Below are 57,671 nucleotides of genomic sequence, written 5' to 3'. Positions count from 1 at the left end.
CCTTTCCATTTCCCCATCATTTCCTCAGTAATTCCCAATCGGGTGAAGTTTTTTACAGGTGAACCCTCCTGCATGTACGCTACGGTTGTCCGAATATAGGGGTTAAAGGTTTCCACGGTGCGCGGAATGGACGTTGATGTGTCTGTCGTCATAATCGATTAACATTTAAAAGTTTGGTTTAATACAGTAGCTTGGTACGATGAAGCACTACCCGAGCTGCTCCGCCGTACGATCTCAAATATACATCCTCAGCGAGCAGCGAGGTGTACCCCTAATGGGGTATTGTTTTAGGTGGCATGCATTTTTTTCTACAATTTTTAATATCTTGCATTATCAGTGATAACAATAGGGCAGCAGGAGCAAGGTGTGCCTAAGTGGAATGCTGAAATGCAATCGCAGCGGTACTCCTCCCTAAATGCCGAATTAGCTAACTATTTATACCAAAATATACTACTATGACCGATAAGCTTGCTGAGCTTTTCGATGCCTTTAGAAGCATGCATTTCGCGGCTTTGGGCGATTCGCAGAACGAGAACGTGCTGCTGGAAACCACCATCGAGCAGCTGGCCTACAACCAAAATGCGCTGCCTATTTCGGTAAACATGGGCATGGGGGAGTACCTCTTTGGTCGCAATTTGCTCAGCTCCTTCGACCATCTGAGCGGTAGGGCGCTAAGCCACGAGCAATTCAAAAAACTTATCCATAAGGACGACATGGCGCACTTTGAGGAGGCTATTCTGGTGGGGATGCAAAAGATTGGCCCGCTGCTCTCCGAAAAGCAGCATCAGCTCGCCCTTGCCTTCGAGTGCCGCATGCGCGATAGCCGAAACGAGTACTGCCGAATGCTCTTTAGGTACGAGATCTTTACCTGCGCTACTGTAGACGAGCGTTGGGTGAAGCTGCTGCTGTTCCCGCTTAGAGGCTGGAACCAGCTGGCAATGCCCAATAGCCTATACGTTATCGATACCAAGAAAAAGGAGCTCTGCTATACCGACAAAAGGGGAAGCCACACCAGGCACCAGCTGGATATCCTTAGGCGAAGAATCGCTGGCCAAAACGACGTTGAGATCGGCGGAGCACTTTGCCTTAGTCCGGTGACGATAAAAACTCATCACAAAAATATCTACGCCAAGCTGGGAATAGACTCCAAGGTTAGGATAGTTCTATACCTGCAATACCTGGGCTTGCTCAGGGGAACAGATCTGGTGAAATTAGAGGAGCGAGGCTCATGCTGTTTCCTCCCATAGGCCTTACGTTAACAACGAGCCTACCTTGGGCTGCATCTCTAGCCGCTATATTGCTAACGAGCGCTCTATATTGTCAGCGAGCAGTCTAAATTGTCAGCGAGTAGTGCTACAGATGCATCTCAGCCTCCTAAATTGTCAGCGAGTAGTACTACAGATGCATCTCAGAAGTCTAAATTGTCAGCGAGCCGCCTAAATTGTTAGCGAACCTTCTAAATTGTCAGCGAGCAATGCTTCAGCAACAATATAGCCGCTATATTGTCAGCCAAGGCTGCTCGGCTGACAACGTAGCGGGCCTGAATGATAGCGTTGGTAGCTGTTGGGGTGCGATGAAGCTAGAATTTAATTCTATTCGGATAAACCATTATGGCGAAATGATTTATTTATTAGGTGCGTTTTAGGAAATTTAGATAAATTTTGGCCATTAAAATGTATTAAGTACATTTAAGGTTATGCTTATGGCGTATTTGTACGTCGCGAAAGATTGATTATCATAATCATCGGCGATAATGGTAATCCATGTTGGGCCTATGCTTGGAGAAAGCCCTGGAGCTGCGCAAGAAAGGATGTAAGGTATTTTGTTGCATGAAAGTCACTTTTGGGATCGGTATGATGGGCTACAACATTAAGTAAGCAATAACAAGGTAAAAGAGTATAGAAACTATTAAAAACAAACGCTATGAAAAGAATTCTGGGGATTATGATGGGTTTACTGCTGGTAGTAAACGTATTTGGGCAGGACGATAAAGTTGCGCTGCTGATATCGGAAGGCACAGAGCTGCACGATCAGGGAAAGTACGATGACGCTATTGCAAAGTATAAGGCGGCGCTAGACATCGATAAGAACTCGTCGGTGGCTAACTACGAGATTTCGTTCACCTATATGGTGACCGGTAAGTACGATGAAGCCATAGCGTATAGCAAAAAGGCTATAGATAGGAATGACGATATTCAGCAAGGCGCCTATATTGTATTAGGTACTTCATGGGATATGAAGGGAAAGCCGGAGAAGGCCATAGAAGCCTACCTGGATGGTTTAAAGAAATTTCCACAAAGTAGCCTGCTGAGCTACAATCTGGCGCTTACCCTGTTTAACCAAAAGGAGTACGATAGAGCAGAGGATGCTGCAATACAAGCAATTTTCAATAATCCCAATCATGCAAGTAGCCACATGGTGCTATCGTCAATAATGCAGGCTAAGGGATTGCGCGTAAAGTCTATATTGCCGCTATACTATTTTCTCATGCTCGAGCCTAACTCTAAAAGGTCGGCATCGCAATATGCATTACTACTACAAAAGCTAGGGCAGGGTGTAGTGCAAAAGGATGAGAAAAATATTAGCGTAAGCCTGCCATCATTCTCGACGAATAGCGATTCGTTTAGCGCTGCAGAGATGATGGTAAGCCTGCAGGCCGCAACTCGATATACTGAAGAAAATACGGGGAAGAGCGATATGGAATTTTTTAAAGAAAGCACCCCAAAGATATTTAGAATGCTAAGCGAACTAAAGAAAGATAGTAAAGGATTTTGGTGGGACTTATACGTTACCAAGTTCCAAAATTTAGAACAGGCTGGCTGTTGTGAGGCGTTCTGTTACTATATATCCCAGTCCGATAGTACAAAAGGAAGCAAGTCGTGGATTTTTGAGAATCCTGGCAAACTGCAAGAATTTATGAATTGGATGAATACGAAATAGGTATAGTAAGCCTATTCCTGATTGAATTTCAACCCAATATAATTATAAAACTTAACGCTAAACCTAACCATGCCAAAAGATAGAAAAGCGAAAGCCAAAAAGGCTCGTCAAAAGGAGCAAAAGGCTGCAGAGCTAAAAAAGGCACACGAGAAGATCGAGATAGCATTTTATAAGGAACTCCTAAGCTTGCTCGATAAGCTGGAGGTTATAGAGCATGTCCAGTATTTCGACCGTTTCGACATTTACTCCTGCTTCCGATTTCGCTCCTCAGCCCTGATTTTTGAGCAAGTTGGCTCACGAAAACCAACGCTCGAACTCGAGGAGGTTTCGAAGGCTCTTCTACAATCGTATATGAAGAGCCAAACTTACACCTATACCAATGGGGCTGTTATTTCGGCCTACGAGGTGTTCCATATCCTCGAATCATTTAGGTACATAATCGGTTTTAAGGTACGAAAGCAGGAGCCGCACTACGAGGAAATTAAGGAAAAGCTTTGGGATCTTAAGGAATTTCTCGACAGGTGCCTGATAGACGTACAGGAAACGATAAAAATCTGGCTCAGAATCATTGGCTGGATTGTTTCCATCCCCGATAAGGAGAACATCCTGTTTAAAACAGAGATTGAGGTAACCCACAATAAGGAGGATCACTCGCTAGACTACTCCTATACCCGGAAGTTCAGAATATTCTACGAAGCGATACCGGTAGAACGAAGATCGGTTGTCGTGGAGGGGCTTCGGCGTCCATGCTATCGGTTTCAGGTTGGCGATGTAAACGGAAAGATTTTTAACCTCACCATAAAGAGGGAGCTGTTCGGCTTTAAGGGGACTCCTATTGATGTTTACTTCCAAAGCCATGCCCTCGAACGGTTGGCCGAGCGCTTAGATGGCCTAATGATAGGTGTATCATTAGGGTTATGCATTACCGAAATTAAGAGGAATCCAATAGTACACGATGTAGGAGGAGGAAAGTATTTGCTGGATGTGGTAATCAACGATATCAAGCTAGGTTACTTTGTGGCTTACCTAATTGAAGGGTACCTACTAATAAAAACATTCCTGTTTGTGACCAATACATCAACGCCAGAAGGAGAGAAGCTGGATAGGCTCAGTGGAATGGCTAAGATTGATAAGGAGTATCTGGGAATCGATAGGCTAAGTACCTTTCTAGCCATCAGCCCTAAAGATGCGCCGGAGCTAAAGGAGCTACTAGAAAAGGCTGGCTTAGGATATCTTCTAAAAATGGATGGCAGTACGCTAGCCTTTTTTGCCCGACTAAATCCATTTAATAGGGCAACCGATAAATCGGGCGCTATAAGCTGCTACTTTAAAAAGCGAAACGAGCTGCCTGTACTTAGCGACTTACAGTAGAATATAAACTATCAGCGATCTGATTTCAAATTATTTACTCAATAGATGAATTACATCTTTAGAATTTCGTTACGATCGAGGTTTGCTCTATACCTGATGGTAATATCGCTGATGGTTACGGGCATTGGCCTTTTCGTTAGCTGGTATGCTGATGGTGGGGCTCCCTACATCATAGCCATTGCTGCTGCTTGTGCTGCTTGTGCGGCACTCCTCATGGTTACCATCCAAAAGTAGCGCTATGAGGTATACGAGGATAGATGCGTTAGAAAAACAGCATTTACTACAAGGGTGCTATACTATAGCGATGCCATAGGATATAGAATTGCAATTCGTGATTGTGTGATATTACTAAAGGAAGGTGCAGGTCGCTTTACGATCTACAGCAATACGGAAAGGTTTAACGAGCTGGTTGCCTACATCCATCAACGTATTCCTAACCTCGACGAGGTAGAGGCAAACGAAGAACACCAGAGACTCTTCTGCTATTCAACCGAGGGATATACGACGCAGGAACAGGCAAAAAGGCTTAAAAAGGTGAAGCGTGTCGCTACTTTACTTAATACTGCATCGTTAGCGGTATCGCTGCCGCTAGTTTTCATTCCCATATACAATGTTTGGATTCTAGGGCTTTGCACGATACTTCCGCTGCTGGGCTATATTTTGTATGCTGGTTCAGGAGGGCTTGTCAATCCATTCAGCGAAAATAACAAGTCGCCATTAGCAAGTCTTAAGTCAACGCTGATGCTTCCCCCCGCAGCCTTAGCAATGCGATGTATGAGCGATTATACCATACTTAGCTTTGCTAACTATTGGATCTGCACTTCTGCTTTTTGTCTTATAATTCTAGTTCTTGCCTTTTACCGACAAGCCAACAATAGTGGGGGGCGAGCAATCAGAGATAGGATAACCAGCGCCTTGTTACTCCTCTTTGTTCTTGTTTACGTAAGCAGCGCCACCATCATTTCCAATATTGTTTTAAACGCAGAAAATACCAAAAGAATAGAGGCGAGAATTATTAACAGATGGAAGATAGAAACATCTACAACGGCGGAGTACTATGTTCAAATTGAAAAAAGAGGAGAACTTCAACTTTCTCAACCAATAAAAGTTTCAGGACGAGTATATAAGCGGTTGAGCAATAGTTTGGTCGTCTCCTATAATGGAGGTCTATTGGGTATACCAGTATTTTGGATAGAGATGTAAGTAATTGGAGGTGCTGCCCTCCAGTATCTTTTGCGCCATAAACTCTCACGCAACACCTGTATCAGCGTACTCTATCTCTCTTTCCCACAATATGGTTTAAATACAGCTAATGCTAAACTTTCTGCCGTGAATGGAGTTATATTTGCGCGTTAAATGAATGAGCATTCAATCATAGTAAATGGCGAAAAGCATTGATACCTCGAAGCTCGAAAGAATAAAGGATGCAACGGTTGAGCTGGTGGTTAGCCACGGCTACAATGCGGCATCGGTATCGCTTATTGCCAAGCGGGCAGGTGTGGCAGATGGCTACCTCTACCGCTTTTATCCCAGCAAGTACGATTTGGTATCCGATATATTTAAGAGCAAGGTCGAGCAGCTGGCCGACGTGCTCGACGACCTTTACTCGCAAAAGGGTACCGTGCGCGAGGTGGTTTACGAATTCGTTGCGCATATCATCAATCGCGCCAAGGAGGCCCCCATCCAAACCAAGTTTCTGTTTATGCTGATTCACGATTATACCTTCGAGATCGATAAGGGTGTTGCCTTACGCCTAAAGGAAACTTTCGAGAAGCTGGTGCAAAAGGGGCAGCAGAACGGCGAGATTAAGGCGGATGTTACCTCGGAGGATCTATATGTGCTGGTGATCGGTCAATCGTTGCTGTACATCGATTCCAGGTTCAGGAAGCATTTCGGGAATGAAGTACTCGAGAGCAATATGGCCGAACGCGTAGCCAACGTGTGCTTAAAAGCAATTAACTGAAAAAACAATATAACGATTAACCTAATATGAAGAACAACAGGTTTTTTACCCTTGCAGTAGGAACAATAGGATTGCTTACGCTTATAATCCTTATAGGCTGGTACGTGCTTAAGCCACAACCCAACATTATTCAGGGCGAAATTGAGGCAACTCAGGTAAAGGTAGCCTCGAAGCTCGCTGGCCGAATTGATACCTTGTACGTTCACGAAGGCGATGAGGTAACAATTGGTCAGATGCTCTACGCCATTACCAGTCCCGAAGTGCATGCCAAGTACGAGCAGGCAAATGCCGTTAAAGATGCCGCAATGGCGCAACGCCTTAAGGCCAACAACGGTGCTCGTATCGAAGAGGTACAAGCTGCATATACCACTTGGCAAAAGGCCGAGGCCGCTGCCGACTTTGCAGAGAAGAGCTACCGTCGTATTCAAAACCTATTTGATAAGGGTGTAGTGCCCGCACAAAAGCGCGACGAGGTAGAAACCCAGTTCAAAGCGGCTAAGTTTACTGCCGAATCGGCAAAGGCTGTTTACGATATGGCCAAGAAGGGGGCTCGCAACGAGGATAAGATGGCTGCCGGTGCCCTTGTAAACCAGGCTAGCGGCGTGGTTAGCGAGGTTTCATCGTACCTCAATGAGACTCACCTAAAATCGCCCATTACAGGCGAGGTTGCTTCGGTTATTGCCGAGCGTGGCGAGCTTATTGGAACAGGCTATCCTGTAATTACGCTGGTAGATCTATCGGATGTTTGGGTTTCGTTCAACCTGCGCGAGGATCTGCTTGCCAAGATAAAGAAGGGCAAAACGTTCACCGGAACAATTCCTGCCCTTGGCAATAAGGAGGTAGAGTTTACGGTAACCTTCATTGCGGTTCAAGGAGCCTATGCAACCTGGACAGCAACCAAGACTTCGGGCGATTTCGACCGCAAAACATTTGAGATTAAGGCAAAGCCAACAGCAAAGAACATTGGGCTACGCCCCGGAATGAGCGTATTGGTTGATTGGAATAAGATTAAGGACTAACTTGAAAATCAGAATCTAATGCGCAATAAAATAAAGCATTCGATGCGAGAAGGAATTCTCTGCGTGCTTTTACGGGAGCTCAGGCGGATGTCGTCGAGCTCAACCTACCTCTTTGTGCTGGTAGTATTCCCGTTGGCATGCTTCTTCCTTTTCACTGAGATTTTCAAGAATGGAGTCCCCCACAAGATACCTATTGCGGTATGCGATGCTGATGCCTCGGTAATGTCGCGAAAGGCTACGCGTATGGTAAATGCAACGCCTTCGGCTGATGCTTGCTACCGTGTAACCAGCTTTAGCGAGGGTAAGGAGCTGATGATGCAAGGGAAAATAAGCGCCTTTGTTCTAATCCCTAAGGATTTTGAAAGAGACATCTATAGGGGTAATCCAACTAAGGTGGCGCTATACGTTAACAACCTGAACATCCTTAAGGGTGGCTTGCTGGATAGGGATATCCGCACGGCACTTGCTACGCTTAACGCTGGCGTCGACCTACAGGGGAGGCTGAAGAAGGGCGAGAGCGCCAAGCTGGCTGCCGCACAGGTTATGCCGGTGGTTCTGGAAAAGAAGATGCTTTACAATCCTTTCGGAAGCTACGCATACTACCTGCTTACCGCGCTACTTCCGGTTATGCTTCAGATGTTTATTATTACAGCGTCGGTTTATGCCGTTAATATTGAGATGAAGGATGGAACAGCACGAGAGTGGCTAAAGGCATCGGGATTTGATGTGATAAGCGCCATAACGGGCAAGATGATTCCATACTCGGTGATCTTCTTTATTGTTAGCCTCTTCATGAGTACGCTGCTCTACCGCTTTATAGGGGTACCTCTTCGTGGTAGCAGGCTAATCCTTATCCTGTCGAACCTATTCTTTGTGCTGGCTTACCAGGGAATTGGCATCTTCATCACCAGTTTGATAAGCAACCTTCGATTAAGCTTATCGATGTCGAGCGCATACGCCATCTGCGCATTTACGTTCTCGGGCTTAACCTTTCCGTTTATTGGCATGCCGGCAAGTATTGCTACTATTGGGCAGTTCTTTCCCTTTACGCAGTACCTCGACATCTACATGAGCCAGGGATTACGCGGCGCGCCAATCTATACGGCGCTCTTCCCGTTGGGAATGCTGGGGCTGTTTATCCTGTTCCCGCTTTCGCTGTTGCCCAAGCTACAGAAGCATATGATGTACCAAAAATTCTGGGGAGGGGTGTAGTATGGCATTTCGGAGATTAAAAAAATCGTACGAGGTGTTCGCTAACACCTACCTATACGAGCTAAAGCTGCTGCTTAAGGACTCGGGCGTGCTCTTCATCCTATTTGGAGCATCGATATTCTACTCCTTAATATATACGTATTCCTACTCGCACGAGGTGGTAAACGACATTTCGGTAGCGGTTGTCGACCTGAATGGCACTAAAACAAGTAGAGACGTGGTGCGCATGCTCGATGCAACGCCTCAAATAAATGTAACCTTCCATACCCAGAACTTTAAGGAGGCAAAGGCGCTATTCTACGACGATAAGGTCCATGGCGTTATCGTTATCCCCAAGGATTTTGAGCGCAAAATAATGAGGAGCGAGCAGGCTGCCGTTACGGCCTACGCCGATGCCAGCTACTTTATGATATATAAGCAGATCCTATCGGGTGCGGCCCAGGTTACGGGAACCATGAGCGCCAAGCTGGAGATCGGTAGGCTGATGATGAAGGGGAACGACAAGTATAAGGCCATGGCTCAAAGCCAGCCCGTATCGGTTTCAACCAGCTACCTGTTTAATCCTGCTGCGGGATATGCTTCGTACGCCATGCCCGGGGTAATGCTGATGATTCTTCAGCAAACGCTGCTGCTCAGCATCGGAATGCTTGGCGGTACGCTGCGCGAGAAGAAGCGCAAGTACTTCTACCTGGATGGAGATATCGATCCTCGCCATGCCGTATCTACGTTGCTGGGTAAGGCTTTTGCCTTTATCACACTGCACCTGTTCAACATCTTCTTTATGCTGGTGCTCGTTTACAAGTGGTTCGACTTACCCCAAAAGGGAAACCCATTCGAGGTGTTCATCTTCATAATGCCCTACATATTTGCGGTGGCATTCCTGGGGATATCGATTGCTACCCTGTTCAAGAAGCGCGAGCACTCGCTAATCTTTATGTTCTTCACCTCGATTCCGTTTATCTTCCTAAGCGGATTCTCGTGGCCTGCTAGCGAAATGCCGCTGCTGCTACAGAAATTCTCGCTTCTGATTCCTAGCACAACAGCAATCCAGGGGTACTTGAGGCTGAATACGATGGGGGCATCGTTACAGCAGGTGTCAAGTGAGCTGGGCTTCCTCATGATTCTAATGGTCGCCTACTTTATCCTTGCGCTGCTGATAACAAAGTATCGCATCCACCAAAATAATCGGGAGCTGCAAGAAACCTCAGATGAAGCCATAGAATCGTAGCCGACGATTTGTTTAGATATATAAGCTCCACCAAAAGCCTTACGCTGCTGGTGGAGTTTTTTTATGCAAATGCTCATCAGAATGCGCGGACAGAGTTTTACACTATGCAAATGCTCTATCGAAATGCGCCGACAGAGCTTTACACTATGTAAAAGCTCTATCGGAATACGCGGACGAAGCTTTACACTATGTAAAAGCTCTATCGAAATGCGCGGACGAAGCTTTACACTATGTAATTGCTCTATCGGAATGCGCGGACGAAGCTTTACACTATGTAATTGCTCTATCGGAATGCGCGGACGAAGCTTTACACTATGTAAAAGCTCTATCGGAATACGCAGACAGAGCTTTACACTACGGAAATGCTCTATACGAGGGGATATAGGGGAGAATGCAGCGCTTAGTATATCCTAAAAGCTAAGCCCCACTAGTGCCTCTGCAAAAAGATAAGGTTCTACTAATATCGCGAAATATAATCGTTGCTATATTTACGGACTTTTACGAATTCATTTTAATTTCTAAAGATTTACTGCTACATGAGGATCAGAACTGCAACAATAAAAGCCCTTGTACTGGTGCTGCTCTTTGCAATGCCGCTTACAATGCTTGCCTCGAAGGGCAAGGAGGTTAAGGTAGTTTTTACCACCGACGTGCACGGCGCCATCTTCCCCTACGACTTTATCGAGCAAAAGGCTCGCCCCGGAAGCCTAGCTCAGATATACACCTACGTAAAGGAGCAACGAAAGCAGAACCCCAGCTTGCTGCTCCTCGACAACGGCGATATGCTGCAGGGGCAGCCAACCGTTTACTTCTACAACTTTGTGGATACGCTAAGCCAGCATCTACAGGCAAGGGTGATGAACTTTATGGGGTATAATGCCCTAACCGTAGGCAACCACGACCTCGAGCCTGGACATCCCGTTTACGATAGGGTTCGCCAGCAGTCAAATTTCCCTTGGCTAGCCGCCAATGCGGTTACGCCTGCGGGAAAAACCTACTTCGAGCCATACAAAATATTTAAGGTCGATGGCAAGAAGGTTGCTGTACTTGGGCTCATTACCCCAGCCATCCCCACCTGGCTCCCCGAAAATATTTGGAGAGGGATGACGTTTAACGACATGGTGGAGAGCGCCAAGTATTGGGTTGATATTATCCAGAAAAAGGAGAAGCCAGACGCCATTATTGGCATGGTACACTCCGGCGTAAACTTTAACTACAACAACCAGAACGAGAATACCTACAAGAACGAGAATGCCGCCATGCTCATTGCCAAGCGGGTTAAGGGATTCGACGCCATACTATGCGGGCACGATCACGACATCTTCAACAAGAAGGTGGCAACCGACTTTGGCGATTCCGTTCAGGTGCTTAATCCCGCCGCCTTTGCCCGCAACGTGGGCGTTCTCACCATTGCTTTTCAGGGCAGCAGCAAGCAGGTAAGCGGTAGCGTTGTCGATGTTCGCCCATTACCTGCTGAAAAAGCCTTTGAGGAGCAATTCAAGGGCGATTTTGATAAAATCAAGGAATTCTCTTCGCGAAAGATCGGCACGCTTGATGAGCCAATTAGCTCTGCCGATACCTTTTTTGGCAGCTCCTCATTTGTAGACCTGATTCACCGCAGCATGCTAAAGACTACCAATGCCGATATTAGCTTCGCATCGCCGCTAACCCTAAATGCCAACATTCCTGCTGGCGATATCACCGTAGGCGACATGTTCAACCTCTACAAGTACGAAAACCTCCTTTACGTGCTTAATCTAACAGGGCAGGAGGTTAAGAACTACCTCGAATACTCCTACGGTCTTTGGGTGAAGAGCAGCGATACCTTCGATGATGGAATGCTTCTCCTTAACGAAAAGGGTAAGCTGAAGAATCAGTACTACAATTTCGATTCAGGAGCGGGTATCAAATATCAGGTAGATATTACAAAGCCTGCTGGCAGCAAGGTTACCATTACCTCTATGGCCGACGGAACACCATTTGATCTAGGCAAAACCTACAAGGTAGCCATGAGCAGCTACCGTGGAAATGGGGGAGGTGGACACCTTACCGTTGGAGCCAAAATTCAACCATCAGAGATTAGCAAGCGGTTGGTTACAAGCACAACCAAGGATATGCGCTACCTAATAATGATGGACCTAATGAAATCTGGCATACTCGACCACAAGCCATTAAACTCATGGAAGTTTATTCCCGAAGATGTTGTCGCCAAGGCTCGAAAGGCTGACGAATCGCGCATTTTTAGAAAGTGATTTTGCGAAGATCAATAAACTGATTACATTCGAAGACCTATCTCAACCAACTGAGATAGGTCTTTTCTTAAGGGGATTATCAATGCGTATAATGATTAGGCTGACACTACTGCTGCTAGTAGTGATGAGTTTCGAATGGGCTGATGGCGAAGCGTATTCATCAACGAACAAGCAGGCCGTAAAGGCCTACAAGGAGGCTTTGGAGCTATTTAAAAACCGGAATTACCCAGCATTTTTCGAGAAGGTAAACCAGGCAATCGCCGATGACTCCACCTTTACGGAGGCCTACCTGTTGGCCATGCAGGCTTCAATAGAAAACCTCCACGAAACAAAGGCCATCTTCTATGCCCAAAAGGCATATGCGCTTAACCCAAGCATGCATCCGCCGCTGGCATCTATTCTAGGAAAGCTTTACCTGCGCGACGGGCAGTACGAGAAGGCAATAGCATGCTTCGAGTACTATATAAGCAACAATCCCGCTCAACGCGCTAAGGTGGAGGAGCCACTCAACAGCGCGCTCTTTGCCAAAGGACTAAAAGATCGACCAGTTGGCTTTGTCCCACAGAATTTGGGCGATAACATTAACTCTACTTACGACGACTACTGGCCCAGCATTTCAGGCGATGGCAATACCTTCGTAAAGACCAGCAACATTCCCCGAAGCGACAGCTCTGGCGTTTTGCAGGAGGACTTCTTTGTTTCAAAAAAGAATGCCCAAGGCAAGTGGGGTAAGGCAATTCCCCTACCCGGAACCATAAACACCCAGTCCAACGAGGGAGCGCAATCGCTTACCGCCGATGGGCAGGGCATGTACTTTACCATGTGCATCAACGAGTGCAGCATCTACTACTCTCGTCTGAAAAATGGGATATGGAGCGATCCTCAAAAGCTGCCACCTCCCATTAATACCCCCATATCATCCAACAAGCAGCCTTCCATTAGCTCTGATGGCCGCTATCTCTACTTTACTAGTAACCGTCGTGGCGGCTACGGCGGCTACGACCTATACGTTGCTACGCGCGATATGGAGAGCGGCGAGTGGATTGATGTAAAGAACTTAGGGCCGAAGGTTAACACCTCGCGAAACGACGTTTCTCCCTTTATCCACTTTGATGGGCAGACCCTTTACTTTGCCTCCGATGGGCATCGGGGGCTTGGAGGCCTCGATCTTTTCCGAACTCGTTTAGATGGCAATGAGGAGTGGAGCGTTCCCGTTAACTTGGGCTACCCAATCAACACCAAAGGCGAGGAGCAGGGCATTGTAATCTCGGCCGATGCAAAAACTACCTACATTGCCTCTAGCCGCGAGGAGGGAAGGGGGCTCGACATCTACAGTTTCGAGCTTCCCGATACGCTAAAGCCTAATGTTTCCTACTACCTTAAGGGCATAGTTGTAGATGCTAAAACCAATAAGCCGCTTGCTGCCGAAGTTGTTCTCACCAACCTTAAAACGGGCAAGGAGGAGTTTGTAAGCAGTTCCTATCCCGACGATGGAGCGTTCTTTACGTCTCTTCCTGCTGCAACCAGCTACGCCTTGCAGGTTACCCGTAAGGGATATCTCTTCAACTCGCAAAGCTTCTTGCTAGATTCTACTAAAACAATTCAGAATCCGCTAGAGCTCCGCATTGCACTCGAGCCTATGAGCGTAGGGAGCACCACCATTTTGAGGAATATCTACTTCGATGTCAACTCCTACAGCCTTAAGAAGGAGTCGGAAGTAGAGTTAAAAACGCTGGTTAAGCTACTCAATACCAATCCAACTCTATGGATCGAACTTTCGGGCCATACCGACAATTCTGGATCGGTTGCATTCAACAATTCGCTCAGCGCTAACCGTGCAAAGGAGGTGGTCAAGTACCTTATTGCAAATGGAATCGACAAAAATAGGCTTAGAGCCGTAGGCTACGGTTCCTCGAAGCCAATAGTCCCCAATAACAGCATCGAGAACAAGGCAAAAAACCGTAGAACAGAGTTTATGGTGATATATAAATAAGCTGATGTCAATAGACAGAGTTGAAGCCAGAAAATGTTAATGTTAAATCTTTCGTAGATGCACAAGGTTATACAACCTTTAGCATCTAAACACTATAACTAAAATAACAGCTCTAATGAAAAAATTATTTGTATTTGCCATTGCTGCAATCTTTGCTATTGGAGCATATGCACAAAAGGACAAAAAGAAGGAGGAATCTAAGCCAGAAGGATACAAATTCACGGTGGTCAAGCAAGTTCCTGGAACGTCCGTTAAGGATCAGTTCCGCTCAGGTACCTGCTGGAGTTTCTCAGGACTAAGCTTTATTGAAAACGAGCTGCTTCGCAACGGTAAGGGTGAGTTCGACTTGTCGGAAATGTGGCTTGTTCGCAACTGCTATTCAGCAAAAGCCGAAAAGTACGTTCGCATGCAAGGCAACTGCAACTTTGGTGGTGGCGGTGGAACCTTCGACATTTTCTGGGTAATGAATAACTTTGGTTTTATTCCCGAAGAGGCTTATGCTGGACTTCAGTATGGAGAACCAAAGCATGTTCATGGCGAATTGGATGCATTAACTAAGGCATATGTTGATGTAATAGTAAAGAACCCAAATAAAAAGCTTTCTACCGCTTGGAAGAAGGGTTTTGATGGCATTCTTGATGCCTATCTAGGTCCTAAACCAGATAAGTTTACCTATAAAGGTGTTGAGTATACTCCTGAATCGTTTGCAAAAAGCCTAAGTCTCAATTCCGACGATTATGTTTCTTTCACTTCGTACACTCACCATCCATTCTACAAAAAGTTCTCCCTCGAAATTCCAGATAACTGGCTAAACGAAGAGTCTTACAATATTCCAATGGAAGATCTAGAGCAGGTTATAGACAACGCCATTAATAATGGTTACTCTATTGCCTGGGGTGCTGATGTAAGCGAAAAGGGCTTCCAGTACAACAAGGGGGTTGCCGTAATCCCACAAACTGATGTTGCCGTTCTAAACAACTCAGAGAAGTCTAAGTGGACTGAGCTTTCGGCTAAAGACCGCGAGTCTATGTTCTACAATCTCGATCATCCCGTTGTTGAGCAGACCATCACCCAAAAGATGCGCCAAGATGCATTTGATAACTACCAAACTACCGATGACCACGGTATGGTTATCGAAGGTATTGCAAAAGATCAACGTGGAGAAAAGTTTTACTTAGTGAAAAACTCTTGGAATACCGATAATCCATATAAAGGATACTTCTACGCCTCTCGTCCTTTTGTTATCTACAAAACCATGAACATTATGGTTCATAAGAATGCTATTCCTGCTGAGATCCTAAAGAAAATCGGCTTAGCAAAATAGTTCTATTTGATTAAAATTGAATGCAATAATAAAACAAAGAGCTGCCAACTGGCAGCTCTTTGTTTTATTATTGCATTGGCGATGTCAATTTTTCACCTCACCATATCTATATAGTAAATATTGTACTTATTCGATTTTACGCTAAAGTATACTCTGTTATTGGTGTAGGAAATAGCAGTTATATCACCATACTTAAAGTCTTTTACTATTGTTTTCTTATCATTATTCCTGATAAGATATATGGAGTTTCTTGTAGCAACAATTGGTCGTGCTCTTCTGTCAAATTCAACATCTACAACATCCTGTAAATCGTTTTCCACTAACATGATTTGAGATAGAATATCTTGGCTGTAGAATTGCTTATTGATTATATATTCTTCTTTTATAGAGTATAGATTCCCCTTTTTGAGTTCAATAATGAAGAGTAAAGAACGATCTTTATTCAGAGCAAGCTTTAAAGGTGTGCTCTGGTTTATAGAATCCTTTTGTACTATTTTCATGGAAGATAGAATAGGATTTACCGACGCATTGGCCGAAAACGAAAATGATTTCATAGTTCCATCTACCATGTTAATCGATACAATATCATTTTTATCGTTGTCTGCATAATACATCATTTCATTCTTCTCATCTATCTGCAGCTCCGATACATTAGCAAAGCTGCGTCCGTGAATTGGAAGAATAAAGTAGGTTTTCAGAGTTGTGCGGCTCAGAAAATCGTACTTAATCAGCTTATACCTTTTAGGAGAATCCTTTTTTTGTGAGGTTTTATCAAAAAGCAACCAACTTTCTCCTTCTTTTCCAACTAGCGAATAAATTAGGTTTGAGGAAAAAAGAGAGTCTCGTAACGATAATGGGAAAACAGGTTGCATCGGCAGCTGTTTATTGTCCGATTTAAGAAAAAGCGAAAAATCCCTAGCGTCTTTATTGTAGTTTTTAAATATAAGAAGGTAGCCATTATTCGTATAAACAAAATCGTCGAAGGCAGCAGCGTCATCAATAGTTACATATAGGATGGGGAGTGGGACATCTTTACTTCTGCACCCTACCATGATAATTCCCAACAACAGTAAAATTCTAACGTTCATCGTCCAACAGAATAAAAAGGTTTCACTTAACCAACACTTTGTCGCTTCAAATTTCAAGTCTTAGCGTACAAATGTCTGTCTATTACAATAAAAAAGGCCTAATGTTAATACATTAGGCCTTTAAATATAGGGAACTTTAAGTTAGTTCAAAGAGGTGGCGCTGGCATTCTTTTCGGAAAGAGCAACAAACTCTTCGAGATTCTGACCTATTACCATAATCTTATACACCTTTTCATCCTCATCTGCTACTGGAATAAAGGTTTCGTATAGCACTACCGATGAACTTACACCTGTAAGTTCAGATTTTACCTTAGCAGGTATGCCGCGTTTAATGTTATTCCAAAACTCGTTAAAATGCTTGTTCGCATAAGAGTCGATTTCCTTAATGTTTAACCCTATAAGGTTTTCGCGTCGCATTCCAAGAAGATTTAGCACCGAATCGTTTGCCACAATTACATAGCCTTCGATATCGTATTCTATTATATTACTTGCAGCACTCAAAGAATCGAGTAGATTTTCAATTTCTTTTGATTTTCGCGCAGCTTCTTCCTGTGTGGCAAGAAGTTCTTCCATGTTTTGGCGCATTTCCTCTTCCTGAGCAGAAAGTTCTTCGGCTTGGAATTTTGAGGCTTCAAGTAGTTGTTGTGTCTTAATGTTGATACGTGTTGTCGAAATGGTAGACGCGATAGTAACACCGATTTTTTCAACAAAGTCGATTACATGCTTTTCAAACACCTCAAACGATGCGAGTTCAAGTACACCGTACACCTCGTCATTAAGCTTTAGAGGTACTATTAAGATGCACGAAGGCTTATTTTCGCCCAATCCCGATCCGATGGTAATGTACGATTCTGGAACATCAGTAATGAAAATAGTTTCATTCTCCTGAACACATCGACCAACAAGTCCCTCGCCAATTATAAGGCTCTTTTCCTCGTACTTGCGCCTATCGTATGCATAACATGCCATCAAATCGATTGTACGATCGCCATTTTCATGATCGTTGATTAGGAATAATCCTCCAACATCAGCCTTAATGTAATCGATTAGGTGGCTTATAATATGGTAGGAGAAGTCTTCTAGGTTCGTTTCGTGGTGTCGAAGCAATTCTCCAAAGAGTGCAACACCATGGGTTGCCCAGTTAATCTTTTCATCCTCAATTTTTCTGATTGCTTCCAATCTCTTGGCTTCATCAAGATTTTGTTTCATACTGAGGAGTGAAACACCCAACAAATCATTATCGCTCTTTGGCTTAAATTCAATACTTGTATTGCCTTTACCAACTTCGCTTGTAAACTCAACCGTGCGTACCATGCTGTCGATAAGTTCATTCGTTGAGCCAGCAATATCGTGTAGTTCATCGTTAGTGTCTACCTTAACCTTGTTCGATTCATCGATTTTTCCTTCGGCTAAGTTTTTTAAGGCTCTATTAACACGATAAAGTGGCTGGGTAATTTTAAACGAGATATACCAAATTACACCTATAATAACCAGCATCGAAAGAATCGCAAACAGTAAAAGCCTATCCGTTGTGTTGTTCTCGCTCCCTAGTAGCTCTTTTGATGGGACAGCAAAACCAAAAGCCCAACTTGTTTTTGCAGAATTGAAGTATACAGGTAAAACCGCATAGTGATATAATTCTTCGAACTTTACTTCAAATCCAAAAGGCTTGTTTAATGCTAGACGGTCTGTAAGGTTTGCCTCAGAAGCCTCGCTATAAATATCTTGAAGTTTCTTGCCTCGAAATTTGGAATTATTAGCCGCAATTACTGAGCCATCAGCCGAAAGTATAAATGATCTAGCCCCCTTCATTGGTTTGATACTCGCTATCATCGTTTGAAAAGACTCTAAGGAAATATCAAAGCCTGTAAGACCTGCAAAGCGAGAATTTGATAGAATTGGAGTGCCAATGCTTGTTTCAAGTATGCTGTCTTTCTTGTTGTAGCTATACCAGTAGGGATTTGTAAGAAGATTGGTTTTCTTTACCTTGACATTGTAGTATATGGATGATTTATCATCGCCTTTTAGGTTCAACGTATCCTGCAGATACTTTAATGCTCCACTTTCCCTAAAATAGGTAAACCGAACTCGTCCATAGTTTTTTGTGTATGACGGATTCAAGTTGCATAGTTCGACGGATACCCATACCGAAGCTATTGAAGGATTTGCTTCAGCAATACTGTTCAACATCTGTTTTATAGCATCAGGTCGCTCATTTACTGGCTTTGATAGCAGCAAGTTTAGCTCCTTTGCCATCTTCGAAGTTGCGATGAACTTCGAATTAATCTCATTTTGCATCCTCAATGAGTAATCTTTACCTACTCGAAGAGCAATTTCTTCAGCATACTTGCTCTTTAACGCATTAACTCCCCTTATTTGCTCGTATATACTTACCGAGTACGCTAAAAAAACAACAGCCAAAATGCTTAGGATAAGCTTCGTACGCAGTTTAAGTCTTATTCTCATTACGAAAAGAATTACTTTTAGAAAAGGCCATTTATTATTGAAACAAAAATATCAACATTCTTCTATTATCCTTTGGCTAAAGCAACATTTTTTCGTGAAGAGATATTTTTTGTACATTTGCTCTCAGTCATAAACCTAATTAATTTCAATTTCAATGAATTTATTAGAAGGGAAAGTAGCCATCATAACTGGGGCAGCACGTGGTATTGGTAAGGCAATTGCGTTGCGTTTTGCAGCTGAAGGTTGCAGTATTGCATTTACCGATTTGGAGTATAACGAAGCAGTGCAGGCTACTGAAAAAGAGATTGCAGCATTGGGCGTTAAAGTAAAAGGATATGCATCAAATGCAGCCAGCTATGAAGACACCCAAAAGGTTGTAGGTGAAATAGCAAGTGATTTTGGACGCGTAGATATTTTGGTGAACAATGCTGGTATTACCAAAGATGGGGCCTTAAAGCGTATGACCGAAGCTCAATGGGATGCTGTTATAACGGTAAACCTTAAATCGGTATTTAACTTTACCAAAGCGGTTCAACCCATTATGTGGAAGCAAGCGTCAGGTAGCGTTATTAATATGAGTTCGGTAGTCGGTGTTTCTGGAAATGCCAATCAGTGTAACTATGCAGCCTCAAAAGCTGGTATTATCGGATTTACCCAATCGGCTGCTAAGGAAATGGGCATGCGTAATATTCGCCATAATGCTATTGCTCCTGGCTTTATCATGACAGAGATGACAGACCAGCTGCCTGAAGACGTTAAGAATGAGTGGGCATCTAAGATTCCTTTGCATAGAGGTGGGACTCCAGAAGATGTTGCTAACGCTTGTCTTTTCTTTGCTTCAGATCTTTCTTCCTATGTAACCGGCCAGGTTCTTACCGTTTGCGGAGGTATGAATATTTAGTGGTAAAAAAGCATACAATTTTAACCATCCTCTTTTGAGGGTGGTTTTTTTATTATATTAGTAGCTCTATTCTTCTATATCTGCTATGCGAAATTATCTAGCTTATTTGCTTTTAGTGCTTACGGCATCATCGTGTGCGGTAACAACTAAAACGGTTAATGTTGATGTACTAATACCTAGTGCTGAAAGGATATCGCTAAATGACAATGAGCGTATTATGGTTGTTGCGAATTACAAACACCACAATAAGCTGATAAGCAAACAAACGTCCGCATTTGTTGACGATTCGCTTCAGGTTGCAAATGCTGTAAATGGGTTTAACAGCTACTTCCGCTCACTAGGAACGTATTCGCAGAACTATGTTCGCGTCATTTACAAGCCAATTAACCAACGCGAACCAGACCTTCTTACATCAGAAGAAATTTGGCGCTATTCTCAGCTGGAAAACCCTAAGTATATTGTTGAGCTTTCGCTTTTGCGTACGCTAATAAGCAAGACCGATCCGACATCATACAAGGCAGTATACGCTTCGTTGTGGCATGTTTACGACGCCAAAGAAGGAACCCTAGTCCGCGAATTGCTCGACAAAGATTCGCTATACTACGACCAATATGAAAGGGTGTCGCGAGCGGAACTCGATTCGATAATTGCTGATGATGTATCTTATAGGGTTGCTCAAAAGATTGGCTATTCGATCCTTCCATTTTGGCAGGAACAGTATAGGTACTACCTTACCGTCCCCGATCCTCAGTTTCGGAAAGTTGACAACCTAATTCAGGAATTCAAATGGAAAGAGGTGATATCGTTAATGCAAGGTTTCCTTTCATCATCGGACAAGGATGATGTTTATGCGGCAACCTTTAACATATCGCTTGCCTGCGAAATGCTGGGGGATATTGGTCTAGCCAAAAAGTGGCTCGAAAAATGTCAAAAAATCAAAAACAGCTACGTTGTCGCGCTCTATTCGGAAGCCCTCAATAATCGAGAAAAACAAGAAAATTCGGGTAGAGAAGGACAATAAAGGAAATTAATACTATTTTTGCAGCATCAAACAACAAGCCTCTTTAGCTCAGTCGGTAGAGCGGCGCATTCGTAATGCGTAGGTCGCCGGTTCAAGTCCGGTGAGAGGCTCATTTGATAAGCAAGAAAAGAGCCCGCAAATGCGGGCTCTTTTCTTTTCTCTCAATTTGTAGAGAACAGGAACAAGACCAGAACATTTATCACTGGTATCGGTTTTAGACTACGTCGGTTTTTTCATCGTTTTTTTCTATAAGTATAAGGCTGCCTTCTGAGCGGCATCACATAAGCTGGTAAACCAGGGTAGCCTCATGTGGGGGATGGTAGAATAGCTTATCCACTCAGGAAATGGGCGGTAGGGGTGACATGCGCACATGCAAGCCCTCCAAAAACTTTTTTGGTGCCTTCATGTGGGCATGCAAGCACCAAAAATTCGTTTTTCATACCTGCATGTGCGCATGCAAGGCTTTTTCGCCGCTTGTTGAAAATAGTGAAGGTGCTTTACGCTACTGGCCAATGGCCTTCAGGTTACTGCTGTAGAGCTGCCTCCAGTCCACAAAATCCTCTTCTGCCAGAGGTAGCCTACTCCATGAGCTAATCCCAAGCGCTCAGATGTTACTACATCCTCCATATGTGTATCACAAAATAGGAGGGTAGGTGCTAAGGATAATTCCACAGAGCCCCACAAAAGCCTGCCACCGATTTAGCTGTTCAATATCAGCTCGCAGCTTGGTACCTATCAATCGGCAATTCTACGGTTTAAATCACGATCGACGTAGGTTTGCAATACGGAATGCAACCATCACAACACGCCTGGATTGCTGTGTAATTTCAGGTAGATGGCTGATGGTATCAAGCTTATTCCTTGCCGAGGTTCTGTAAAGAACCGTTTACGAAAGAATAGTCAAAAAAAGTAATAGAAACATGGAAAAGATTCTGATCATTGGAGGTGTTGCTGCGGGAGCAACCGCAGCCGCAAAGGCACGTCGCATTTCGCCCGAAGCAAAGATTGTCATGCTCGAGGCAGGTCCCGATATCTCGTTTGCAAACTGCGGCTTGCCCTACTACATTGGGGGCGATATTGAGAGCCGCTCGAAGCTAATCCTTCAAAGCCCCGAAAGCTTCAACGACCAGTACAACGTAGAGGTGCACACCCATACTCTGGTAACTTCGATTGATAGAGAGGCGCACCTTATTAATACTGTAGATAGCTGTAGCGGAGAGCAAAAGGTATTTGAATACACCAAGCTGATTCTCGCACAAGGTGGACGTCCAATCAAGCCCGAGCTACCAGGTGCCGATCAAGACCATGTATTTACCCTATGGACGCTAGAGGATATGGACAAAATCTCCAACTTCATAAATGATAGACAACCTCAAAATGCCGTAGTTGTTGGAGGCGGGTTTATTGGGCTCGAAATGGTAGAGGCCCTTGCCAAACGTGGGTTGAGCGTAAACGTAGTGGAGATGATGCCGCATGTTATGGCAATCATGGAAGCCGAAACTGCTGGTTTCATCGAAACCGAGATGCTCTCTTACGGCGTCGGAATTTACACTGGAAGAGGAGTTGTGGAAATTGGATCGAGATCGGTGAAGCTTGATAACAGTAAAGTATTGGATGCCGACATGGTTATACTCTCGATAGGGGTTCGTCCAACCCTACAGCTGGCTAAAGATACAGGGCTAGCGGTTGGCGAATCGGGAGGTTTGCTGGTTAACGACCTGCTGCAAACTTCCGATCCCGACATCTTTGCGGCTGGCGATATGGTGGAGATCGAGCATCGCGTTAACAGTAAAAGGGTACGTATTCCTTTGGCAGGCCCCGCAAATCGACAAGGACGAATCGCAGCCGAAAATGCGCTAGGAGGTGCACACCGCTACAAAGGAGCCATTGGCACTTCGGTGGTTCGGGTATTCGGTGCCGTTGCCGGAATAACCGGATTGTCGTTGAAGCAGGCACGTGCCGCGGGCATAGATGCCGATGCCGTTGTGGTTCATAAGGAACACCATACCTCGTACTATCCCGGAGCGGAAACTGTAACAGCCCTGCTGGTTTACGACCGTACCACTGGTGTAATCCTAGGAGGACAGACTGCTGGCTATAAGGGTGCCGACAAACGGTTGGACGTAATTGCGACCGCCACAGCAGCAAGGCTTACCGTAAGCGATTTGGCAGATATCGATTTCGCCTACTCGCCTCCAATTGGTACGGCAAACGACGCTATTAATATGGCAGCCTTTACAGCAGAGAATAGGATATCAGGATTTAGCCCATCGATAATAGCGTCGGAATTAGATGAATTCTTTGCAGGAAAGAATCCTGTTATTATTGATGTTCGCGACGTCTTTGCCTTCGAGAAAAGCCATGTTGAAGGTGCGCTAAGCATTCCTCTAGAGATTCTTCCACAGCAGCTTTCATCTATTCCAACCAATCGCCCCATAGCCGTATACGACGAGACCGGCAAAAAAGGTCATCAAGCGCTACGAACGTTAGTTGGAGCCGGTTTTAGGAATGTTACCAACCTATCGGGAGGGCATACCTCGCTTCAACGCCATGCAAGAGCTATCGGATTTAAGACCATCAAAGTAGGACTTCTACCTATTCATTCAAAATCGGTAGAAGAGGAAGCGGAAGTGGTTGAAAAAAGGGTAGAGGTGAAGGCTGTTGACTCCAATTCCCCCATTGTGATTGATGTTCGTACACAGCAAGAATTTGCAAGCGGAGCGTATCCTGACGCCATTAATATTCCTGTCGATGAGCTATCGGACCGTATCGAAGAGCTAGGTGACAATCCATCCCGAGAGATCACCGTTTACTGCGCATCCGGTGCCCGTTCTGCCTATGCGCAGCGCATGCTGATGCAGATGGGCTATTCCAATGTTACGAATGGAGGAGGACTCTCGACTATGATGTCGCGAAGAAGTAACAAGGCTACAACCACAAGTTCTTCTAACGAGCCAATAATTATTGATGTACGTACTCCCGATGAGTTTAATTCTGGAGCTTACCCGAAGGCCATTAACATTCCTCTGGATGAGCTGCAAATGCGGGTTGACGAGCTAGGAAGCCCTTCAAGAACTATTACGCTTTACTGCGCATCTGGGGCACGTTCGGCCTACGGACAGCGAATTCTACAGCAGCTGGGATTCACCAATGTAAGTAACGGAGGTGGGATTATGCAAATGATGCTTCAAAGGTAGAGCGTAAAGCCGCTATAAGGCTACCGAGAATAATATCTTCATAAGGCTGGGGCTTATTGCTTCCAGCCTTACAATTGAAGTAAAGATTGGGAATTAAATCTGAACATCGTACCAGCCATCGTCAGCGCTGTTGTTCTGCTGCCTTTCGTTGTATGCAGCAACAAACTCCATGATGGAGTGCTTGGCATCCAGACTTCTAAATGCTGATGCGGCAGCCATAAGCCAGCCGTTGTAATCCTTCAGCTCCCGCTTATCCTTTAGTATACGGCTTTTGGCAATGTTTAGGGGCATGCTCGAGTAGGCTGCAACAGCGCCATACTTGGGCGAATGCAGCAGCTCTACCTTCTCTTTCTCCAAATCGTCAGCCTGCTGCTTTAGGACATCCAGATACACCTGCAGCTTTTCATCGGTAAGCTGCTGAAGGTTTTCGATAGTTTGATGAATCCATTCCAACTCTAGGGTTAGAAGTATTTGCAGATCTTGCTGCTCGTATGCTGCTACCACCTTTTTCATTACCTCCTCTTTTACAACCTTGGCAGCATCATCCTTTTCACCATCGGGATGCACAACCTTGGCAAGCGCAATATAAATGGAGCGGATGCTACGCTGTTTTTGCTCTTCCGCTGCTTTTTTTGCAGCCTCTTGTTGGCGTTGTCTTTTGCTTTTTTGATGGCGCTCCTGCCAGAATTGCTGCCTGTCCTGCTCTACTTGAGCCTTCATGCGCTGCTTAAACTGGGCAAACCCTTCGGTAGAATCCTCAATATCCTCCACATCAATATCTACGTCGTAGCGGTCGCGCATCATATCGGCAAACATTTCCTTAGCCCTATACAGCCGCTGGCTAAGCTTGGCGCGGTAACTTTCTGCAGACCATCTATCATAGAGTTCCTCGAGTTCTGGATTCATGTCGATATCGCCAAAAGCCTCTTCGCAAAGCGAAACAATAGCATCGCCGATGGCGCTGTAGTGCCTGCTCGAAAAGTTGATTCGCTCGGTAGCACGGGCTAGCACTTTTGCCAGATTTATGCGCAATTCGGCAATTCGGGGGTATTGAGGCGCAACTTCGTTACCGTATAATTCCATAAGGATGTCAAGCTTCGACGAATCCTCCCGAATGTCCTGCTTTAGCGATTCTATACGCTGAGTGAGCCTGTTGAAAGCATGCTGCTTTTTTGATAGCACCTTCTGCTCCTTTGGTACAGTCTGCAGCTCATATTCGGAACTTTTGTTGTCTTTGTGGTATTTCGATGGCATGGATTGGATTCTGTAACGACTGGAAATAGGTGCTTTATTGGATTGATGACCCTCGTAAAAGCGGGTGACAAAACTAGCAATTTTCGTGATGCAATTTGCCAACAAGTATATTTCAATACAAAGATGCAAAGCCCCAGAATCATCCCTCTAACTTCCGAGATAACTTCGCTAAACTCCTTTTCCCGTTAAATTCACCTAAAGTGAAACCAATAAAGGGAACTATTCGGTAAGTTTAACCATCATTTTAAAGAAGATATCCGATGAAAGTAGAGGTAATAACCATAGGAGACGAGCTACTTATTGGCCAGGTTGTTGATACGAATTCGGCATGGATTGGCTCTAAGCTAAACGAAAACGGAATCCATCTATCAAAGATAACCTCAATTGGCGATAGTAAGAAACAAATATATAAGGCATTAGATGATGCTTTTGCAAGTGCCGATGCAATTCTGATGACTGGAGGATTAGGTCCTACCAAGGACGATATCACCAAGAAAACCCTAGCGGAATACTTCCAGTGCGGCTTTAAGACCGATCAGCAAACGCTTGATCGAGTAAAAGAACTGCTTCAACGAAGAGGAATATCCGTCACCGATATCAACTACATGCAAGCTGAAGTTCCCGAAGTTTGCGAGGTTATACAGAACTACAACGGTACAGCACCCTGTATGGTCTTTAGAAAGGATGGGAAGTTGCTAGTATCAATGCCTGGTGTGTCTTTCGAAATGAAGGGGCTTATGGAAGAGGCTATTCTTAACCTTTTAGTAAAGGAAAGCTGCATGCAAGCCATTGTTCATAAAACAATTATGACAACAGGTGTTCCTGAGTCGGTTTTGGCTAAACGAATAGAAGAGTGGGAGATAGGTCTACCACAAAATATGAAGTTAGCTTATCTTCCTAGCCTTTATGGCGTTCGTTTACGTATTACTGCAAGTGGTAATAGCAAAAGAGACCTAGTTGATGCCGTTGACGAACAGGTAAATAAACTTAAACCTATTCTTCAGGAAGATATATTTAGCTATCAGGATGAAACACTTGAGGAAGTCGTTGGACGTATGCTGAAAAGTAGAAATTTAACCGTAGGAACAGCAGAATCGTGCACAGGAGGAACCATAGCATCTACCATAGTTTCCGTACCCGGCGCATCTCTCTACTTTAAAGGTGGAGTAGTCGCCTACGATAATGAGGTGAAAAAAGACCTGCTAAAGGTTAATCCCTGCGCTCTTATTACCGATGGCGCAGTAAGCAAAGCGGTTGTTGAGCAAATGGCCGAAGGCGCAAGAGCACTTCTTAAAACCGATTTTGCCGTTGCAACATCAGGCATCGCCGGTCCCGATGGAGGAACAGACTTAAAGCCAGTAGGTACAACATGGATTGCCGTAGCATCGCCAAATGGCACAATATCCGCAGTTTACAATTTTGGAAATAACCGCGAGAGAACAATGGCAAGAGCAACAGCAGCAGCTCTAAACATGCTAAGAATTCAGATTTTAAAGGCAGAGTAAAAACTCAAAAAAAGATGTCTAAAAGTTTGAATAATTGAAATAAAATCGCGTAATTTGCACCCTGTTTGAAGAGAAAGAAAAGAAAAACGGTATAACAATGTCAAAAGTTTGTCAAATCACCGGAAGAAAAGTTCAAGTTGGTAATAATGTTTCTCACTCTAAGAGAAGAACTAAAAGAACTTTCGAACCTAATTTGAAGACCAAAAGATTCTTCCTAGTTGAAGAAAACAGATGGGTAACCTTGAAGGTTTCAGCTCAAGGTATTCGCACTATTAACAAGAATGGCCTTAAGAACGCTTTGGATAAAGCTCAGGCTGCAGGTTTAATCGGCATTTATTAATTAGGAGATTCAAGAAATGGCTAAAAAAGGTAATAGAGTTCAAGTAATTCTTGAGTGCACCGAGCATAAGGAAAGTGGTATGCCAGGAACTTCTCGCTACGTGACTACAAAGAACAAGAAAAACACACCAGCACGTATCGAAAGAAGAAAGTATAACCCAATTTTGAAAAGAGTAACTCTCCACAGAGAAATTAAATAGTTTTTGAACCATGGCAAAGAAAGTAGTTGCAACTCTGAAGAAAGAAGGAGGCGGTAAGGAGCTTACCAAATGTATCAAAATGGTAAAGTCTGAGAAGTCTGGAGCCTATACTTTTAAAGAAGAAATGGTTCCAACCGGAGACGTTAAGGAATTCTTTACAAAAAAGTAATTTCGATAATATTTCACTGTTTTAGAAAAGCTTCTTGAATAAAGAAGCTTTTTTTATATTTGGCATCGTTTTAAAACCTACAACAATGGGATTATTCGACTTCTTCTCGAAAGGAAAAAAAGAACAGCTAGACAAAGGACTCGAAAAAACTAAAGAAAGCGTTCTATCCAAACTATCACGTGCTATTGCCGGTAAATCGCGCGTAGATGATGATGTCTTGGACAATCTGGAAGAGGCTCTAATAATGTCTGATGTGGGAGTCGAAACGACTGTCAAGATAATTGAGCGAATACAGGATCGAGTTGCCCGTGACAAGTACATGGGTACCGATGAACTCAACGCCATCTTAAAGGAGGAGATTGTCAACCTTCTGGAAGAGAACAGTTCGGTTTACAACAATAAGGTAACCTACGGCGATGACAAACAACCTTATGTTATTATGGTTGTTGGGGTTAATGGTGTAGGCAAGACTACAACCATAGGCAAGTTAGCCGCTCAGCTAACCAACAACGGCAAAAAGGTTTACCTTGGAGCTGCCGATACCTTCCGTGCCGCAGCAATCGAACAGCTTACAGTTTGGGCTGAGCGCTCAAAATCTACCATTATTAAGCAGCAAATGGGCTCAGATCCTGCATCTGTTGCTTTCGATACGCTGTCATCTGCGAAAAAAAATGATGCCGATGTGGTTATCATCGATACAGCAGGACGCCTCCATAATAAGATAAACCTGATGAACGAGCTTTCGAAGATCAAGAACGTAATGCAAAAGGTTATTCCTGATGCACCCCATGAAGTTCTTTTAGTTCTCGACGGTTCTACAGGTCAGAATGCCTTCGAACAGGCAACGCAGTTTACAAAATCAACGGATGTTACAGCCTTAGCGCTTACTAAACTCGATGGAACCGCAAAAGGTGGCGTCGTTATTGGCATCTCCGATCAGTTTAAAATCCCCGTAAAGTTCATTGGTGTTGGCGAAGGGATCGACGATTTACAACTTTTCGATCGAAAAACTTTTGTTGAATCGCTCTTCAATTTGTAGCCAACTGCGCACCTATACCTTGTAGATGAATAAAAAGAAAATAAATATTGTTACGCTTGGTTGCTCTAAGAACCTAGTTGATTCAGAGAGACTTTACAAGCAATTAGAGGCAAATGGCTATAACGTTGTACATGATTCTAACGACACCAGTGCAAAGGTAGTGGTTATCAATACATGTGGATTCATAGGCGACGCAAAGGAGGAATCAATTGATACCATTCTATCATTTGCTCACGCAAAGGAAAAGGGCAAAATTCGTCACCTATTTGTAATGGGTTGCCTTTCGGAGCGTTACAAAAAGGAGTTGCAGTTAGAAATTCCCGAGGTTGACGAGTTCTTCGGAGTTAATAATCTGGAAGATATTATAAACGTAATTGGAGGTGATCTAAAATCAGATCTTCTAGGAGAACGTACCATCACAACCCCCAAACATTACGCTTACCTTAAAATTTCAGAGGGATGTAACTGGGGATGCTCTTATTGCGCTATTCCATTAATCAGAGGAAAGCACGTTTCTGTCCCAATCGAAAATCTGGTTGCCGAGGCAAAGAGTCTTGCAGCAAAAGGTGTAAGGGAACTTCTTGTAATTGCTCAAGATACAACCTACTACGGCTTAGATATATACGGCAAGCGAATGCTTGCAGAGCTACTCAATAAACTTTCGGAGATAGAAGGGATAGAGTGGATTAGACTGCACTATGCTTACCCAACTTATTTCCCAGATGATGTGATTGATGTAATTCGGTATAATCCAAAAGTATGCAAGTACTTGGATATTCCATTTCAGCACATTAGCGATAAGGTTCTTAAGAAGATGCGCCGTGGAATTAATCGCGAAGAAACATACGCCCTAATAAATAAGTTAAAGACAGAAATTCCTGATATTGCCTTAAGAACCACATTACTTGTAGGGCATCCCGGTGAAACAGAGGATGAATTTCAGCAACTTGTTGAATTCGTTAAGGATGTAAAATTTGATAGGTTAGGGGTGTTTCCATACTCTGAGGAGGAAAATACTTTTGCAGCAATCAACTTCGAAGACTCAGTAAGCGAGGAAACAAAACAGGAAAGGGTAGAGGCTATCATGCAACTACAATCCGGAATTGCGCTGAAAAAAAATCAGGAACGCGTTGGAAAAAAGATGAGGGTCCTCATCGACCGCTTTGAGGGAGATTTCTACATCGCACGTTCTCAGTATGATTCCCCAGAAGTAGATCAAGAGGTGCTTATTGATACTGATCGAGATGCAATAATTGGCGAATTATACGATGTTGAAATTACTGATGCGGAGGAGTTTGACCTTTTTGCTAAGTTTATATAGAAAGAGCGGTTATAAAACCGCTCTTTCTATTTCGTCCTTATCTATTTCCGTTTACACTAATTGATTAGCGACTTCAAGAACTGCTGTGTAATTAGTCCCAAAGTTGACATCCTTATGATAGGATACTGTAATTTCCCCTGTACTGTAGAAACATTTTTAAACAAATGTTAGGTCATTTACCTTACCATTTAAACCATTCAAGCGAATTAGTTTAGAATCCACTCCAATAGCAATTTTCCTTTTGTGTTGTTCTTATTCACCGTTTCGAGTCCAAAAATGATTTAAAAACTAGACCTCTACATTATCTTTTTGTTCAATTTTATTTGAAGAATTATCTCCTTTTGCTGATATTTTTTTGATCACCACATCCGTTTTATCTTTATTAAGATTTACAGATAGCGTATCTCCATGTTTTAGATCTGCGCGGATAATCACCTCTGCCATTGGATCTTCAAGATACTTTTGAATAGCTCTCTTAAGAGGTCGTGCTCCAAATTGAACATCAAATCCCTTCTCGGCGATAAAATCTTTTGCAGCTGGAGATATGTGAATCTTATACCCAAGCTGGAACACACGCATAAATAGTCCCTTAAGCTCAATATCAATAATCTTGAATATATCCTTCTTTGACAATGCATTAAATAGAATGATATCGTCGATTCTATTTAAGAATTCAGGTGCAAATGCTTTTTTTAGCGCTTTTTGAATGACCCCCTTCGAGGTTTCATTAAACTGATCAACTTTTGCATTAGTTGGGAATCCCATACCTTGACCATAATCCTTAAGTTCACGACTTCCTATGTTAGAAGTCATTATGATAATGGTGTTCTTAAAGTCAATCTTGCGTCCAAGCGAGTCTGTCAACAAACCTTCGTCAAGCACCTGTAGCAATAGATGGAACACATCGGGATGAGCTTTCTCAATCTCATCGAGTAAGACAACTGAGTAAGGTTTACGGCGAACCTTTTCGGTAAGTTGCCCACCTTCTTCATATCCAACATATCCTGGAGGTGCTCCAACCAAGCGGCTAACGGAGAACTTCTCCATATACTCGCTCATATCTACACGAATAAGGTTGTCTGTAGAATCAAATAGATATTTGGCAAGAACTTTGGCTAACTGAGTTTTACCAACACCAGTTGGACCTAAAAATACGAATGTTCCAATTGGTTTATTAGGATCTTTAAGGCCTGCACGATTGCGTTGTATTGACTTGACAATTTTTCCAATTGCCTCATCTTGACCAATAACGCTACCTTTTAGTTCTTCAGCCATCTTCAGCAATCGAGAACCTTCTCCTTGTGCAATACGTTGAACAGGAACACCAGTCATAAGCGCCACAACTTCAGCAACTTTTTCTTCATCAACAACTTGTTTATTGTTTGAAAGATCTCGTTCCCACTGTTGCTGTTCCATTTCGAGCATCTCCATTAACTTTTTCTCTTTATCTCGGAAGTTTGCAGCAATTTCGAACTGTAGATTTTTTACCGCTGCAAGTTTCTCTGCTCTAGCATCTTCAATTTGTTTTTCGACAAGAGATATTTGTTCAGGAACCCTTATATTAGAGATGTGCACCCTAGAACCAGCTTCGTCTAATGCATCAATAGCCTTGTCTGGTAGACATCTATCTGTTACATATCGCATGGTGAGCTTTACGCACGCATCAATAGCCTCTGACGTATAAATAACGTTATGGTAATCTTCGTATTTGCTTTTTATTTTGTTTAATATCTCGACAGTTTCCTCAGGTGTCGTTGGCTCAACAATAACCTTTTGAAAGCGACGTTCTAAAGCTCCGTCTTTCTCGATATATTCTCGGTATTCGTCAAGTGTTGTTGCACCAATGCACTGGATTTCACCACGAGCAAGAGCCGGTTTAAGCATGTTTGCCGCATCTAAAGAACCCGTAGCACCTCCAGCACCTACTATTGTGTGAATTTCATCAATAAACAGAATGATGTTGGTAACCTGAGAAAGTTCATTTAATATTGCTTTCATCCGCTCTTCAAACTGTCCTCTATACTTGGTTCCTGCAACAATAGAAGCAAGGTCAAGTGTAATTACACGCTTACCAAAAAGTACACGTGAAACCTGACGTTTAACTATGCGTAGGGCTAAGCCTTCTGCAATTGCTGATTTTCCCACACCTGGTTCGCCAATAAGAATAGGATTATTCTTTTTACGGCGACTGAGAATCTGAGCAATACGCTCTATCTCTTTTTCCCGTCCTACAATTGGATCTAGTTTGTTTTCTTCAGCCGCTCGAGTTAGATCAATTCCAAAGTTATCAAGTACAGGAGTATTTGAGTTAGATTTCTGACCAGAATTTGACTTTGAAGAAAAGATATCCTTCTCGTCATCATCATCATTAAAGTCGCTTTGCGCTTTTATCGTTTTAGACTCAAGGCGATGTTTCACCTTAACATAATCAACATCTTGATCAAAGAGCGAAATACTACCATCACGCATTAGGGCTAGAAGAAGGTGCCCTGTTCCTATTACATCATTTTTCAATGCTTTAGTTTCTAAATGAACAAGTTTCAAAACGCGTTCTGCCGATTTAAGCAAGTTTACATTTTCGATATCGTTTATTGGTAAAACTACATCTGTACGAACCTTATCTTCAATCGATTTTTTGAGGGTGTCAATATTTACATCCAAATCATTAAGAATTTCAATAGCGACACCTGTTCCTTCTCTAATAATACCTAGTAGCAAATGTTCGGCACCAATTGACTGGTTGCCAAGTCGTATTGCTTCCTCTTTGCTGTAAGTTATTACGTTTTTAATTTTATCGCTGAATTTTAAATCCATACGGTCAAATTTTTAAAGTACTTAATTGTCTATCAAACCCTTATACAAAAAGAATTTTGAAGACAAACATAATTGTAAGATAATTCTTTTTTTGTACTTTTATCTATAACGAATAAGATTAATAATTGTTGAAAATCATTTGCTAAACGCAATGATTTTAACGGCTAATTGAGTACCTTAGCGAACCAAATTTGCCAATACTAGAGAGATAATACAATATGAGTCAAGGAGAAAAGATCATTAAAATCAACATTGAAGAGGAGATGAAGACCGCTTACATCGACTATTCTATGTCGGTTATTGTGGCTCGTGCACTCCCAGATGTTCGAGATGGACTTAAGCCAGTCCATAGACGAGTCCTTTTCGGGATGAATGAACTAGGAGTTTACTCAAATCGTCCTTATAAAAAATCCGCTAGAATTGTAGGGGAAGTTCTCGGAAAATTTCACCCTCATGGGGATACCTCTGTTTACGATGCAATGGTTCGTATGGCTCAGGAATGGTCTATGCGTTATCCTCTTGTCGAAGGACAGGGTAACTTTGGTTCAGTTGACGGAGACAGCCCTGCTGCAATGCGTTATACCGAAGCGCGCCTTAAAAAGTTGGCAGAAGAGGCTCTCGCTGATCTTGAAAAAAACACAGTAGATTTTAAGCCAAACTTTGACGATACTCTTGAAGAGCCTGTTGTTCTTCCTTCAAAAATACCGATGCTCCTTTTAAATGGTTCATCAGGCATTGCTGTAGGCATGGCGACCAATATGGCTCCTCACAATCTTTCTGAGATCGTAGATGCTACTTGCGCTTACATCGATAATAATGATATTACCATTGAAGAGTTGATGGCATATATCAAAGCACCAGATTTTCCAACTGGAGGCATAATTTACGGTTATCAAGGTGTTAGAGATGCATTTGAAACAGGTAAAGGTAAAGTCGTACTTCGCTCAAAAACAGAAATTGAGGTAACCGAATCGGGCCGTGAAAAGATCATCGTTACTGAAATTCCATATATGGTTAATAAGGCTGAAATGATTAAAAAAATTGCAGACCTTATCAACGATAAGAAAATTGAAGGAATATCTTACATAAACGATGAGTCAGATCGTACTGGAATGCGCATTGTAATCATCCTTAAAAAGGATGCAGTTGCTAATGTTGTACTCAACAATCTATATAAGCACACACAACTTCAATCGTCATTCCCAATCAACAACATTGCATTGGTAGATGGCCGTCCTAGAATACTTAGCATTAAACAGTTAATAAAATACTTCGTTCGTCACCGTCATGAGGTAATAATTAGACGTACTCAATTTGAACTCGATCAAGCAGAAAAGCGTGCACATATCCTCGAAGGGTTGCTGAAGGCGCTGGATCATCTTGATGAAGTTATCTCCATCATCCGCAATTCAAAAACTCCAGATGAAGCACAAAATACTCTTGTCGAAAGACTTGAACTAAGTGAAATACAAGCACGTGCAATCATTGATATGCGCTTGAGGAGTTTAACTGGTCTTGAACGTGAAAAACTTCAAAGCGAGTACGATGAACTTCTCATACTTATAAACCACTTACGCGCAATTCTTGCTGATCCACTTCTTCAAATGCAAGTTATTAAAGACGAACTTATTGAAATTAAAGAAAAGTATGGGGATGAACGTAGGACAGAGATAATTCTTAATGCAGAGGAGTTTAATCCTGAAGATTTCTATGCAGACGAAGATGTTGTGATTACAATCTCGCACTTAGGCTACATTAAGCGTACTCCACTTACCGAATATCGTACGCAATCGAGAGGAGGAGTAGGATCAAAAGGTAGTACTACACGTGACGAAGACTTCATAGAACATATTTATGTAACCAGCATGCACAATACCATGCTCTTCTTTACAGAAAATGGAAGATGTTACTGGTTAAAAGTCTACGATATCCCCGAAGGAACTAAAGCCTCAAAAGGAAGAGCGATACAGAACGTACTGAATATTGAGCCAAACGACAAGGTAAAAGCGTATATGAATGTAAAAAGGCTCACCGAAAAAGAATACGTTGAAAACAATTATATTGTTCTATGTACCAAAAAGGGTATTATTAAGAAGACAAAACTTGAAGCATACTCACGTCCTAGAACCAATGGCGTAAATGCTATTACCATTAAAGATGGTGACCAACTTCTTGAAGCATTGCTGACCAATGGAAGTAACGAAATTTTGATAGCATCTCGTGAAGGTAAAGCAATACGCTTTAATGAAGAAAAGATTCGAGCAATAGGTCGTACAGGAGCAGGTGTAAAAGCAATAGCCATTTCTGAAAACGATGAAGTTATTGGTATGGTTTGCGTTGACAATCAAGACGAAGAAAATATTCTCGTGGTGTCTGAAAATGGATTTGGAAAACGATCACAACTCGATGAGTATCGAGTTACCAACCGAGGAGGCAAGGGTGTACGCACCATGAATATCACAGAGAAAACGGGCATGCTTATAGCAATAAAGAATGTCACCGATCAGAATGACTTGATGATAATTAATAAGTCTGGATTAACAATTCGCCTTGCAATTGCAGATATTCGCGTTACAGGTAGAGCAACACAAGGAGTGAAGTTAATAAATCTGAGAAACAATGATTCAATAGCTTCTGTTGCTAGTGTTCCCAAGTCGGAAGATAAAGAAGAGGAACTTCAGGAAGGAATAGAAATCTCTGGCTTTTTAGGAGATTCCAAAGAACAAGAATAAATCAACACAAATTTAATACTTTGTTACCCATGAAAAAGTTCACTTTTGCAATTGCATTAGCATTTGCATTTAATTTGGGCTTTGCTCAAAAGGATTATAGTCCTGAATCTGTTAAAGCAAAGGCCGAGAAAAGCAATTATGATATTGCTGATACAAAAGCAGGCGCTAGCTATAAAACATGGTTAAAAAGGGCAGAGGTTTTTGGTGAAATCTCTGAAGCACCACTTGCTGGCGCATATCCAGGAATGTCTGATAAAGAAGCAGACCTATTAATAGGTAAACCAACCACCACTTCAAATGTAGAGGTTAATGGCAAGGCTTTAACAAAAATGGAATACCCTTACGTTGATCTTTTCTTCGAAGGAGGAAAACTTCTTTACTGGAACATAAAGAATTCTGGCGTTGAGAAGCCATTAGTAACAGGGTTTGAAGCAATTGAAAAAGCAATAAGCCTTGATCCTAAAGCGTCAAAAAAAGCAAAAGATCTTTATACCACCTATAAAAGTTACTTCTTTAAGAAGGCAAACAATGCATACAATGCTTCCAATAAAGCCGAAGCAGCAGAAAACTATGGATATGCATATCAATGCAGTGCAAATCAGTCTGTAAATGCACCAGACACAGCTTCTTCTTACTATGCTGCTTATGCATTCATAGAAGCTAGCAATTTCAACCAAGCCATTAAGTATGCTCAAATCTGCCTAGATAACAAATGCAACCAAAATGGGGATGTATATCGAATTATAGGAGAAGCTTACATGGGGGAGGCAAAAGATACTGTAAAAAATCCTGCAAAATCTAAAGAGGCTTACGCAAAATCTAAAGAGGCTTACCTAAAAGGATCAGAACTCTATCCTTCAAATACAGCTAATATTTTTGGAATCATTAATCTTTACATTAGCCAAAATGAGGATCCAAAAAATGTTTTACCTTACATTGATAAAGCTATAGGACTCGATCCAAAAAATCCATCACTTTTCTTTGTAAAAGCTTCGTTCTACGAAAAAATCAACGAACCCGAAAATGCAATTGCATCGTACAATAAAGCAATTGAGCTAAATCCAAAGTATTTTGAGGGATGGTGTAACCTCGGTGTAGTATACTACAATATTGGGGTTAAGTATTATGATCAATCAAACAAGGTTGATGTTAACAACCAAAAAGAATATGATAGATTGATAAAGCTTGGCGATGAGAATCATAAAATTGCTTTACAAAAATTCCTTCAAGCCTACAGCATTAATCCAAAAGATAAGTTTGTAGTTGAGAACATCAAGAATATCTACTTCCGATTTAGAAACGAAAGCGAAGATATGAAGAAGAAGTGTGAAGAATTTACTAATATACTTCAGTCTCTATAAAGCAAAAAAAGAGAGGAAACCAACCTCTCTTTTTTGCACCCTTTCTTCTTAACATAATATACATTATAGGACATATATTGAAGTAGCACAATATATGAATGAAACAACGCATTCACTCTTTTATAGTTTATTTAATGTCGCAAATAGTTATAAAAAATTCTATCAAAAATTGAAGATCTTTTTTCTGTTTTGGTATTGATTCAATATTAATTTTTGATGTATTATTGCAGTTGAATTCAAGGACAACAGATCATTGTATGGAAAGAAAGACTGCTAATAAAAAAAGAGTAGTAACTAGCTACAAGAATTTATCACCCGAGATTCTTGAGGAAGTAAAGAAGAAGTATCCTAACGGATGGAATGACTTTGTAATCAAAGTTGAAAAGCCTGGAGGTAACTACTTCTATGCTATTACGCTAGATACTCCAGATGTAAGCTATCTTATCAAGGTTGATGTTAAGATAGATAATCGCATTAAGGGTGAAGACGAGGATAAGGATATTTTCGGAGGTGACGATTCTGAATCTGAAACTAACGAATTCCCCGATTCTGCAGACGATTCATATGATGAGAATGACGATTAAATAAGAAGAGCGAGAATTTCTCGCTCTTCTTATTTAACATAAACAACATTGGCTGATTTTGATTTAACTTCCCCTACAATCCAACCATTCAGATTCCCATTTTTCAGCAATTCAATAGCCGAAATCGCCAGATTCTCATCGATTCCAAATAGAAGACCACCTGATGTTTGGGCATCAAAAATAAGCATCTTTTCTTCATAAGAAAGGCTATTTGAAAAGTCTACCTCATCTCCCAAAAACTCTCGATTCCTAAAAGAAGCCCCAGGAATACAACCCGTTTCATAAATCAGCTTCACCCCACTAAAGTAAGGCAGCTGGTCTTGGTAAATTTCTATACTTACATTGCTAGCCTTTGCCATCCTAAATGCATGTCCACCTAAACCAAAACCTGTGATATCAGTTCCTCCCGTAGGACTAAATTCATTCAATACATTTAATGAGCGAGCATTTAAGGTAGACATAGACACTAATATCTCATCGATCTGTTCTTTAGATGCTAATCCTACACGTTGAGCAGCCTGAATGGCTCCCGTTCCAAGTGGCTTTGTAAGAATCAACTTTTGACCAACTTTTAACCCTGAATTTGTAATTATTCGATTAGGATTAACTCTCCCGACAACGGCCATACCATACTTTGGAACTGCATCATCGATAGTATGCCCTCCTAGAATTGCGACACCAGCCTCAAGTGCTATTTCATTTCCGCCTCGAATAATTTCAGCCAATCCTTCGACTGGCAGAGTAGACGGATACATATTAATATTCAGCGCCATAAAAGGAACACCTCCCATGGCATATACATCACTTAGCGAGTTAGCAGCTGCTATCTTTCCAAACGTAAATGGATCGGAGCAAATTGGAGGGAAAAAATCGGTAGTAAATATTAATGCAAGGTCATCGGATATTTTGTACACCCCGGCGTCATCATGCAAAGAATTATCGACTAAAATATTGGGATCGTTAAACAAAGGGAAGCTGGCAAGTAGCTTATCCAACTCCTTTGCGGATAACTTTGCGGAACAGCCACCATATTCGACAGTCGTTAGGAGATCTATCATTTCTCAATTTCTATTTTATGAAACAAAATATCTTTACTATTCAGTAGCATACAAGCATTAGCAGAATCTTCATCGCTTACTTGTACGCACATCCCACACTCGCTAGAAACATTTGTTGGTACAGGACGAATTACTACGTTTAATCCGGCTTCTACCAATAGCTTTTCTACCTTGATTACGGTTCTTACATTCTTAAAAAGGAAAATCATAAAGCTAAGATATACCCTCCAATACATTATAGAGGTTTTCGAAATCGAGCGTGGTGTGAAATGGTGATATAGAGAATCGGACTGAACCATTGGGAAATGTTCCCAATGCCTTATGGGCAAATGGTGCACAATGCAATCCACTTCGAACCTGAATATCATACTTGCGATCCAAAACATACGCCAACTCGTCGTTGCTTTTGCCCCTATGCCTTAATGAGAAGAGTTCAGACTGGTTTTCTCTATTTTGAGCACAATAGACCTCGTAAGCCTTTAGCTGCTCGATCTTTTCAAGAAGCAGGTAAAAGTCTTCTTGCGAATGCAGAGACTTCAAATTCGCGGTTAAAGCTCCATATAGCCCAAATATCCCCAATGAATTGGGTGTTCCGGCTTCAAACTTATCGGGATTGTAAGGAGGCATTAACTCCGATTCGGAGTTGCTGCCTGTTCCTCCATACTTATATGGAGGAAGATTTGAGGGATTGTTAGCGTAAAATGCTCCAACACCCGTAGGTCCTAAAAGCCCTTTATGGGCTGTAAAAAAGAGGTAATCGACTCCCCATTCGTTGGCTTTAACTGGAACTTTGCCAGCCGATTGTGACGCATCTAAAAGAAGGGGTATATCGCCTATGGCATTCTTGATTTCTCTGATATTCTGAATAACTCCATTAACGTTGCTGACATGGTTAACAATAACCATGTCAACCGTTGAGTCGACCATGGATTTAAGCTGATCAATGTCTATTAATCCGTCGCTAAAATGGGGTACTATACTACATTCAAGGCCAATAGATTCTTTTAAGTGATGAAGCGGTCGTGTAACCGCATTGTGGCTCATCGAGTCAACTAATACGCGCTTATTCTTGAAGGCAAATCCGCTTAGAACTGCATTTGAGCCTTCGGTAGCAGAGCTGCAGAACACCAGATTTTCGGGTTCGGCAATTCCCATAAGCGACGAGAGCAAATCGCGGGTTTCCTCCACGACTCTTGCAACTTCGATGCTTTTGCGATGTCCTGCACGCCCATACGTTCCCCCAGAGGCGAGATACTTTTCTATCCATTCGCCGACCTCTTTGGGCTTCGGAAAACTTGTTGACGCATTGTCGAAGTATCCGTTCATTGCTACGGTTTTACAATTTTGAGGGGGGAATTTAGCCGATTAAGAATGTAGTACATGTTTGATATTTCGCCCACGACCAACTTGTCTTTAATGCCATAGAAATCGACACAGGTGCCGCAAAGGGTAATCTTAATGCCCTTATCCTTCAACTTTTTAAGGTACTCACAGAAAATGGATTCGCTGGAAGCCAGGGTTACTCCGCTGTTGTAGCAGATAACCTCGACGGGTAAGGTTTCATTTTCGGAAAGTGCGGTTAGAAATCCCTTTAGGAGAATGGCGCCAAGGTCGCTACTGCCCTGCCCCATTTCGGTTTTATCGAGAACTACAATGTAGCCCGATTCGCTTGGTGAAGCACAGTAAGGTTCTGGCTGTTTGAGCGGAGCAACGGCGGTTTTACTTCCCGTCGTTATGGTGGATATCTTTCCATTGCGAACAACCGAAAACTCTATCCCATTGTCGGCGAGGTACGATTCGAGGTTAGCGCACGAGGTTTCGTTATCAATTGTAATTACCAGAACCTCGTTAGGATGCTCGACAAGCGCCTTTTTGGTGTTTATGAGGGGGAGCGGACACTTTTGCCCGATACAGCTTACTTCTACCATTTTTATTTGCAAATATAGCAGAATTGCCCTATTCTGCTCGCCCCAAAATGCTTGGCTAGAGGTTTTGCAGGGAGTCGAGCTGATTGGTAAACGACCAGAGTTTGGCATTCGGCCAGGTTTGAACCTTGCTGACGGAACGGTGCACCACGGCATCGATGATGTGGGGTAGCTTGTTGCCGGCTCTGGTGCTTGTATTGGAGAGGAACACCCACGAGAGGCCATTCTTCTCCTTTACCACCATAGCCGAGGTTCCGGACAGCGAGCCGCTTCGCCAGTAGCGTCCGTTGTTGTCGGAGCCAATCCAGCCCAAGGGTTGCACGTAGGTTTGGCGGGTGGTCATCTCGCTAATCAGATCCTTGGAAATGATGTTGTGCTTCTCGTAGCCGGCAACACCGATAAGCAGCTTGGCGATATCCACCGACGAGGCCACCCAACCGCCTGCTGGGCCAAGCATTCTCAGGTCGTTTCCGCCAGCATTACGGGGCACCATTTGGCCGGAGCCATCCCAGGCTGGCACAACGCCATTCCCCCTGAGGTCGTAGTACGAAACCTCGTTGGGATGCTTCTCTTCGGGATAGTTATTGGATAGAAATGCGGTTTTGATGCCAAGCGGCTTGAACACCTTTCGTTTTATAAAGGTTTCATAGTCCATTTTGGATACCTTTTTGATGACTTCGCCCAAGAGGACGTAGCCAAAGTTGGAGTACGAGCTTCGTAGCCCGGGCTCGAAGTCGAGGTTGCGCCTAAACATGTAGCTGACGATATCGGTGAACGATAGCGGCAGCGGCCTGCCGATGGTGTGGGCCACCAGCTCCTTGCAGAACATGGGGTCGGGGCGCTTGCCGCTCCATCCGCCGCTATGGTTGAGCAGCATCTTTACGGTGATCTTCTCGTAGCGAGGATCTCGGTACGAGCAGTAGACGCGATCGTTGAGAATGCCTTCGGGGCCAAAAACCTTTTGGTCGAGCGAGAGAACGCCCGCCTTTACCAGCTGCATGATGCCGGTAGCGGTAATGAGCTTGGAGACGGATGCGATGCGGAACAGGTGGTAGGGCTCTACGGGCTCCTTGCTGGCGGCGTTGGCGTAGCCGTAGCCTTTGGCGTAGACGATAGCCCCATCCTTGACCACCGCAAGCGAGGCCCCCTTGATCTTCGATTTGGTAATAAAAGTCCTTATGCTGTTATCGACCGCGGCAACCTCGGCCATGGCGGCTGCATCGGCATCTGTTGGGGCAACCGCTTCGGCGACCTTTTTGGCCGGCGCGGCAACCCTTGCAGAAACGTTTAGCGGATTAATAAAACCTAGAAAACCAACAGCAATGCAAATTACAACGTACTCCCCCCTTGTCATGTCTCTCCCTCAATTAAGCTGGCGCAAAGTATAAAACGAATCTTACAAACCGAATTTTCTTAGAGTTAAATCCATTTTTTTAACAAAAACACGAGCTCGCACAAGTCTGATTGCAGGCATACCGCTGAGCAGAACGCATGATTGCTATTCGGAACAGTAGTTCCGAATAGCCTAAAAAGCGTCCTCCTGACTCTGCTTATTAAATAGGCTCCGCTTCCTGAAGTTGGAAAGCCGTTTCCGAACGCTAGGAAATCATTTTCTGATACAGGGAAACCTCTTCCGAACGTTGGGAAACCATTTCCTGAAGCTGGGAAGCCGCTTCCGAATGCTAGGAAATCATTTCCTGAAGCGAGGAAGCCTCTTCCGAACGTTGGAAAATCATTTCCTGATACGGGGAAACCTCTTCCTAACGTTGGGAAACCATTTCCTGAAACGAGGAAGCCGTTTCCGAACGCTGGGAAATCATTTCCTGAAGCTGGGAAGCCATTTCCTAACGCTAGGAAATCATTTCCTGATGCGGGGAAGCCGTTTCCGAACGTTAGGAAACCATTTCCTGATGCGGGGAAACCATTTCCGAACGTTGGGTAATCATTTTCTGATGCGGGGGCTACAGTAGTGCATCCGCCAGAACATCTACGAATCGGTCGATATCCTCCTTTGTGGTATCCCAGGAGGTCATCCAGCGGGCCTCGTTCTTCTCCTCATCCCAAAAGTAGAAGAAGGACTCGTCGAGAAGCGCCTGGTTAATGGCCTTGGGGAAGATGGCGAATACGGCGTTGGCGTCGACGGGCTGGGTGATGGTAACCTGGGGGAAGGCTGCCAGCCGGTCGCGCAGGTAGGCGGCCATCTGGTTGGCGTGGGCGGCCGTGGCTATGCAGTGGTTGTTGGTAAGGTAGGCGACGAACTGCGCGCTGATGAAGCGCATCTTGGAGGCCAGCTGCATCGACTGCTTGCGCAGGTACTTAAATCCCTTTGCCAGCTCGGTATTGTTGAAGATGATGGCCTCGCCGAGCATCATCCCGTTCTTGGTACCCCCGAACGAGATGACATCGACCCCAAGCTCAGTGGTAAACTCGCGGAAGGGCAAGTTCAGCGCTGCTGCGGCGTTGGAAAGCCTGGCGCCATCCACGTGCAGGTACAGGCCGTTGCTGTGGGCGAAATCGGCAATCGCCTTTATCTCCTGAACGGAGTAGACGGTTCCCAGCTCGGTGGTCTGCGAGATGCTCACCAGCTTGGGCTGCACGTTGTGCTCGAAGCCAACGTTTTGCAGGTAGCGCCTTGCCTTTTCGATGTTGAGCTTTCCGTCGGTTGTGGGCACGGTAAGCAGCTTAAAACCGCCAATATGTTCGGGAGCCCCGCACTCGTCGGTGTTGATGTGGGCCAGCTCGGTGCAGAGCACGGCCTCGTAGGGCCGGAGCGCCGAGGCGAGGCTGAGCACGTTGGCCGCGGTTCCGAGGAAGACGAAGAACACCTCCACGTGATCGCCGAAGTGCTGCTTGAAGAGCAGCTCGGCGCTATGGGTGTACTCGTCGTGGCCGTAGGAGGATACGTGGCCGTGGTTGGCGCCGGCAATGGCCTCTAGGATGGCGGGGTGAATGCCGGAGTAGTTATCGCTTGCTAGTGACTTCTTCATGTTGGGTAAATAAAAAAACGGATGCGCTAAGTTAGGCATCCGTTTCAGTTTTTTTCTATGATGGTTCCTTTTTCTGGGTCAGATTTAAAACTCTGAGGTGAAGTGGAACTTGATGTCGGTGAACTTCTCCTGGGCCAGCTGCAGCGAGTAGGGCGAGTCGGCCAGGAAGACGTCGCGGCCGTGCTTGTCGAGCGCCACGTGGGTGTACTTGCGGCGCATGAAGTCGTCGAGCTGCTCCTTGTTGTCGCTCTCAATCCAGCACGCCTTGTAGAGCGAGATGGGCTCGTAGCGGCACTTGGCGGTGTACTCGTGCTCCAGGCGGTACTGGATTACGTCGAACTGCAGCGCGCCCACGCAGCCAATAATCTTGCGGCCGTTCATCTTTAGGGTGAAGAGCTGCGCCACCCCCTCGTCCATGAGCTGGTCGACGCCCTTGGCCAGCTGCTTGAACTTGAGCGGGTCGGCGTTTTCGATGTACTGGAACAGCTCGGGCGAGAAGCTGGGGATACCCTTAAAGCTGATCTTCTCGCCTTCAGTAAAGGTGTCGCCAATCTTGAAGTTGCCCGTATCGTGTAGGCCAACGATGTCGCCGGGGTAGGCAAAATCGACCACCTCCTTCTTGGAGGCCATGAAGGCGCTAGGGCTGGAGAATCGTAGCGACTTGCCGCTTCGAACATGCAGGTAGGGTCGATTCCGTTCGAAAGTTCCCGAGCAGATCTTCAGGAAGGCAATACGGTTGCGGTGGTTGGGGTCCATGTTGGCATGGATCTTAAAGATGAAGCCGGTGAGCTTCTCCTCGAAGGGGTCGATGGCGCGGGCATCGGTAACCGTCTTTTGGGGGTAGGGTGCGATGTCGCAGAAGCAGTTGAGCAGCTCCTTAACGCCGAAGTTGTTGAGCGCCGATCCGAAGAATACAGGGGCTAGCTCACCTCTACGGTAGCTCTCGATGTCGAATTCGGGGTAGATGCCCTCGACCAGCTCGACATCCTCGCGCAGCTTGCCGGCGTAGTCGCCAACGTACCGGTCCAACTCGGGGGACGAGATGTCGTCGATCTTTACAACATCGTCGTTTACAACGGTCTTATCCTCCGAGAAGAAGAGGTTAAGGTTGCGCTCGTACATGTTGTACACCCCTTTAAAGGTTGGCCCCATGCTGATTGGCCAGCTTAGGGGGCGCGTTTTGATCTTCAGCTCCTCTTCAACCTCGTCGAGCAGGTCAAATGGATCTTTACCAACGCGGTCGAGCTTGTTGATGAACACGATCACCGGCGTATTGCGCATACGGCAAACGTTCATCAGCTTGCGCGTTTGCGCCTCGACACCCTTGGCGCAGTCGATCACGATGATAACGCTGTCCACCGCCGTGAGCGTTCTAAAGGTATCCTCCTGGAAGTCTTCGTGCCCAGGGGTATCCAGTATGTTAACCTTAATATCGTTGTACTCGAAGCCCATAACCGACGTGGCCACCGAGATACCGCGCTGACGCTCGATCTCCATGAAGTCAGACGTGGCCCCCTTCTTAATCTTGTTCGACTTAACCGCACCGGCAACGTGAATTGCCCCGCCAAAAAGCAGCAGCTTCTCGGTAAGGGTAGTTTTACCGGCATCGGGGTGGCTGATAATTGCGAATGTTCTTCGACGCTTAATCTCTTGTTCTAAGCCCATTGTAACCTTTAAATTTGGATGGCAAAATTAGCAGAGTTTGCCGATATTACCGCCGATAAGTAAAAAAGGCCGGCACTATTTTCCGACCTTTTCCCACTTCCTGCAGGTATTTTAGAATTCTTTAATAATCGCCTTGTGGATATCCTTCACCAGCTGCGGGCCGCTATAGATAAAGCCCGTGTACACCTGAATCAGGTAGGCGCCCGCGCGGAGCATGTTCAGCGCATCGTCAACGGTCATGATTCCGCCAACTCCAATGATCGGCATCTGGCCGTTCGTTTTCATGCTGATATAGCGGACAACCTCAATCGATCTTACCGTCAGCGGCTTACCGCTAAGCCCGCCGTTACCGATAACATCCAACTTATCCTGCCTTTCCGACAATCCGCTACGCCCAGTAGTTGTGTTAACGGCAACAATTCCGTCCAAAGAGAACTGGTTGATTATGTTAAGCGAATCATCGATCTGTGCGAAGCTCAAATCGGGCGAAATCTTTAAGAGGATTGGCCGGTACACCTTTTGCTTTTTTCTGTAAGCGACCAGGCGGTTTACGATATCACCAAGCGAATCTGAATTTTGAAGCTTAGTCAGATTGGCAATGTTAGGGCAGCTAACGTTTACCACAAAGTAGTCGACGTGGTCGTAAAGTGCTGCAAAGCTCTTTTCATAGTCTTCGGCAGCATTCTCGTTGGTGGTAGCCGTATTCTTACCAATGTTACCACCAATCACGAGCCCTTTTCGGTAGGGTTTCTGCAAGTTTTTAGCAATACCTTCGGCACCTATATTGTTGAACCCCATTCTATTGATAATGGCATTATCCTTTACTAGGCGAAATAAACGGGGTTTAGGATTGCCAGGTTGTGGCTGAGGCGTTGCGGTACCAACCTCTATAAAGCCAAAGCCCATAGCATCGAACACATCGTATCCAGTTGCATTCTTGTCTAGCCCTGCCGCCAATCCCACGGGTGTAGGAAACTTAATCCCCCAAATAGTCCGCTCCAGTTTTGTGTTCCTAACCTTAAACAGGCTGTTCAAAACAAATTGAAATCCAGGAACATGACGCCATACCTTAATATTGGAAAAGATGATGTTATGGGCCGTCTCGGGAGAAAATCGGAATAGAATGGGGCGAGCTATATAGCGGTACATATTCAAAATTTTAGGCAAAGATAGCAATTACTCAGTTGATGGAGTGTAGCTTCTGAATGTTCTATCCTTATAAAAAACAACAATTCGCTCCACCTCCTTGTCGAACGCCTTTATATCAATAGGATATGAAGGATTCGCATCGGTACTATTTATCGAGGCTTCCATTGAGGCATCCTCTGCAATGGTGGTGACGGGCTCTATACTCTCGCCCTCCGTGGAGTCTTGCGGTGCCGCTTTTGGCTCGACAATAACCTCCTTAACCACAGGTGTGTCAAAGAGCGATGCCTGTACCATTTGCTTATACATTTCGCCCTTACCAAGTATTAGCCAGTCGGGGTTAACCCTTGGAAAACGCTGAAGAACCTTCGCAATAAAATCGAAGCTCGGCTTGTTGCGTCCCGAAATAATATGCGAAATGCTCGAGCGTTGAACCCCTATAATATCGGCAAATTTGGCAGGAGTAAGCTGTTCTGCCAGTAAAAACTTGTCTAATCGGTCGTTCATACCTGTAAACGTAAGATGTTACAAATGTAATAATTTATACTTTACATATGTAACATCCACTCGATTACATTTGTATTCTGTTTGTTTACACTTGTATTGTAAATAAAACATAAATAGCGATACAGTGGGTTGTTAGGAGTAGCTTCCAAGCAACAAAAGATAGCATCAGCAATAGATGGATAACTAGGGTTCTGTAAACCTAGCTTTAAGCGCTATAATAGCGAATTAAAACGTATTGATAGGTAAACGGAGAGAAAGATTGAGGCAATTCTCGAACAAAAGGTAAATCGAAGAGGAATTACCTTTTAGTAAGGAATTACATTGCTAAATACATTTATAATTAGGGCTATATATGCAAAAAGCAAAGCTAGGCAATGCAACGGCAGAAGTTATAGTGAAGTATGAATTGAGTAAAACAATATAAGCAACAGGTTGTTAACGTTATATGGTTCACAAATAGCCCAAATTCCAAGCAACTGGAAGCGCAAGTACGTAAAAACATAACCTAATTAGTTAATTGATCATTGCAAAACACTATTAAACAGAAGTATAAACTACAAAAAATATGCTGTTTACATTTGAATCAGCCTGCTGCTTTTGATGGTTTACAAACGTAGAAACACACGGGCCGAACCACCTAAACCTAGTGCTACTTATGTAAACTAAAGGTTAAATGCCATCCTTTCTTTGTGTTTACATGTGTGGATGCATGTGATCTTTACAATTGTAACCTTCGAAACAATTGAATAATTGTAATAACGAAGTAACAATTAGGCTAACCTTAACTGATAAAATTGATTCTGGTAAGAAAAGGGAGACGTTCCCTCCTATCGACATAAGTTAGTGATCATATCTTGCTGATATATAAAACAAAGCAAGCGCTTAACATAATAGTCGAGCGCTTGCTGCTGTAAAATAAAAAGGATTAGCGATAAGCCGGGTTCTGTTCCTCTTACGAGGCTCTGCCATTTATCTCGACTGACAGTCACCTGTCAGCTCTAGCGACCTACCCCCCAACTTGAGCGAGCAACCCTAAGCGTCGGTATACATGGTCTTGCAGCTCACCAGGCGTACGGCTAACCATGTTGCCATGGCTACCGGTAGGCTCTTACCCCACCTTTTCACCCTTACCCTGCAAGCAGGGCGGTTATTCTCTGTTACGCTACTATACCCTTGCGAGTATCTTCCCGTTAGGAAGCGTGATGCTCTATGCTGCCCAGACTTTCCTCCAGCAGTCGTGCTGCTAGCGGCAGAATGCTAATCCTTTTATATCGAAAATAGTATTATTTCAAAATTACCATGGTGGCTCCGTAGCCGTAATCCTTAAACGATGCATCCTGAAACCTTAACTTAGAATACTTTCGTTCCAATGTTTTGCGAATTTCATGCTTCAGTTTACCGTTACCAACGCCGTGAATAAACACCACTCGCTTGGTCTTTGCAAGAATTGCCCCCTCCAGCACGGTTGTAAAGCGAGCCATCTGCATTTCAAGTATCTCACCACTAGACAATCCTGCTGAATTATCAGTAAGCGCCTCTATGTGCAGGTCAACTTCCTCCTGTTCGGGAGTCGATTTCAAGTTTAATACCGTACGAACATCCTTCTTCTCCTTTAGAGCACTTTCAATATCCTTTGGGGAAATTGTAAGAACAGGCGCAGAAGACTTTGAACTTGTTGATACCGTAAATGCTACCGCATCTTCGTCGAAATAATCGTTTGCTTTAAAGCTATTTGCCTTAACGAATTTGAGTGGATTGAGTTCCAAATTCACCTGATCGGGAGCAACTGGAACAAAATCCCTATTTTTAAAGTAGATAAGGCTTACGTTAAATACCTGAAGCTTCGAGAAGTCTTCGCGATTTAAGGTGCAAATGCGCTCCTTGCTATCTGGTTCCATTAAGCCAGAACCTATTGGCTTAAGCAACTCCTTATCCGTCCACTTACCTATAGAATAAGCAATCCGGTAATCGCCATCGTTAATGATGTAGATATCTAAATCGGCAGTTGATGCGTTCTGCTTGTTAAATGGAACAAAGCCTAAAAGAACGTTGTAGCTGTTGGTTGATGGATCGATAGCCTCCTCTTGTCTACGCTCAGGAACGTAGAAATCGGGAAACTCATCCTCCTCATCATCCTCATCCTTTTTGGGTTCGTTTACCGTAGACGAAGGTCGATAAGCATAACTCTCTGAGGTGAAAACGCTGTCGTTTTTCTCATTAATCACCACTATTTCGTTAACGGAAACAGGGATCTCGAAACCGTCCTCATCCTGCACAGCAACGATATTCTTGTTCATAAAGCGAACGACAATACCACCACCTACCGAGTTCAAAAAGCGCACCTTGTCGCCTACCTTGCAGTTCATCTTTTTTAAGTAATAAATGAAACCTAAATGGAAAGCAAAAGTAGTATTTTTGCGGGGTTTCCGCTATATAAAATAGATAATGATGACTCCAAATGCCCAGCATATTGCAATAGGTGACTTTAACTACGAACTCCCAGATGAGCGAATCGCCAAGTATCCACTTTCGGAGCGCGACCTTTCGAAACTGCTTTACTTTAACGGTAATAGCATTGATGACAAGCATTTTAAAGAATTACCCGCGCTCCTCAATGATGGAGATTTGCTCGTATTCAACAATACCAAGGTGATACAAGCTCGAATGGAGTTCTTCCGTTCTACAGGGGCTCGTGTTGAGATATTTTGCCTAGAGCCAGCAGATTCGTCGGACTATGAATCTGTATTTCAAGCCAAAGGAAGCATTACATGGAAGTGCATTGTTGGAAATCTGAAGAAATGGAAAGAGAGCACGCTTGAGAAAAAGCTCGATTTAAAGGGGACAGCTGTTACCCTTACGGCACAAAAGCTAGAAAAGCTAAACGATAGCGTATTGATTATGTTCAGCTGGGAGGGGGAGTATACCTTTAGCGAAATTCTTGAGGCAAGTGGAACCATCCCAATTCCTCCTTACCTTAACAGGGATACCGAAGACATTGATATAAACCGCTACCAAACTGTATACTCGAAGCATAAAGGATCGGTTGCTGCCCCAACTGCAGGGTTACACTTCACCCCTAGCATCATAGAAACGCTAAAAAACAAAGGCGTTGATACCGCTGAGGTTACGCTACACGTTGGCGCAGGTACCTTTAAGCCCGTAAAAAAAGAAGATGTTGCCGACCATGAAATGCATACCGAGCATTTTTCCGTAACGCTGGAATCGCTAAAGAAGCTTAGGAAGCACCTTGGGAACGTGATTTCGGTAGGCACCACCAGCATGCGAACGCTCGAAAGCCTTTACTGGTATGGAGTCCGCACTATCAGAAGCGGTGCCCCTTGCTTCGACAAGCCGATTGAGCAGTGGGAGCCCTACCAGCATACCGAAGCGTATACTGCCCAAGAATCAATGGATGCGCTTATCTCCTACTTAGAAAAGCGAGGAGACGCAGAGCTGCATGCCGCAACGCAAATCATTATTGTAAGTGGCTACAAGGTGAGGATGATTAAAGGCTTGGTGACCAACTTCCATCAGCCACAAAGTACGCTGCTGCTACTGGTATCGGCGCTGGTTGGCGAAAGCTGGAAGACGATTTACAACCACGCACTTGCCTACGATTACCGATTTTTGAGCTACGGCGATAGCTCGCTGCTAATGCGAAAATAAAATCAGCCTACCACATTAATACTAAACCAAACTAGACTATGAACTTCAAACCATTACTAGTAGCTGGAGTTTTTCTTTCGAGCTTCGGCGTAAAGGCGCAGATAAATCCCGCGCTAAACGGGAATTGGCTTGGGGCAATTGTGCTCGACCCAACAGAGAAAGGCATGGACGTACCCTTCAACATGAGCATATCGAGCGTAAAGGGAAAACCATCGGCAATAGAGATTAGATCGGCAGCAGATAGGATTGTTGTAAAAGAGATTGAGCGACAAGGGGACTCCATCTTCTTTAAGATGCCCGTGTTTGTGAGCGAGCTTACCTTTAAGGCAAAAGGCGACAGCCTCGTGGGGCGCTACTATCCAAAGGGAAAAGGAAAAGGCGTATCGTACAAGTTCTACGCGCTGAAGAACGTTACCGACAGGTTCCCCTGGTTTAAGGAGGGTCCAAAGGTAAACATAACCGGTAGATGGAAGTACATTGTTAACCCAAACACCGCCAACGCCGATACGCTTGTTGCCGAATTCAAGCAGCAGGGCGCAAGGTTTACCGGATCGATACTCGACCCAACTGGCGACATGCGCTTCCTAGAAGGGAAAATCGCAGGAAATAGGTTCTACATGTCGGGCTTTGATGGTGGAAGAGCATCAATATTTACAGCAGAAGCTGATGGCAACGGAAATCTTGTAAACGGAAGGATGATGACAAGCCCAGCCTACAAGCCCACATGGATTGCCATGAAGGACGAGAAGGCTAAAATTGCCGAAAGCAAAGACCTCATCAGAGTAAAAGCGGGAATTAAGAACTTCAAGTTCTCGGTAAAGGATCTAAGCGGGAATACCTTTACCTCCGACGATCCAAGCCTGAAAGGAAAGGTGCTGATTGTACAGGCATCAGGATCGTGGTGCCCCAACTGCTTAGATGAAACGAAGCTCTACAAAACGCTATACGAGAAGTACCACGGCCAAGGGCTGGAGATTGTATCGCTGATGTTCGAGGAGAACGACCTGGAGAGCTCGAAGTATCGCATCCAACGTTTCGTAAGCCAAACGGGTGCCAAGTATAACTTCTACTATGCGGGGCCACGCAGCAAGAAGAACAAGGAAGAGGTGCTCTACCCATTCGAGGGCGTGGTTGCGTTTCCTACCACCGTCTTCATCGACAAAAAGGGAGAGATTAGAACCGTGCATACCGGATTCTCAGGCCCAGGAACGGGTAGCCACTACACCGAGCTGGTTAAGGAGGTTACATCAATCATAGAGGAGCTGCTAAAAGAGTAGCGTTTGGGAAGAACCTGAGCTGATCAACGTGTAAGGAAGAACCCAAATAGCATCTTCTCCAGAAGATAATTTTATGTGTATCTCGAAAAATCGCCATCTTTTAGGTGGCGATTCCCATTTTCGCCCTCATCGAGTCCTGCTCCTACTAACATGTAACTACCTTATAGGCAATCGCATAAACCAGCCAAAGCAGCGCATAGAAAAATCGCCATAAATAACCAATAATTTCCGTATCTTTGGGAAAATTGTCTATGAACAAGAATATTAACTTTAAATTCATAGAGTAAGTAGTATTTCAACAAAAAAACAACTCCACAAATGGCAAGACCTGCAGGTTCTTGGAACAAGAAAGAAGTCCAAAAGAAGAAAGATCAAAAGCGTAAGGAAAAGGAACAGAAAAAGCTTGAGCGTAAGGAAAGCGGCAAAGGCAGCAGCCTTGACGACATGATTGCCTACGTAGACGAAAACGGCATGATTACCTCTACCCCTCCCGATCCTACCACCAAGGTTGAAATTGAGCTTGAAGACATTCAGATTTCGGTTCCTAAGGATTCGGAAATTGAGCCCGTTTCGACTACCCGAACTGGGATTGTAACTTTCTTCAACGATTCGAAGGGCTTTGGGTTCATCAAGGATCTTAGAACGCAGGAGAGCATCTTCGTACACGTGAACGGGCTTATTGATGAGGTGAAGGAGAATAACCGAGTAACCTTTGAAGTTGAAAAGGGGCTTAAGGGTCCGATGGCAGTAAAGGTGAAGATAGACAAGTAAGAATTAGACTTTAGATTCTAGATATTAGATTTTATAAAGCCCAGCAGGTATTTCCCTGCTGGGCTTTTTTAGTTTGGTTTGAGCTGCGATTGATCGCGGCTCTACAGCGATCCTAGCCATATCTAAAAAGAGCGTATATTTGCAGCTCAATTTGAACGACTTTACGTAATGCCGAACATACGAAATAGCGAGGGACTGAAGATTACCGACTGGCTGCCTACCTCTAAGAAGGAGATGGAAAAGCGCGGATGGGACGAGGTGGACGTGGTGCTCTTTAGCGCCGATGCCTACATCGACCACCCCTCGTTTGGTGCAGCGGTAGTTGGCCGCATCCTAGAGGACGAGGGCTACCGCGTGGCCATTGTGCCGCAGCCCAACTGGCAGGACGACCTCCGCGACTTCAAGAAGTTTGGGCGGCCCCGCCTGTTCTTCGCCATCAGCGGGGGAAGCATGGACAGCATGGTGAACCACTACACCGCCAACCGCCGCCTGCGAAGCGACGATGCCTACACCGCCGGCGGAAAGGCCGGGCAACGCCCCGACTACGCCACCTACGTGTACAGCAACATCTGCAAGCAGCTATTCCCCGACGTGCCGGTTATCATCGGCGGCATAGAGGCCTCGCTGCGCCGCCTTACGCACTACGACTACTGGCAGGATAAGCTCAAGCCATCGATACTGGCCGAGTCGAAGGCCGACCTGCTGGTGTACGGCATGGGCGAAAAGCCCATCGTGGAGATTGCCAGTAGGCTGAGCGAAGGTTACAGCGTTGATACCCTTACGGACATCGCCCAAACGGCGTTTACAGCTGAAAACAACATCGATCTAAGCCATTTAAACCCACTTATTCGCCTAAATTCGTTTGAAGAGTGCGTTGAAGACAAGGTAAAGTTTGCGCTTAACTTTAAGCATATAGAGGAGGAATCGAACAAGTACGCGGCAGCCTATCTGGCTGAGCCCGTAGGCGATAGAGTTGTGGTGGTAAACCCGCCTCACCCCAAGCTCACCGAGGCAGAAATGGACCACAGCTTCGACCTGCCGTACACCCGATTACCCCACCCGCGCTACAACGGTAAAGGGGCCATCCCGGCGTACGACATGATCAAGTTTTCGGTAAACGCCCACCGCGGCTGCTTTGGCGGATGCTCGTTCTGCACCATATCGGCGCATCAGGGCAAGTTCATCTCGTCGCGCAGCGAGGCCTCTATCCTTAAGGAGATCGAGGAGATCACCCATCACCCCGAATTTAAGGGCTACATCTCGGACCTGGGCGGGCCATCGGCCAACATGTACCAGCTGGAGGGCCGCCTGCAGGAGATGTGCCAGAGGTGCAAGCGGGCATCGTGCCTGTTCCCCAACGTGTGCCAGAACCTGGACAACAACCACGCCCGCCTGCTGGAGCTGTACCGCAGGGCAAGGGCCATCCCCGGAATCAAAAAAATATTTATCGGCAGCGGCATCCGCTACGACCTGTTTATGGGCGGCCTCCACAAGACGAGCCCGGCCAACCTGTCGTACCTGGAGGAGGTGATGCTGCACCACGTGTCGGGCCGGCTGAAGGTGGCCCCCGAGCACACCTCGGACGAGGTGCTAAAAACGATGCGTAAGCCGCCGTTTAACCTCTTCGAGCAGCTGAAGGTGGACTTCGATGCCATCAACGTAAAGCATGGGCTTAAAGAGCAGCTGATCCCCTACTTCATATCGAGCCACCCCGCCTGCCGCGACTGCGACATGAGGGAGCTGGTGGAGCGAACCAAGCGGCTCGACTTTAGGCTGGAGCAGGTGCAGGACTTCACCCCCACGCCCATGACGCTATCGTCGACCATCTACTACGCGGGAATCGACCCCTACACCATGCAGGAGGTGTACACCGCCACCACGCGCGAGGAGAAGCTGCGCCAGCGCGACGCCTTCTTCTGGTACAAGAACGGGGGGCGCCCTGCCGAAGGCCGCAGCGCTAGCCCCAGCAGGCAGCCGGGCCCAAAGGGTAAGGAGGCGTTCCGCAGCAAGAGCGAGCACGTGCGCTTTGGCGGGCAAAAGCCTAAGGGCAAGAGAAAGGAGAAGTAGCTAGAGAGATAACACGGCAAAGGCTCAATCGGACTCGGTTGGACCTTTGCTGCGTTTGGGAGGTGGGGCAACGACCGCTGATAATTGGCCATACACCGCTATAGTATCGCCATACACCGCTGTAGTATGCCGTACACCGCTGTAGTATCGCTATACACCGCTGTAGTATGCCATACACCGCTGTAGTATCGCTATACACCGCTGTAGTATCACCATACACCGCTGTAGTATGCCGTACACCGCTGTAGAATTGCTATACACCGCTGTAGTATGGTTCTACACCGATGAAGAATTGCTATACACCGGTGTAGAATCGCTATACACTGCTGAAGTATGGCTTTACACCGATGATAAATCGCCATACGCTTCTTAAGAATAGCCATACACCGCTGTTGAGCGACTTTACGCTGCTAGAAACGGGGGTGGTACGCCTTTAAATGGTAGGGAGACGCATGCAATGCACTGCTGTCCGCTAAAATAATTTAAGGTTTGAATTGCTTACAGGTTGAAAGTTCTCCGATAATTCAGCCTTGGCTAGGAACTCTTTTAGGTTCTCCTTTTCAAAAAGCGAAACGCTCAAGATTCGAAGTAATTCAAATGGCGATGACTTTGACTTCAATTCGACACCGACTAGAGCTACCAAGCAGTAGGCGATAATGCCTACATATATTTGGATTTTTACAGAGTTTTCGGAAGTTCCGTAAAATTGCTTTATCCTTAAATGCTGCTTTATCCATTTGAAGTACATCTCAATTTGCCATCTACACTTGTATAGGTATGCGATTTTATGCGCCTCTAAATCGAGGTTATTCGTAAAGAATTCTAGAGTTGCTTTCTTCTCTTCGTTGTAGTAGTAGATTATTCTCAGAGGTTTTTGATACCGAGCTTTCGCCCAACGATTCGACAATCTTATTTTTAAGTCGCGTAAAATGCCTTTTTCATGGACATCGCAGCTACATTCCTCTATAATTTCGAAGTTCATTTTCTCTTTCCTTCGCACTACAAAAAATGCACCTGCTTCATCGATTTTGTTAAGAGATAACAGTTTGACATAGGCTTTGTCGAAAATGTAAAATGCATCCGGTTCGTATTGAAAGTAGCCCATAACGCTTTGATCCCTGACGTCATGGTCGGTGATTACATTGTAAACCGGAATGCTTGTAAGGATGTCAAACATGGTGTGAACCTTAATTCCTCCTTTCCCATTTTGCACCTTGGACCACGAATACGCTTCCCATTTTAAAGTAACTGTTGTTGAATCCAACGCAAGCACACGATGAGGGATTCCCTCCATGAACAGCCCTTCGATGTTACCCCTTTTATCTTGAGCTATCTTAACAACTCGTTCAGCAAATAGCCGAAATATTTCCACATTTCGCTTCTCATTTGCTTCAGACAGCGTTGTGCGGCAAACGCTTTTGCCAAAGCCTAAACGATAAAACTTTGACCGATGCGCATTAAGCGATCCGATGATGTCGCGTAAACTTTCCCGGGCTGTCAGCTGAGCCCACAGCATAACCAAGAAATGGTTCCAGCAGGTAAACGATTTTATGTACTTGTTGCCATCGTACTTATTGACCAAATATTCGAAGTAGTCCTCAGGCAAGAACTGGCATAATTGCTTAAAAATATAGGTTCCACTATTCATTGCTTACAGTTTGTAGCTTGTCGCAAAAGTAAGCATCTGATATGTTCCGACTTTATCGCAACTGAATTAGCAATTAAACATCAATGTGTTAGTAGGTGTTTTAATAATATTTCCCGGACACTAGTGCATGCAATGCGTCTCTACGCACAACGCTTATTGGGGGCTGCTGTGGGGATGTTCGGTTGGCGCCTTGCTACTTGAGGCTCGTTGCTGGTTAACGAACAGCCCTCCTTCCTCAGCTAAGCACAGGCTCTGCCTACGCTTTTATTCCTTACAGCCTCCGACCGTACTGTATAGGCAGGCTAGAAGCCTTGGATACTTGAGCAGAGCGAGGACGCTCCGCTCAGCGGCTGCGCTTGGCGTGTTTTTCATATTTGCAGCTTAATGGCGGTCATAGACCGCTGCTTAAGTTCGGCGGAAACGAAGTTCGACGTAGTCAATTACAAATTCCGCCGAGCCTCGTGCGCTTATTCTACGCAGAGCGGGGGCTCAACCGAAGATGGTTGAGCCCCCGCTTTTCGAAAACTATTGATTGCTGCGTCTATTGCTAGTTAGGCATATTAACCATATCCTCCTCTTCCTCGTTTCCCTCCTTTTTCTGCGGCTTGAGCTTGTAGTTATTTATCTTGTACGAGAAACCTAAGAAGATATTAGGCGTTTGCCGCCAGCTCTTAGTATAGGAGGTATAGCTGTTGCCATATCCATCCTGAATATACTTGTTGGTATTAAAGATATCGCTCATGCGAAGGCTGAGGCTGATCTTATCCTTTAGCATGTTGTAGCGGGCTCCGGCATCGAAGTAGTAAACGGTGCGCGTTTTACCCTGAATACCGCCACCGCCCATACCGCGCATTCCTCCTGTTGATACAACGGGCGACTTGTAGCTGCACATCAGCTGGAAGCTGAGATTTTTGGTGGCATACCAGTTATTTGTCGCCCGTAGCGTCCAGGAATTTGAGGCGCGGGTGTTGCTGTTCAGAATGCTACTGCCACTTTCGGATAGCTTAAGATAGAAGTAGCTGCCGCTGGCATTCACATTCCACCACTTTAGCAGGTTTACGTTGCACGACGCCTCAGCACCATACGACACGCTGCTGTTCAGGTTTACGTACGTGGTGATGGACTGAATGGGGCTAAGCTGCGTACGAACAGCAGCGACAACCCCTGTTGTTTTGCGGTAAAATCCCGTTAGGGACAATGAATTCTTATTGCGCTGCTTGGTGTAGCCTAACTCGAAAGAGTTGACGTACTCCGGATTCAAATCGGGGTTACCCTTGGTTATGTTCAGCGTATCGGTGCGATTCTCGAAGGGATTAAGGTTGCCGATCCTAGGCCGGTTGATACGGCGGCTGTAGTTGATGCCATACTCATCCTCGTCGTTGGGGTCGTACTTAATGAAGGCCGAGGGAAAGAGATCGAGGTAATTTTTGGTGAAGGAAGAGCTCTGCGTTTTTTGTACCCCATGAGCATGAGTTTGCTCGGCACGAACGCCAGCCTGCAGCTTAAACTTGCCAATACCACGCCCGTAGATGAAGTATAGGGCATTTACCAGCAGGTTGTAGTCAAAGTCGTTGTCGTACTGGGGTAAATGTACCGCCGCTGAAGCAGGCGAGTAGCTTTTGCTCAAATTGTAGTTCAATGTCGACTGGTTGTTACTTATC

General features: G+C 44.6%; 46 protein-coding genes, 1 tRNA gene and 1 other RNA gene (2 of these 48 only partly in view). 30 read left to right on the top strand and 18 right to left on the bottom strand.

Translation table 11 applies throughout. The features are described from left to right. Positions 1–152, bottom strand: the beginning of a protein-coding gene (locus tag ACHZA1_RS17450) for a hypothetical protein (RefSeq protein ID WP_320053135.1). It extends 562 nt beyond the left edge of the window; 152 of the gene's 714 nt are visible here — the first part of the coding sequence; it begins with the start codon at positions 150–152; the stop codon falls past the left edge of the window. 303 nt (positions 153–455) lie between these two features. Between ACHZA1_RS17450 and ACHZA1_RS17445 the strand changes: the two genes are divergently transcribed. The 12 genes from ACHZA1_RS17445 to ACHZA1_RS17390 all read left to right on the top strand — a co-directional run bounded on the left by ACHZA1_RS17445 (position 456) and on the right by ACHZA1_RS17390 (position 15,302). Continuing rightward, entirely contained in the window at positions 456–1,247 is a 792-nt protein-coding gene (locus tag ACHZA1_RS17445) for a LuxR C-terminal-related transcriptional regulator (RefSeq protein ID WP_320053134.1), read from the top strand. A 676-nt stretch (positions 1,248–1,923) separates the two neighbouring features. Continuing rightward, a complete protein-coding gene (locus ACHZA1_RS17440; protein ID WP_320053133.1) occupies positions 1,924–2,940 on the top strand; it encodes a tetratricopeptide repeat protein in 1,017 nt (338 codons plus the stop codon). Between the two features lie 69 nt (positions 2,941–3,009). Next, complete coding sequence (locus tag ACHZA1_RS17435) at positions 3,010–4,311, top strand: hypothetical protein (RefSeq protein ID WP_320053132.1); 1,302 nt, start codon at positions 3,010–3,012, stop codon at positions 4,309–4,311. A gap of 45 nt (positions 4,312–4,356) precedes the next feature. After that, positions 4,357–4,545, top strand: a complete 189-nt coding sequence (locus ACHZA1_RS17430) for a hypothetical protein (protein ID WP_320053131.1) — start codon at positions 4,357–4,359, stop codon at positions 4,543–4,545. Between the two features lie 105 nt (positions 4,546–4,650). Next, positions 4,651–5,514 (top strand): hypothetical protein, encoded by an 864-nt coding sequence (locus tag ACHZA1_RS17425; RefSeq protein ID WP_320053130.1) that lies wholly within the window; start codon positions 4,651–4,653, stop codon positions 5,512–5,514. 178 nt (positions 5,515–5,692) lie between these two features. Beyond that, the gene (locus tag ACHZA1_RS17420; RefSeq protein WP_320053129.1) at positions 5,693–6,274 is read left to right on the top strand and encodes a TetR/AcrR family transcriptional regulator; all 582 of its coding nucleotides are present in this window, start codon (positions 5,693–5,695) and stop codon (positions 6,272–6,274) included. 26 nt (positions 6,275–6,300) lie between these two features. Then, positions 6,301–7,293 (top strand): efflux RND transporter periplasmic adaptor subunit, encoded by a 993-nt coding sequence (locus ACHZA1_RS17415; protein ID WP_320053128.1) that lies wholly within the window; start codon positions 6,301–6,303, stop codon positions 7,291–7,293. A 42-nt stretch (positions 7,294–7,335) separates the two neighbouring features. Next, on the top strand, positions 7,336–8,505 hold the full coding sequence (locus tag ACHZA1_RS17410; RefSeq protein ID WP_320053127.1) for an ABC transporter permease: 1,170 nt from the start codon (positions 7,336–7,338) through the stop codon (positions 8,503–8,505). A gap of 34 nt (positions 8,506–8,539) precedes the next feature. Then, positions 8,540–9,733: an ABC transporter permease gene (locus ACHZA1_RS17405; RefSeq protein ID WP_320053126.1), complete on the top strand. Its 1,194-nt coding sequence runs from the start codon at positions 8,540–8,542 to the stop codon at positions 9,731–9,733. 536 nt (positions 9,734–10,269) lie between these two features. Further along, a complete protein-coding gene (locus ACHZA1_RS17400) occupies positions 10,270–11,985 on the top strand; it encodes a bifunctional UDP-sugar hydrolase/5'-nucleotidase (protein ID WP_320053125.1) in 1,716 nt (571 codons plus the stop codon). 91 nt (positions 11,986–12,076) lie between these two features. After that, positions 12,077–13,978 carry an OmpA family protein gene (locus tag ACHZA1_RS17395; RefSeq protein ID WP_394701043.1) on the top strand — a complete coding sequence of 634 codons (1,902 nt, stop codon included), beginning with the start codon at positions 12,077–12,079 and terminating at the stop codon, positions 13,976–13,978. A 115-nt stretch (positions 13,979–14,093) separates the two neighbouring features. Beyond that, positions 14,094–15,302 (top strand): C1 family peptidase, encoded by a 1,209-nt coding sequence (locus ACHZA1_RS17390; protein ID WP_320053123.1) that lies wholly within the window; start codon positions 14,094–14,096, stop codon positions 15,300–15,302. 92 nt (positions 15,303–15,394) lie between these two features. Here ACHZA1_RS17390 and ACHZA1_RS17385 read toward each other — a convergent pair whose 3' ends face one another. Then, positions 15,395–16,390, bottom strand: a complete 996-nt coding sequence (locus ACHZA1_RS17385) for a hypothetical protein (protein ID WP_320053122.1) — start codon at positions 16,388–16,390, stop codon at positions 15,395–15,397. A 141-nt stretch (positions 16,391–16,531) separates the two neighbouring features. Next, positions 16,532–18,856, bottom strand: coding sequence for a GAF domain-containing protein (locus ACHZA1_RS17380; protein WP_320053121.1), 2,325 nt, complete (start codon positions 18,854–18,856; stop codon positions 16,532–16,534). Positions 18,857–19,010: 154 nt separating this feature from the next. Here ACHZA1_RS17380 and fabG point away from each other — a divergent pair, with 154 nt between their 5' ends. From fabG to ACHZA1_RS17360, 4 genes are all read left to right on the top strand, one after another. Continuing rightward, entirely contained in the window at positions 19,011–19,757 is a 747-nt protein-coding gene (gene fabG / locus ACHZA1_RS17375) for a 3-oxoacyl-[acyl-carrier-protein] reductase (protein ID WP_320053120.1), read from the top strand. A gap of 85 nt (positions 19,758–19,842) precedes the next feature. Then, positions 19,843–20,778 carry a DUF6340 family protein gene (locus ACHZA1_RS17370; RefSeq protein WP_320053119.1) on the top strand — a complete coding sequence of 312 codons (936 nt, stop codon included), beginning with the start codon at positions 19,843–19,845 and terminating at the stop codon, positions 20,776–20,778. Positions 20,779–20,815: 37 nt separating this feature from the next. After that, a tRNA-Thr gene (locus tag ACHZA1_RS17365) sits at positions 20,816–20,888 on the top strand. A gap of 810 nt (positions 20,889–21,698) precedes the next feature. Continuing rightward, positions 21,699–23,975 (top strand): FAD-dependent oxidoreductase, encoded by a 2,277-nt coding sequence (locus ACHZA1_RS17360; protein ID WP_320053118.1) that lies wholly within the window; start codon positions 21,699–21,701, stop codon positions 23,973–23,975. 93 nt (positions 23,976–24,068) lie between these two features. Here ACHZA1_RS17360 and ACHZA1_RS17355 read toward each other — a convergent pair whose 3' ends face one another. After that, a complete protein-coding gene (locus ACHZA1_RS17355) occupies positions 24,069–25,229 on the bottom strand; it encodes a hypothetical protein (protein ID WP_320053117.1) in 1,161 nt (386 codons plus the stop codon). A gap of 260 nt (positions 25,230–25,489) precedes the next feature. On the opposite strand from ACHZA1_RS17355, the gene ACHZA1_RS17350 reads away from it, so the two are divergent. From ACHZA1_RS17350 to rimO, 6 genes are all read left to right on the top strand, one after another. Next, the gene (locus ACHZA1_RS17350; RefSeq protein ID WP_320053116.1) at positions 25,490–26,734 is read left to right on the top strand and encodes a competence/damage-inducible protein A; all 1,245 of its coding nucleotides are present in this window, start codon (positions 25,490–25,492) and stop codon (positions 26,732–26,734) included. A 97-nt stretch (positions 26,735–26,831) separates the two neighbouring features. Beyond that, positions 26,832–27,074, top strand: coding sequence for a 50S ribosomal protein L28 (gene rpmB, locus ACHZA1_RS17345; RefSeq protein ID WP_131839915.1), 243 nt, complete (start codon positions 26,832–26,834; stop codon positions 27,072–27,074). A gap of 16 nt (positions 27,075–27,090) precedes the next feature. Then, complete coding sequence (gene rpmG / locus ACHZA1_RS17340) at positions 27,091–27,273, top strand: 50S ribosomal protein L33 (RefSeq protein ID WP_047450560.1); 183 nt, start codon at positions 27,091–27,093, stop codon at positions 27,271–27,273. Positions 27,274–27,283: 10 nt separating this feature from the next. Beyond that, entirely contained in the window at positions 27,284–27,442 is a 159-nt protein-coding gene (locus tag ACHZA1_RS17335) for a DUF4295 domain-containing protein (protein ID WP_320053115.1), read from the top strand. An 85-nt stretch (positions 27,443–27,527) separates the two neighbouring features. Continuing rightward, complete coding sequence (gene ftsY / locus ACHZA1_RS17330; RefSeq protein WP_320053114.1) at positions 27,528–28,481, top strand: signal recognition particle-docking protein FtsY; 954 nt, start codon at positions 27,528–27,530, stop codon at positions 28,479–28,481. A gap of 25 nt (positions 28,482–28,506) precedes the next feature. Continuing rightward, the gene (gene rimO / locus ACHZA1_RS17325; protein WP_320053113.1) at positions 28,507–29,802 is read left to right on the top strand and encodes a 30S ribosomal protein S12 methylthiotransferase RimO; all 1,296 of its coding nucleotides are present in this window, start codon (positions 28,507–28,509) and stop codon (positions 29,800–29,802) included. Between the two features lie 288 nt (positions 29,803–30,090). On the opposite strand, the gene ACHZA1_RS17320 is transcribed toward rimO, so the two are convergent. Beyond that, complete coding sequence (locus tag ACHZA1_RS17320; RefSeq protein ID WP_320053112.1) at positions 30,091–32,616, bottom strand: ATP-dependent Clp protease ATP-binding subunit; 2,526 nt, start codon at positions 32,614–32,616, stop codon at positions 30,091–30,093. Between the two features lie 218 nt (positions 32,617–32,834). On the opposite strand from ACHZA1_RS17320, the gene gyrA reads away from it, so the two are divergent. The 3 genes from gyrA (at position 32,835) to ACHZA1_RS17305 (ending at position 37,293) form a co-directional block, all read left to right on the top strand. Beyond that, on the top strand, positions 32,835–35,348 hold the full coding sequence (gyrA, locus tag ACHZA1_RS17315; RefSeq protein ID WP_320053111.1) for a DNA gyrase subunit A: 2,514 nt from the start codon (positions 32,835–32,837) through the stop codon (positions 35,346–35,348). Between the two features lie 29 nt (positions 35,349–35,377). Then, positions 35,378–36,709, top strand: coding sequence for a tetratricopeptide repeat protein (locus ACHZA1_RS17310; RefSeq protein ID WP_320053110.1), 1,332 nt, complete (start codon positions 35,378–35,380; stop codon positions 36,707–36,709). A 257-nt stretch (positions 36,710–36,966) separates the two neighbouring features. Beyond that, a complete protein-coding gene (locus tag ACHZA1_RS17305) occupies positions 36,967–37,293 on the top strand; it encodes a hypothetical protein (RefSeq protein ID WP_320053109.1) in 327 nt (108 codons plus the stop codon). Between the two features lie 29 nt (positions 37,294–37,322). Here the strand turns inward: ACHZA1_RS17305 and selD are convergent, their stop codons facing one another. The 11 genes from selD to ACHZA1_RS17250 form a co-directional block, all read right to left on the bottom strand. Next, a complete protein-coding gene (gene selD, locus ACHZA1_RS17300; protein WP_320053108.1) occupies positions 37,323–38,351 on the bottom strand; it encodes a selenide, water dikinase SelD in 1,029 nt (342 codons plus the stop codon). After that, entirely contained in the window at positions 38,348–38,560 is a 213-nt protein-coding gene (locus ACHZA1_RS17295) for a DUF3343 domain-containing protein (RefSeq protein ID WP_394701042.1), read from the bottom strand. Before ACHZA1_RS17295 ends, selD begins: the two co-directional genes overlap by 4 nt. Positions 38,561–38,564: 4 nt before the next feature. After that, the gene (locus tag ACHZA1_RS17290; protein WP_320053107.1) at positions 38,565–39,677 is read right to left on the bottom strand and encodes an aminotransferase class V-fold PLP-dependent enzyme; all 1,113 of its coding nucleotides are present in this window, start codon (positions 39,675–39,677) and stop codon (positions 38,565–38,567) included. A 2-nt stretch (positions 39,678–39,679) separates the two neighbouring features. Then, entirely contained in the window at positions 39,680–40,279 is a 600-nt protein-coding gene (yedF, locus tag ACHZA1_RS17285; protein WP_320053106.1) for a sulfurtransferase-like selenium metabolism protein YedF, read from the bottom strand. 55 nt (positions 40,280–40,334) lie between these two features. After that, positions 40,335–41,630, bottom strand: coding sequence for a serine hydrolase domain-containing protein (locus ACHZA1_RS17280; RefSeq protein ID WP_320053105.1), 1,296 nt, complete (start codon positions 41,628–41,630; stop codon positions 40,335–40,337). Between the two features lie 607 nt (positions 41,631–42,237). Further along, positions 42,238–43,263 (bottom strand): low specificity L-threonine aldolase, encoded by a 1,026-nt coding sequence (locus tag ACHZA1_RS17275; protein WP_320053104.1) that lies wholly within the window; start codon positions 43,261–43,263, stop codon positions 42,238–42,240. Positions 43,264–43,347: 84 nt separating this feature from the next. Continuing rightward, entirely contained in the window at positions 43,348–44,928 is a 1,581-nt protein-coding gene (locus ACHZA1_RS17270) for a peptide chain release factor 3 (RefSeq protein WP_320053103.1), read from the bottom strand. A 111-nt stretch (positions 44,929–45,039) separates the two neighbouring features. Continuing rightward, positions 45,040–46,077, bottom strand: a complete 1,038-nt coding sequence (locus ACHZA1_RS17265) for a quinone-dependent dihydroorotate dehydrogenase (protein ID WP_320053102.1) — start codon at positions 46,075–46,077, stop codon at positions 45,040–45,042. 27 nt (positions 46,078–46,104) lie between these two features. Continuing rightward, entirely contained in the window at positions 46,105–46,581 is a 477-nt protein-coding gene (locus tag ACHZA1_RS17260; RefSeq protein ID WP_320053101.1) for a helix-turn-helix transcriptional regulator, read from the bottom strand. 916 nt (positions 46,582–47,497) lie between these two features. After that, positions 47,498–47,847: RNase P RNA component class A (rnpB, locus tag ACHZA1_RS17255), an RNA gene on the bottom strand. A gap of 17 nt (positions 47,848–47,864) precedes the next feature. Then, a complete protein-coding gene (locus ACHZA1_RS17250) occupies positions 47,865–48,947 on the bottom strand; it encodes a DUF2027 domain-containing protein (RefSeq protein WP_320053100.1) in 1,083 nt (360 codons plus the stop codon). Between the two features lie 82 nt (positions 48,948–49,029). Between ACHZA1_RS17250 and ACHZA1_RS17245 the strand changes: the two genes are divergently transcribed. The 5 genes from ACHZA1_RS17245 to ACHZA1_RS17225 all read left to right on the top strand — a co-directional run bounded on the left by ACHZA1_RS17245 (position 49,030) and on the right by ACHZA1_RS17225 (position 54,735). Then, positions 49,030–50,247 carry an S-adenosylmethionine:tRNA ribosyltransferase-isomerase gene (locus ACHZA1_RS17245; protein WP_320054930.1) on the top strand — a complete coding sequence of 406 codons (1,218 nt, stop codon included), beginning with the start codon at positions 49,030–49,032 and terminating at the stop codon, positions 50,245–50,247. 38 nt (positions 50,248–50,285) lie between these two features. Further along, positions 50,286–51,524 (top strand): TlpA disulfide reductase family protein, encoded by a 1,239-nt coding sequence (locus ACHZA1_RS17240; RefSeq protein ID WP_320053099.1) that lies wholly within the window; start codon positions 50,286–50,288, stop codon positions 51,522–51,524. A 318-nt stretch (positions 51,525–51,842) separates the two neighbouring features. Further along, complete coding sequence (locus ACHZA1_RS17235) at positions 51,843–52,295, top strand: cold shock domain-containing protein (RefSeq protein WP_320053098.1); 453 nt, start codon at positions 51,843–51,845, stop codon at positions 52,293–52,295. Positions 52,296–52,463: 168 nt separating this feature from the next. After that, positions 52,464–54,362 (top strand): YgiQ family radical SAM protein, encoded by a 1,899-nt coding sequence (locus ACHZA1_RS17230; RefSeq protein WP_320053097.1) that lies wholly within the window; start codon positions 52,464–52,466, stop codon positions 54,360–54,362. 229 nt (positions 54,363–54,591) lie between these two features. After that, the gene (locus tag ACHZA1_RS17225; protein WP_320053096.1) at positions 54,592–54,735 is read left to right on the top strand and encodes a hypothetical protein; all 144 of its coding nucleotides are present in this window, start codon (positions 54,592–54,594) and stop codon (positions 54,733–54,735) included. Between the two features lie 99 nt (positions 54,736–54,834). Here ACHZA1_RS17225 and ACHZA1_RS17220 read toward each other — a convergent pair whose 3' ends face one another. Further along, on the bottom strand, positions 54,835–56,010 hold the full coding sequence (locus tag ACHZA1_RS17220) for an IS4 family transposase (protein WP_320053094.1): 1,176 nt from the start codon (positions 56,008–56,010) through the stop codon (positions 54,835–54,837). 547 nt (positions 56,011–56,557) lie between these two features. Continuing rightward, positions 56,558–57,671, bottom strand: partial view of a TonB-dependent receptor domain-containing protein gene (locus tag ACHZA1_RS17215; RefSeq protein WP_320053095.1) — the end only. 1,409 nt of this gene lie beyond the right edge of the window; only the last 1,114 of its 2,523 coding nucleotides appear in the window; its start codon lies off the right edge, out of view; it ends in the stop codon at positions 56,558–56,560.

Origin of the sequence: uncultured Acetobacteroides sp. (assembly GCF_963667355.2) — a bacterium.
In the GTDB taxonomy this organism is placed as follows: Bacteria; Bacteroidota; Bacteroidia; order Bacteroidales; family ZOR0009; genus Acetobacteroides.
Note: the sequence above shows the minus strand (reverse complement) of the source record. Positions and strands in the feature narration are given on the sequence as shown.

Bases quoted from the DNA above. Each gene is read 5' to 3' on its own strand.
- ACHZA1_RS17305 (WP_320053109.1), top strand. From the start codon at position 36,967: ATGGAAAGAAAGACTGCTAATAAAAAAAGAGTAGTAACTAGCTACAAG.
- ACHZA1_RS17415 (WP_320053128.1), top strand. From the start codon at position 6,301: ATGAAGAACAACAGGTTTTTTACCCTTGCAGTAGGAACAATAGGATTG.
- ACHZA1_RS17230 (WP_320053097.1), top strand. From the start codon at position 52,464: ATGCCGAACATACGAAATAGCGAGGGACTGAAGATTACCGACTGGCTG.
- ACHZA1_RS17295 (WP_394701042.1), bottom strand. From the start codon at position 38,560: ATGATTTTCCTTTTTAAGAATGTAAGAACCGTAATCAAGGTAGAAAAG.
- ACHZA1_RS17390 (WP_320053123.1), top strand. From the start codon at position 14,094: ATGAAAAAATTATTTGTATTTGCCATTGCTGCAATCTTTGCTATTGGA.
- ACHZA1_RS17400 (WP_320053125.1), top strand. From the start codon at position 10,270: ATGAGGATCAGAACTGCAACAATAAAAGCCCTTGTACTGGTGCTGCTC.
- ACHZA1_RS17280 (WP_320053105.1), bottom strand. From the start codon at position 41,630: ATGACAAGGGGGGAGTACGTTGTAATTTGCATTGCTGTTGGTTTTCTA.
- fabG (WP_320053120.1), top strand. From the start codon at position 19,011: ATGAATTTATTAGAAGGGAAAGTAGCCATCATAACTGGGGCAGCACGT.
- ACHZA1_RS17445 (WP_320053134.1), top strand. From the start codon at position 456: ATGACCGATAAGCTTGCTGAGCTTTTCGATGCCTTTAGAAGCATGCAT.
- ACHZA1_RS17265 (WP_320053102.1), bottom strand. From the start codon at position 46,077: ATGTACCGCTATATAGCTCGCCCCATTCTATTCCGATTTTCTCCCGAG.
- rpmG (WP_047450560.1), top strand. From the start codon at position 27,091: ATGGCTAAAAAAGGTAATAGAGTTCAAGTAATTCTTGAGTGCACCGAG.
- ACHZA1_RS17260 (WP_320053101.1), bottom strand. From the start codon at position 46,581: ATGAACGACCGATTAGACAAGTTTTTACTGGCAGAACAGCTTACTCCT.
- ACHZA1_RS17250 (WP_320053100.1), bottom strand. From the start codon at position 48,947: ATGAACTGCAAGGTAGGCGACAAGGTGCGCTTTTTGAACTCGGTAGGT.
- ACHZA1_RS17430 (WP_320053131.1), top strand. From the start codon at position 4,357: ATGAATTACATCTTTAGAATTTCGTTACGATCGAGGTTTGCTCTATAC.
- ACHZA1_RS17245 (WP_320054930.1), top strand. From the start codon at position 49,030: ATGACTCCAAATGCCCAGCATATTGCAATAGGTGACTTTAACTACGAA.
- yedF (WP_320053106.1), bottom strand. From the start codon at position 40,279: ATGGTAGAAGTAAGCTGTATCGGGCAAAAGTGTCCGCTCCCCCTCATA.
- ACHZA1_RS17380 (WP_320053121.1), bottom strand. From the start codon at position 18,856: ATGAGAATAAGACTTAAACTGCGTACGAAGCTTATCCTAAGCATTTTG.
- selD (WP_320053108.1), bottom strand. From the start codon at position 38,351: ATGATAGATCTCCTAACGACTGTCGAATATGGTGGCTGTTCCGCAAAG.
- ACHZA1_RS17420 (WP_320053129.1), top strand. From the start codon at position 5,693: ATGGCGAAAAGCATTGATACCTCGAAGCTCGAAAGAATAAAGGATGCA.
- ftsY (WP_320053114.1), top strand. From the start codon at position 27,528: ATGGGATTATTCGACTTCTTCTCGAAAGGAAAAAAAGAACAGCTAGAC.
- rimO (WP_320053113.1), top strand. From the start codon at position 28,507: ATGAATAAAAAGAAAATAAATATTGTTACGCTTGGTTGCTCTAAGAAC.
- ACHZA1_RS17440 (WP_320053133.1), top strand. From the start codon at position 1,924: ATGAAAAGAATTCTGGGGATTATGATGGGTTTACTGCTGGTAGTAAAC.
- ACHZA1_RS17320 (WP_320053112.1), bottom strand. From the start codon at position 32,616: ATGGATTTAAAATTCAGCGATAAAATTAAAAACGTAATAACTTACAGC.
- ACHZA1_RS17240 (WP_320053099.1), top strand. From the start codon at position 50,286: ATGAACTTCAAACCATTACTAGTAGCTGGAGTTTTTCTTTCGAGCTTC.
- ACHZA1_RS17410 (WP_320053127.1), top strand. From the start codon at position 7,336: ATGCGAGAAGGAATTCTCTGCGTGCTTTTACGGGAGCTCAGGCGGATG.
- ACHZA1_RS17335 (WP_320053115.1), top strand. From the start codon at position 27,284: ATGGCAAAGAAAGTAGTTGCAACTCTGAAGAAAGAAGGAGGCGGTAAG.
- ACHZA1_RS17275 (WP_320053104.1), bottom strand. From the start codon at position 43,263: ATGAAGAAGTCACTAGCAAGCGATAACTACTCCGGCATTCACCCCGCC.
- ACHZA1_RS17435 (WP_320053132.1), top strand. From the start codon at position 3,010: ATGCCAAAAGATAGAAAAGCGAAAGCCAAAAAGGCTCGTCAAAAGGAG.
- rpmB (WP_131839915.1), top strand. From the start codon at position 26,832: ATGTCAAAAGTTTGTCAAATCACCGGAAGAAAAGTTCAAGTTGGTAAT.
- ACHZA1_RS17395 (WP_394701043.1), top strand. From the start codon at position 12,077: ATGATTAGGCTGACACTACTGCTGCTAGTAGTGATGAGTTTCGAATGG.
- ACHZA1_RS17270 (WP_320053103.1), bottom strand. From the start codon at position 44,928: ATGGGCTTAGAACAAGAGATTAAGCGTCGAAGAACATTCGCAATTATC.
- ACHZA1_RS17290 (WP_320053107.1), bottom strand. From the start codon at position 39,677: ATGAACGGATACTTCGACAATGCGTCAACAAGTTTTCCGAAGCCCAAA.
- ACHZA1_RS17360 (WP_320053118.1), top strand. From the start codon at position 21,699: ATGGAAAAGATTCTGATCATTGGAGGTGTTGCTGCGGGAGCAACCGCA.
- ACHZA1_RS17310 (WP_320053110.1), top strand. From the start codon at position 35,378: ATGAAAAAGTTCACTTTTGCAATTGCATTAGCATTTGCATTTAATTTG.
- ACHZA1_RS17225 (WP_320053096.1), top strand. From the start codon at position 54,592: ATGCCGTACACCGCTGTAGAATTGCTATACACCGCTGTAGTATGGTTC.
- ACHZA1_RS17355 (WP_320053117.1), bottom strand. From the start codon at position 25,229: ATGCCATCGAAATACCACAAAGACAACAAAAGTTCCGAATATGAGCTG.
- gyrA (WP_320053111.1), top strand. From the start codon at position 32,835: ATGAGTCAAGGAGAAAAGATCATTAAAATCAACATTGAAGAGGAGATG.
- ACHZA1_RS17220 (WP_320053094.1), bottom strand. From the start codon at position 56,010: ATGAATAGTGGAACCTATATTTTTAAGCAATTATGCCAGTTCTTGCCT.
- ACHZA1_RS17370 (WP_320053119.1), top strand. From the start codon at position 19,843: ATGCGAAATTATCTAGCTTATTTGCTTTTAGTGCTTACGGCATCATCG.
- ACHZA1_RS17350 (WP_320053116.1), top strand. From the start codon at position 25,490: ATGAAAGTAGAGGTAATAACCATAGGAGACGAGCTACTTATTGGCCAG.
- ACHZA1_RS17235 (WP_320053098.1), top strand. From the start codon at position 51,843: ATGGCAAGACCTGCAGGTTCTTGGAACAAGAAAGAAGTCCAAAAGAAG.
- ACHZA1_RS17385 (WP_320053122.1), bottom strand. From the start codon at position 16,390: ATGAACGTTAGAATTTTACTGTTGTTGGGAATTATCATGGTAGGGTGC.